The organism is Hymenobacter terrestris, from assembly GCF_013377905.1.
Classification (GTDB): domain Bacteria; phylum Bacteroidota; class Bacteroidia; order Cytophagales; family Hymenobacteraceae; genus Hymenobacter; species Hymenobacter terrestris.
Map to the genome: position 1 here is coordinate 1 of NZ_JABKAV010000002.1, position 57,671 is coordinate 57,671.

General features: G+C 59.8%; 42 protein-coding genes and 2 tRNA genes (1 of these 44 running past the window's edge). 30 read left to right on the forward strand and 14 right to left on the reverse strand.

Going from position 1 to position 57,671, the window contains the following annotated elements; translation table 11 throughout:
- The coding region (gene infB, locus HW556_RS00895) for a translation initiation factor IF-2 (protein ID WP_176897115.1) at positions 1-2,628 on the forward strand (2,628 nt) is incomplete at its 5' end.
- Between the two features lie 233 nt (positions 2,629-2,861).
- Here the strand turns inward: infB and HW556_RS00900 are convergent.
- Entirely contained in the window at positions 2,862-3,335 is a 474-nt protein-coding gene (locus HW556_RS00900) for a hypothetical protein (RefSeq protein ID WP_176897117.1), read from the reverse strand.
- 172 nt (positions 3,336-3,507) lie between these two features.
- Positions 3,508-3,933, reverse strand: coding sequence for a large conductance mechanosensitive channel protein MscL (gene mscL / locus HW556_RS00905; RefSeq protein WP_176897119.1), 426 nt, complete (start codon positions 3,931-3,933; stop codon positions 3,508-3,510).
- A 251-nt stretch (positions 3,934-4,184) separates the two neighbouring features.
- On the opposite strand from mscL, the gene HW556_RS00910 reads away from it, so the two are divergent.
- The 7 genes from HW556_RS00910 (at position 4,185) to HW556_RS00940 (ending at position 12,437) form a co-directional block, all read left to right on the forward strand.
- Positions 4,185-4,976, forward strand: coding sequence for an enoyl-CoA hydratase-related protein (locus tag HW556_RS00910; RefSeq protein WP_176897121.1), 792 nt, complete (start codon positions 4,185-4,187; stop codon positions 4,974-4,976).
- Positions 4,977-5,087: 111 nt separating this feature from the next.
- Complete coding sequence (locus HW556_RS00915) at positions 5,088-6,587, forward strand: oligosaccharide flippase family protein (RefSeq protein ID WP_176897123.1); 1,500 nt, start codon at positions 5,088-5,090, stop codon at positions 6,585-6,587.
- Positions 6,588-6,677: 90 nt separating this feature from the next.
- On the forward strand, positions 6,678-7,112 hold the full coding sequence (dut, locus tag HW556_RS00920; RefSeq protein WP_176897125.1) for a dUTP diphosphatase: 435 nt from the start codon (positions 6,678-6,680) through the stop codon (positions 7,110-7,112).
- Positions 7,113-7,242: 130 nt separating this feature from the next.
- Positions 7,243-8,256, forward strand: coding sequence for a sugar phosphate nucleotidyltransferase (locus HW556_RS00925; protein ID WP_176897127.1), 1,014 nt, complete (start codon positions 7,243-7,245; stop codon positions 8,254-8,256).
- Positions 8,257-8,481: 225 nt separating this feature from the next.
- Positions 8,482-10,320, forward strand: coding sequence for a tetratricopeptide repeat protein (locus HW556_RS00930; RefSeq protein ID WP_176897129.1), 1,839 nt, complete (start codon positions 8,482-8,484; stop codon positions 10,318-10,320).
- Complete coding sequence (locus HW556_RS00935) at positions 10,313-11,083, forward strand: DUF4292 domain-containing protein (RefSeq protein ID WP_176897131.1); 771 nt, start codon at positions 10,313-10,315, stop codon at positions 11,081-11,083. The genes HW556_RS00930 and HW556_RS00935 overlap by 8 nt, the downstream gene beginning before the upstream one ends.
- Positions 11,067-12,437 carry a murein hydrolase activator EnvC family protein gene (locus tag HW556_RS00940; RefSeq protein ID WP_246289475.1) on the forward strand — a complete coding sequence of 457 codons (1,371 nt, stop codon included), beginning with the start codon at positions 11,067-11,069 and terminating at the stop codon, positions 12,435-12,437. The genes HW556_RS00935 and HW556_RS00940 overlap by 17 nt, the downstream gene beginning before the upstream one ends.
- Positions 12,438-12,809: 372 nt before the next feature.
- Here the strand turns inward: HW556_RS00940 and HW556_RS00945 are convergent, their stop codons facing one another.
- Positions 12,810-13,667, reverse strand: coding sequence for a GAF domain-containing DNA-binding protein (locus tag HW556_RS00945; RefSeq protein ID WP_176897133.1), 858 nt, complete (start codon positions 13,665-13,667; stop codon positions 12,810-12,812).
- A gap of 409 nt (positions 13,668-14,076) precedes the next feature.
- Here HW556_RS00945 and HW556_RS00950 point away from each other — a divergent pair, with 409 nt between their 5' ends.
- The 12 genes from HW556_RS00950 (at position 14,077) to HW556_RS01005 (ending at position 33,088) form a co-directional block, all read left to right on the forward strand.
- The gene (locus tag HW556_RS00950) at positions 14,077-14,310 is read left to right on the forward strand and encodes a Sec-independent protein translocase subunit TatA/TatB (RefSeq protein WP_176897135.1); all 234 of its coding nucleotides are present in this window, start codon (positions 14,077-14,079) and stop codon (positions 14,308-14,310) included.
- Between the two features lie 11 nt (positions 14,311-14,321).
- Positions 14,322-14,696 carry a Sec-independent protein translocase subunit TatA/TatB gene (locus HW556_RS18880; RefSeq protein WP_176897137.1) on the forward strand — a complete coding sequence of 125 codons (375 nt, stop codon included), beginning with the start codon at positions 14,322-14,324 and terminating at the stop codon, positions 14,694-14,696.
- 135 nt (positions 14,697-14,831) lie between these two features.
- A complete protein-coding gene (gatA, locus tag HW556_RS00960; protein ID WP_176897139.1) occupies positions 14,832-16,250 on the forward strand; it encodes an Asp-tRNA(Asn)/Glu-tRNA(Gln) amidotransferase subunit GatA in 1,419 nt (472 codons plus the stop codon).
- Between the two features lie 199 nt (positions 16,251-16,449).
- The gene (locus HW556_RS00965) at positions 16,450-18,417 is read left to right on the forward strand and encodes a LysM peptidoglycan-binding domain-containing protein (RefSeq protein ID WP_176897141.1); all 1,968 of its coding nucleotides are present in this window, start codon (positions 16,450-16,452) and stop codon (positions 18,415-18,417) included.
- A gap of 411 nt (positions 18,418-18,828) precedes the next feature.
- A complete protein-coding gene (locus HW556_RS00970) occupies positions 18,829-19,302 on the forward strand; it encodes a hypothetical protein (protein WP_176897143.1) in 474 nt (157 codons plus the stop codon).
- A gap of 60 nt (positions 19,303-19,362) precedes the next feature.
- Positions 19,363-19,959, forward strand: a complete 597-nt coding sequence (locus tag HW556_RS00975) for a hypothetical protein (RefSeq protein ID WP_176897145.1) — start codon at positions 19,363-19,365, stop codon at positions 19,957-19,959.
- Positions 19,960-20,114: 155 nt separating this feature from the next.
- On the forward strand, positions 20,115-22,391 hold the full coding sequence (locus tag HW556_RS00980) for an NADP-dependent malic enzyme (RefSeq protein ID WP_176897147.1): 2,277 nt from the start codon (positions 20,115-20,117) through the stop codon (positions 22,389-22,391).
- Positions 22,392-22,590: 199 nt separating this feature from the next.
- Complete coding sequence (gene ruvA / locus HW556_RS00985; RefSeq protein ID WP_176897149.1) at positions 22,591-23,196, forward strand: Holliday junction branch migration protein RuvA; 606 nt, start codon at positions 22,591-22,593, stop codon at positions 23,194-23,196.
- A 153-nt stretch (positions 23,197-23,349) separates the two neighbouring features.
- Positions 23,350-30,834, forward strand: a complete 7,485-nt coding sequence (sov, locus tag HW556_RS00990; RefSeq protein WP_246289476.1) for a T9SS outer membrane translocon Sov/SprA — start codon at positions 23,350-23,352, stop codon at positions 30,832-30,834.
- Between the two features lie 116 nt (positions 30,835-30,950).
- On the forward strand, positions 30,951-31,331 hold the full coding sequence (gene gcvH / locus HW556_RS00995; protein WP_176897151.1) for a glycine cleavage system protein GcvH: 381 nt from the start codon (positions 30,951-30,953) through the stop codon (positions 31,329-31,331).
- A gap of 21 nt (positions 31,332-31,352) precedes the next feature.
- The gene (locus tag HW556_RS01000; protein WP_176897153.1) at positions 31,353-31,760 is read left to right on the forward strand and encodes a VanZ family protein; all 408 of its coding nucleotides are present in this window, start codon (positions 31,353-31,355) and stop codon (positions 31,758-31,760) included.
- 2 nt (positions 31,761-31,762) lie between these two features.
- On the forward strand, positions 31,763-33,088 hold the full coding sequence (locus HW556_RS01005) for a M28 family metallopeptidase (RefSeq protein ID WP_176897155.1): 1,326 nt from the start codon (positions 31,763-31,765) through the stop codon (positions 33,086-33,088).
- Positions 33,089-33,323: 235 nt separating this feature from the next.
- On the opposite strand, the gene HW556_RS01010 is transcribed toward HW556_RS01005, so the two are convergent.
- Together HW556_RS01010 and HW556_RS01015 are read right to left on the reverse strand one after the other, a co-directional pair.
- Entirely contained in the window at positions 33,324-33,869 is a 546-nt protein-coding gene (locus HW556_RS01010; RefSeq protein ID WP_176897157.1) for a hypothetical protein, read from the reverse strand.
- Positions 33,870-34,204: 335 nt separating this feature from the next.
- A complete protein-coding gene (locus HW556_RS01015) occupies positions 34,205-35,095 on the reverse strand; it encodes a YicC/YloC family endoribonuclease (protein ID WP_246289477.1) in 891 nt (296 codons plus the stop codon).
- A 166-nt stretch (positions 35,096-35,261) separates the two neighbouring features.
- Here HW556_RS01015 and HW556_RS01020 point away from each other — a divergent pair, with 166 nt between their 5' ends.
- From HW556_RS01020 to HW556_RS01035, 4 genes are all read left to right on the forward strand, one after another.
- On the forward strand, positions 35,262-38,090 hold the full coding sequence (locus HW556_RS01020; RefSeq protein ID WP_176897160.1) for a TonB-dependent receptor: 2,829 nt from the start codon (positions 35,262-35,264) through the stop codon (positions 38,088-38,090).
- Positions 38,091-38,299: 209 nt separating this feature from the next.
- Positions 38,300-39,973: a T9SS type A sorting domain-containing protein gene (locus HW556_RS01025; protein WP_176897162.1), complete on the forward strand. Its 1,674-nt coding sequence runs from the start codon at positions 38,300-38,302 to the stop codon at positions 39,971-39,973.
- Positions 39,974-40,120: 147 nt separating this feature from the next.
- On the forward strand, positions 40,121-41,359 hold the full coding sequence (locus HW556_RS01030; protein ID WP_176897163.1) for a glycosyltransferase: 1,239 nt from the start codon (positions 40,121-40,123) through the stop codon (positions 41,357-41,359).
- A 54-nt stretch (positions 41,360-41,413) separates the two neighbouring features.
- Positions 41,414-42,679, forward strand: a complete 1,266-nt coding sequence (locus HW556_RS01035) for a lipopolysaccharide biosynthesis protein (protein WP_176897165.1) — start codon at positions 41,414-41,416, stop codon at positions 42,677-42,679.
- 44 nt (positions 42,680-42,723) lie between these two features.
- Here the strand turns inward: HW556_RS01035 and HW556_RS01040 are convergent, their stop codons facing one another.
- The 6 genes from HW556_RS01040 to mutS all read right to left on the reverse strand — a co-directional run bounded on the left by HW556_RS01040 (position 42,724) and on the right by mutS (position 48,506).
- Complete coding sequence (locus HW556_RS01040; RefSeq protein WP_176897166.1) at positions 42,724-43,548, reverse strand: class I SAM-dependent methyltransferase; 825 nt, start codon at positions 43,546-43,548, stop codon at positions 42,724-42,726.
- Positions 43,549-43,640: 92 nt separating this feature from the next.
- Positions 43,641-44,609, reverse strand: coding sequence for an AAA family ATPase (locus HW556_RS01045; protein WP_176897168.1), 969 nt, complete (start codon positions 44,607-44,609; stop codon positions 43,641-43,643).
- Between the two features lie 155 nt (positions 44,610-44,764).
- Positions 44,765-44,847 (reverse strand) — tRNA-Leu (locus HW556_RS01050).
- A 4-nt stretch (positions 44,848-44,851) separates the two neighbouring features.
- Complete coding sequence (locus tag HW556_RS01055) at positions 44,852-45,295, reverse strand: HNH endonuclease signature motif containing protein (RefSeq protein ID WP_176897169.1); 444 nt, start codon at positions 45,293-45,295, stop codon at positions 44,852-44,854.
- Positions 45,296-45,394: 99 nt separating this feature from the next.
- A tRNA-Gly gene (locus HW556_RS01060) sits at positions 45,395-45,470 on the reverse strand.
- Between the two features lie 228 nt (positions 45,471-45,698).
- Entirely contained in the window at positions 45,699-48,506 is a 2,808-nt protein-coding gene (gene mutS / locus HW556_RS01065) for a DNA mismatch repair protein MutS (protein ID WP_176897170.1), read from the reverse strand.
- A 207-nt stretch (positions 48,507-48,713) separates the two neighbouring features.
- On the opposite strand from mutS, the gene HW556_RS01070 reads away from it, so the two are divergent.
- The 4 genes from HW556_RS01070 to HW556_RS01085 all read left to right on the forward strand — a co-directional run bounded on the left by HW556_RS01070 (position 48,714) and on the right by HW556_RS01085 (position 53,444).
- Positions 48,714-49,256: an RNA methyltransferase gene (locus HW556_RS01070; protein WP_176897171.1), complete on the forward strand. Its 543-nt coding sequence runs from the start codon at positions 48,714-48,716 to the stop codon at positions 49,254-49,256.
- A 144-nt stretch (positions 49,257-49,400) separates the two neighbouring features.
- On the forward strand, positions 49,401-52,112 hold the full coding sequence (locus HW556_RS01075) for a T9SS-dependent M36 family metallopeptidase (protein WP_176897172.1): 2,712 nt from the start codon (positions 49,401-49,403) through the stop codon (positions 52,110-52,112).
- Between the two features lie 118 nt (positions 52,113-52,230).
- Positions 52,231-52,647 (forward strand): hypothetical protein, encoded by a 417-nt coding sequence (locus tag HW556_RS01080; RefSeq protein ID WP_176897173.1) that lies wholly within the window; start codon positions 52,231-52,233, stop codon positions 52,645-52,647.
- The gene (locus tag HW556_RS01085; protein WP_176897174.1) at positions 52,644-53,444 is read left to right on the forward strand and encodes a J domain-containing protein; all 801 of its coding nucleotides are present in this window, start codon (positions 52,644-52,646) and stop codon (positions 53,442-53,444) included. The genes HW556_RS01080 and HW556_RS01085 overlap by 4 nt, the downstream gene beginning before the upstream one ends.
- A 208-nt stretch (positions 53,445-53,652) precedes the next feature.
- On the opposite strand, the gene HW556_RS01090 is transcribed toward HW556_RS01085, so the two are convergent.
- Positions 53,653-54,141: a YajQ family cyclic di-GMP-binding protein gene (locus tag HW556_RS01090; protein WP_116941097.1), complete on the reverse strand. Its 489-nt coding sequence runs from the start codon at positions 54,139-54,141 to the stop codon at positions 53,653-53,655.
- 131 nt (positions 54,142-54,272) lie between these two features.
- On the opposite strand from HW556_RS01090, the gene HW556_RS01095 reads away from it, so the two are divergent.
- Positions 54,273-54,761 carry a GNAT family N-acetyltransferase gene (locus tag HW556_RS01095; RefSeq protein ID WP_176897175.1) on the forward strand — a complete coding sequence of 163 codons (489 nt, stop codon included), beginning with the start codon at positions 54,273-54,275 and terminating at the stop codon, positions 54,759-54,761.
- Positions 54,762-54,828: 67 nt separating this feature from the next.
- Positions 54,829-55,299, forward strand: coding sequence for a PaaI family thioesterase (locus HW556_RS01100; RefSeq protein ID WP_176897177.1), 471 nt, complete (start codon positions 54,829-54,831; stop codon positions 55,297-55,299).
- Between the two features lie 132 nt (positions 55,300-55,431).
- Here HW556_RS01100 and HW556_RS01105 read toward each other — a convergent pair whose 3' ends face one another.
- On the reverse strand, positions 55,432-56,445 hold the full coding sequence (locus HW556_RS01105; RefSeq protein ID WP_317170460.1) for an NYN domain-containing protein: 1,014 nt from the start codon (positions 56,443-56,445) through the stop codon (positions 55,432-55,434).
- A gap of 619 nt (positions 56,446-57,064) precedes the next feature.
- On the reverse strand, positions 57,065-57,671 hold the 3' portion of the coding sequence (locus tag HW556_RS01110; protein ID WP_176897182.1) for a metal-dependent hydrolase. 134 nt of this gene lie beyond the right edge of the window; 607 of the gene's 741 nt are visible here — the last part of the coding sequence; its start codon lies off the right edge, out of view; the stop codon is at positions 57,065-57,067.

Sequence of the window (57,671 nt, forward strand, 5' to 3'; positions counted from 1 at the left end):
CTGGGCAAAATTGAGCTTGACTCGCAAGGCCGCCCGGTGCGCCCCAAGGCTGAGAAGCCAGCTGCTGAAGCAAAAGCGCCCGAAGCTAAAGCGCCCGCACCCAAAGCTGCAGAGCCCAAGGTAGCCGAAGCTAAAGCAACGGAAGCCAAAGCACCTGCCGAAGCCAAGGTTTCGGAGGCCAAGACCTCCGAGGCAAAAGCCCCAGAAGCCAAAGCCCCAGAAGCCAAAGCCTCTGCTGAAGCGAAGGCCCCTGAAGCGAAAGCGCCGGAAGCCGCTAAGCCCACCGAAGCTGCCAAACCCGCCGCCGAAGCCAAGCCCGCTGTCAGCACTCCGGCTACACCGGCTGCTGCTCCGGCCGCGGCCACGCCGACTGCCGATGCGCCTGCCGAAGACAATACCATCGTTGCCAAAGCCGATCAGCTCAAGGGCCTGACGGTACTGGGCAAAATAGAGCTGCCTACCGACTCGTCGCGCCGCGGCGGCCGGGGTGCCCGTCCGGTGGCTTCGTCTGACGTACGTAAGAGCGGCCTCAGCGCCGATAAGAAGAAACGCCAGCGTATCCCGATGAATGGCCCTGGCCAGACTGGTGGAACTGGTAACTCTCGTCCGGTAAGCCCTAGCCAAGGTGCCCGCCCGACGGGTACTGGCCCAGCTGCCAACCGGGGAACCGGTGGCCGTACCGGTGCTCCACGCCAGCCCGCCGCGCCGCTCACGCCCGAGCAGAACGACAAGCAGATTCAGGAGCAGATCAAGGCTACGCTGGCTAAGCTCAGCGGCGGCCGTGGTCAGTCGCAGAACCGCGCTAAGTACCGCCGCGACAAGCGGAGCAACGCCGCCGACGACCGGGAGGCAATGCGCGCTCAGAACGAGCTGGACTCCAAGACGTTGAAAGTAACCGAGTTTATCTCGGCCAACGACCTGGCGTCGCTCATGGACGTATCGGTGAACGAGGTGATTAAGGTATGCCTGAACATGGGCATGTTCGTCTCCATCAACCAGCGCCTCGACGCCGAAGCCATTACCGTTATTGCCGACGAGTTCGGTTACGATATTGAGTTCCTGTCGGCCGAGGAAGAGGAAACGGTAGCCGAGATTGAGGACGATGAGGCTGATTTGCAGCCCCGCGCCCCCATCGTGACCATCATGGGTCACGTCGACCACGGTAAGACCTCGCTGCTTGACTACATCCGGAGTGCCACGGTAGCTAAAGGTGAAGCCGGTGGTATCACCCAGCACATCGGTGCCTACGACGTGATGACCAAGTCGGATAAGCGCGTAACGTTCCTGGATACGCCGGGTCACGAAGCCTTTACCGCCATGCGTGCCCGTGGTGCTAAAGTCACCGACATTGCTATCATCGTAGTAGCAGCCGACGACTCGGTAATGCCCCAGACCCGGGAAGCCATCAACCACGCGCAAGCGGCTGGTGTACCAATCGTTATTGCCCTGAACAAGATTGACAAGCCCGGCGCTAACCCCGATAAGGTGCGCGAGGAGCTGTCGGTGATGAACATTCTGGTAGAAGAATGGGGTGGCAAGTACCAGAGCCAGGAAGTATCGGCCAAAACCGGTGCTGGCATTGATGACTTGCTGGAGAAAGTATTGCTCGAAGCCGAACTGCTGGAGCTGAAAGCCAACCCCGACCGCAAGGCCGTGGGTACGGTTATCGAAGCCTCGCTCGACAAGGGTCGCGGCTACGTAACCACCATTCTGGTGCAGACCGGTACCATGGAAGTAGGCGACATCGTGCTGGCTGGCCCGCACTTTGGCCGTGTGAAAGCCATGACCGACCACCGCGGCAAGAAGATGAAGAAAGCTGGTCCGGCAACCCCGGTACAGGTTCTTGGTCTGACGGGCGCGCCCCAGGCTGGCGACAAAATCCAGGTAATGGAAACGGAGCGCGAAGCCCGCGAATTGGCCACCCAGCGTCAGCAGCTGGCCCGCGAGCAGAGCATGCGCACCAAGAAGCACATCACCCTCGACGAGATTGGTCGCCGTCTGGCTATCGGCTCGTTCAAGGAGCTGAACGTGATTGTGAAGGGCGACGTGGATGGCTCGGTGGAAGCACTGGCCGACTCCTTGCTCAAACTCAGCACGCCAGAAATTGCCATCAACATCCTCAACAAGGGTGTGGGTGCCATTTCCGAGTCCGATGTACTGCTGGCTTCGGCTTCCGACGCTATTATCATCGGTTTCCAGGTGCGGCCTTCCATCAGTGCCCGCAAGCTGGCCGAGCAGGAGCAGATCGATATCCGCCTCTACTCCATCATTTACAACGCCATCAACGAGGTGAAGGATGCCATGGAAGGCATGCTGGCCCCGACGGTGAAGGAAGTGGTGGTGGCCAACGCCGAAGTTCGCCAGGTGTTCAATATCACCAAGGTGGGCGCAATTGGTGGCTGTATGGTTACCGACGGCACGTTTACCCGCAAAACCAAGGTGCGCCTCGTGCGCAACGGCATTGTGGTGTACTCGGGCGACATCAAAGACCTCAAGCGTTACAAAGACGATGTGTCGGAAGTACGCCAGGGCTACGAGTGTGGTATTTCGCTCAAGAACTTCGACGACCTCCAGGAGGGCGACAACATCGAAGGCTTCGAAGAGCAGGAGATCAAGCGGACGCTGTAATCAGCGTCTGCGCTACCAGAACGCTGCTTTCAGCAGGCTGATTGGCAAGCACTTTCTTAGAAGGCAACGGCCACCATCCTGCTTGTAGGATGGTGGCCGTTGCCTTCTAAGAAAGTGTAGTTAAGTGCGTCATTCGACGCGGCTGTGCCTGTAAAGCAATCGGCCCCTGTCCTTTGAAGGATAGGGGCCGATTGCTTTACAGGCACAGGTATTTTACACCGCTCCTGATTTGCTTAGAAAAACAAGAACCCTTTTTTATTACGATTGCTCCTTTGCTTGTCCGTCATGGGCTTGCCCTTGGGATTGACGTACCCGCCTTGGCGCGTCTGGCCGCGCTTGGGTGGTTTGGCCCCAACACGCTTGTCTTTGAACTTGCGCACCGTGAAGCCGCCGGTACCCTTATCATACTGGCGGTAGCCACCATCGGCGCGGCTGAGGCTGGAGTTGCCTGCCCCCGAGCGGGCATCGAGCACCTCCAACTGCTGGTCGCGCTTGCTTTCCGCGGCGTTCATGTTCATGCGGCGCTGCATATTCGCTACATCATCGGCCGAGCCTTTGCCGCGCTTGCGAGCCTGTTTCTGGGTAGCCTGCCGGGCCTGAGTTTCCTCCCGGGTCTGGCCATCGAGCACGGCCGTTTGGGCACGAGCGGCGGGGGTAGTAGCCCAGGTAGCAGCGGCCAGGGCCAGCAGGGAAAGCAATTTGTTCATCAAAACAGCGAAAAGTTCGGCGGTTGGGAATTCAGCAAACGAACTGGTCCCTAGCGAAGTTAGTTCAAAGCGCGCAAAAAGTTATGGGCGGACTACCAACCTGACACAACAACACCGGCCCCGGCAGCCCGAAGGCAGCCAAAGCCGGCGTTGTGGGCACGAGCTTTACAGCTTAAGCCCGATTGCGGAGCGCGTCGCGGATTTCGGTGAGCAGTATTTCCTCCCTTGTTGGAACAGGATCAGTTACGGCCACCACTTCCTGAGGCTTCTTGTAGCGGTTGGCAATTTTTATCAGCCAGAAGATGGCAAAGGCCATCAGCAGGAACGTGATGATGGCGTTCAGGAACAGGCCGTAGTTGATGGTAGCGGCCTTAGCAGCCTTGGCTGCTTCCAGCGTAGCGTAAGTCTTCCCATCAAGCGAGAGGTACCACTCTTTGAAATCGAGGCCGCCGGTAAGCAGCGTCAGAATGGGCATCAGAATATCGTCGGTGAGCGAGGCGACGATTTTACCGAAAGCCCCACCAATGATAACACCAACGGCTAAGTCGAGCACATTGCCCTTCGAGATGAACTCCTTGAATTCGGAAACAAAACCCATACGCGAAAAATAAGAGAGAGTGAAAAATGCAAGTTCAAGATAGAGTTTTTACTATTTAAACGGACAGCAGGTAATTACCAGGCCCAAAGGTGGCTATTCGTCCTCGGGCTCGGCCCGGCATTTCGCCCAACGCCATTATTCAGGCGTTCAGCCGGCCGCCTCGGTAGGTGGGCTGGGCAGACTGGAGCGCGTCATTTCGTTCTATCTTTGGCCCTCGCACTGTTTCAACGTTTCCCACCCTCTCCCACCACATGCCCGTTTCTTTCGCCACACTGCTCTACGACCTCGATGCCGCTTCCGGTATCCTCACCATCACCGTCAACCGTCCCGATAAGCTTAACGCCCTCAATGCCGCCACCATCGAGGATATCGGCAGCGCCTTTATGCAGGCCCAGGACGATGCGCAGGTACGCGGCATTGTGCTGACGGGCAGCGGCGAGAAAGCCTTTGTGGCCGGAGCCGATATTGCCGAGCTGGCCGGGCTCGATGTACTGGCGGCCCGCAAGGCGTCGGAGCGGGGCCAGGAAATATTTGGCCGGATTGAGGAAAGCAGAAAGCCGGTGGTAGCGGCCGTAAACGGCTTCGCGCTGGGCGGCGGCTGCGAATTGGCCATGGCCTGCCACATGCGGATAGCCGCCGACAATGCCCGCTTTGGCCAGCCCGAAGTAAACCTGGGCCTGATTCCGGGCTACGGCGGCACCCAGCGCCTGGCTCAGTTGGTGGGCAAAGGAAAGGCTATTGAACTGCTGCTGACGGCCGACATGGTGAAGGCCGACGAGGCCCTGCGCCTGGGCCTCGTCAACCACGTGGTGCCACAGGCCGAGCTGCTCGATTTCAGCCGGCAACTGCTCGCGCGCATCTTGGGCAAAGCCCCGCTGGCCGTGGGCCTGTGCCTCGATTCGGTGAATGCTTACTACGACCAGCAGCGCCACGGCTACCAGACCGAAGCCCAGGGTTTCGGCCGCTGCTTTGCCTCCGACGACTTCAAAGAAGGAACTACCGCTTTCCTGGAGAAGCGTCCGGCAGCCTTCACCGGCAATTAAAAATTAACAGCGAAAAATTAAAAATGACTGATAGAATGGACCCATTCAACATAACTCGATGACTCCAGCGGCCATTTTTAGTTTTTCACTTTTGATTTTTAATTAATAAAAATGGGTTTAGCAAAGAAGCTGGCTTCCCAGACGGCTATTTACGGGGTGAGCAGCATTCTGGGCCGCACGGTGAGCTTTCTGCTTGTGCGCGTGTACACCGCGCGGTTTGTGGCGGCCGAGTACGGCATCGTGACGGGGCTGTTTGCCTCCGTGTCGTTTCTGAATGTGGTATTCACTTACGGCATGGAAACCACGTATTTCCGCTTCGCCAACCGCCCCGGCACCGACCGGCGGGAACTCTACGACCGGACCCTGACGCTGCTGTTGCTCAGTAGCGTAGTACTGACGCTGCTGCTGATGCTCCTGGCTCGCCCCCTGACGGGGCTACTGAGCCTACCGCCCGGCAACGAGCATTATGCCTACTGGATTGCAGCCATCCTGGGTCTTGATGCGCTGGCGGCGTTACCCTTTGCCCGCCTGCGCCTCGAAAACAAAGCCCGTAAGTTTGCCGCCATTCGGCTGGCCAATATTGCCCTCAACGTGGGCCTCAACCTGTTTTTTATCGTTGCCTGCCCCGATATTCTGGCCGGCAAATACCTGTCGGCGCTGCAGCCGCTGGTGCGCGCCATCTACGACCCCAGCATCGGCGTGGGCTACATTTTCATCTCGAATGCGGCGGCTAGTGCCTTCACGGTGCTGCTGCTGGGCCGCGAGTTGACCGACTTCCGCTTCCGCCTGAACCTGGAGCCGTTGCGGCCCATGTTTAAGTATGCCTACCCGATTATGCTGATGGGTCTGGCGGGGATGGTCAACGAAACACTCGACCGGATTCTGCTGCCCCGATGGCTGCCCGAAGGTTTTTATCCTGGCCAAAGCAGCTTGGCGGCGGTGGGCGTGTACGGGGCTTGCTACAAGCTCAGTATACTGATGAGCCTCGTTATTCAGGCCTTTAAGTACGCGGCCGAGCCGTTCTTTTTCGCCCAGAGTACTGACCAGAACTCGCCCCGCACGTTTGCCCTGGTACTGAAGTGGTTCACGCTGTGCTGCGCCATGCTGTTCGTGGGCGTGAGCGTGAATCTGGACATCGTGGCGCAGCTATTCCTGCGCAGCCCCGAATACCTTGCAGGGCTGGCCGTGGTGCCGGTGCTGCTGCTGGCTAACCTGTTTCTGGGCGTCTACTGGAACCTGTCGGTGTGGTTCAAGCTCACCGATAAGACGTATTACGGCACCTACATCAGCTTCGGCGGGGCCGTACTCACCATTGCTCTCAACTTCCTACTGATTCCGTTGCTGGGCTACATGGGCTCGGCACTGGCCACGCTGGCCTGCTACTTTATGATGGCCGCACTGTGCTGGTGGCTGGGCGAGCGGCACTTCCCGGTGCCCTACCCGGTGGCACGGCTACTGATTTGGTTACTGGTAGCGGTGGCCGTGGTAGCCGTCAGCTGGTACGTACCCGTGGCGCCCGGCTGGGGCCGCTACGGCTTCCACGCGCTGCTTACGCTGGGCTTCGTGGGCCTGGTGGCGGCCGTAGAAGGCCGGCGACTGCGAAGCATCTAGTCTTGAGCTGTCAGCTACAAGCCGCAAGCTTTTTGAATGTGCTTGCGGCTTGCAGCTGATAGCTTGCGGCTCAAAACCTACCTTTGCCCTATGCAGATTCCCGTTATCAACCGCTCGCGCCACGCACTGCCCGAGTATCAGACGGCCCACGCGGCCGGCCTCGACGTGCGGGCCAACCTCGACGCGCCGGTTACGTTAGGGCCTTTGCAGCGCGCCCTCATTCCGACAGGCTTGTTTCTGGAAATTCCAGTGGGTTACGAGATGCAGGTGCGGCCCCGTAGTGGGCTGGCTTACAAGCACGGCATCGGCCTCGTAAACAGCCCCGGCACCATCGACGCCGATTACCGCGGCGAGTTGAAGGTGCTGCTCGTTAACCTCTCGGACCAGGAGTTTGTGGTGCAGGATGGGGAGCGAATTGCCCAGCTCGTGGTGGCCCGCCACGAAGTGGTAGCCTGGCAACCGGCCGAGGCCCTGTCGGAAACCGGCCGCGGTGCGGGCGGCTACGGCAGTACGGGCGTTGTTTGAATTTCGAATTAAAAATTAAAAGTGAAGAATTAAAAATCGGTTGTTTTATCTCTTCTCGACAGATAATCAATGCCCGATTTTATAATGATTCGCTCGCAATTTTTAGTTTTTCACTTTTAATTTTAGTTGAATGAAAATTATCGTCCCGATGGCTGGTATGGGTAAGCGCATGCGCCCCCACACGCTCACCGTTCCCAAGCCCCTGATTCCGATTGCCGGCAAACCCATTGTGCACCGCCTGGTGGAGGACATTGCCAAAGTATGCGCCGAGCCGGTGGAGGAAGTGGCCTTCATCATCGGGCGTAGCTTCGGAAAGGAAGTGGAGCAGGACCTTATCAAGATTGCCGAATCGGTGGGCGGTAAGGGAACCATATGCTACCAGGACGAAGCCCTGGGTACGGCCCACGCTATCCTGTGCGCCCAGTCGGCCCTCGACGGACACGTGGTAGTGGCCTTCGCCGACACGCTGTTCAAGGCTGATTTTACCCTCGACACGAATGTTGATGGCACCATTTGGGTGCAGAGCGTGGAAGACCCCAAGCCCTTCGGTGTGGTGAAGCTCGACGACGCGGGCCAGATCACCGACTTTGTGGAGAAGCCCCAGACGTTCGTGTCGGACTTGGCTATCATCGGTATCTACTACTTCAAGGATGGCGAGTACCTAAAGCGCGAGCTACAGTACCTGCTCGACAACAACATCATGGACAAAGGCGAGTATCAGCTCACCAATGCCCTCGAAAACATGAAGAACAAAGGCACGCAGTTCGTGCCCGGCCGCGTAACCGAGTGGCTCGACTGCGGCAACAAAGACGCTACCGTGTACACCAACCAGCGCTACCTGGAGTTTCTGCAGGAGCGCGGCGAAAAGCTGACGGCCACCTCGGCGCAGGTAACCAATTCGGTTATCATTGAGCCGGTGTACCTGGGCGAAAACGTGACAATTACCAATTCGGTAGTTGGCCCGCATGTATCGGTTGGTGCCGGCAGCCGCATTACCGGTTCGGTGGTGTCCAATAGCATTGTGCAGCAGTCGGCTACCATCGAACACGCCAACGTGGCGGGCTCCATGATTGGCTCGCACGCTACGCTCAGCGGCAAGTCGCTGGACCTGAGTGTGGGCGACTATAACACGATGCGGTTGTAATATTTCGTGCCGTTTGCTGTTATCCAACAGTACGTCGTTCGGAGCGAGGCGAATAAGTTGACGTTAACCTGTTGAACGGCAGCCGTTTCAATGGATTCGCGTTAACTCATTCGCCTTATTCCGGATGACGTACTGCTTTGTAGCGGCCCTCCTTTGTGCGGCGGGCCGCCGGCCTTTTCTTTATCTTCACGGCAGGCCCTTGTTCCCGGCTTATCTGCTTCCCCTATGGTCCTTTTCCGTGCGTTGCTGCTGCCCTTCCTGTTGAGCCTGCTGCTGGCCGGGCCAGGGTATGCCCAGCGTAAGCCCGCCCCGGCTGCCCGGCCGGCCGAGGCCGGACCGGAAAGCAAGCCGGAAGCCAAGCCGGGCAAGCTCAGCCGTAAAGAGCGCCGTGAGCTGGCCCGCCGGGCCACGCTCGATGAAGCCGCCCGGCAGCCGCGGGTGCTCACGCCCAAGGAGCGTGAGATGAGCGAGTCCTACTTCGTGGATGGCGTGCGCTACGTGCTGCTTGAAGACTACAATAAGGCCCTGGAGCGCCTGCTGAAGGCCTATGCGCTGAACCCAGGCAATGCGGCCGTTAACTACAAGATTGCCGAAGCCAACCTGCTCAGCGGCAACCTGCAAGATGCTACAAACTTTGGGCGGGCTGCCGTGCGGCTTGACCCGCAAAACGCCTACTACTACCTGCTGCTGGCCCAGATATACACCTCGCAGAAACAGTACGAGGAGGCCACCAAAGTATATACCGCGCTTATTGGGCAGGTTCCTGATTCCAACTACTACCTGTTCAATCTGGCCGACCTGTACGTAGCCCAGGGTCGGCTCGATGAGGCCCTGACGACGTTCGGGCAGGCCGAGCAGAAATTTGGGCCCCAGGACGAAATTTCGTTTAAGAAACAGCAGATTTACCTGCGCCAGAACAAGCTCGACCAGGCGCTGCTGGAAGGCGAGTCGCTAATCAAATCGAACCCCGACGAGCCGCGCTATGTGCTGGCCCAGGCCCAGCTGTACGCCACCAACCGCCGCTTCGATGATGCCGTGCGGGTAGCTAACCAGGCCCTGCGCTCCGACCCCGACAACCCTAGGGCCCGCATGATTCTGGCCGACGTATACCGGCTCCAGAACAACCGGCCCGAATCGGAGCGGCAACTGAAACTGGCCTTCGAGAGTCCCAGCCTCGATATCGACGACAAGGTGCGCATTCTGATTGAGTACCTGAAGCAGTTGCCCGACCCCGGCCTCAACGAAATGGCCCGCGGGCTGGCTGCCGTTACCATGCGGGTTCATCCGCGCGAGGCCAAAGCCTTTTCCATTGCCGGCGACATCGAAATTGTAACCGGAAACCGGGCTGCCGCCCGCGCCAGTTACCTTAAGGCCCTGCGCCTCGATAACTCCCGCTACCAGATCTGGCAGCAGGTGGTGCTGATTGACGCCGAACTGAGCCAGACCGATTCGCTGCTGGCTCATACCACGCAGGCGCTGGAGCTGTTTCCGAACCAGGCACCGCTCTGGTTTTACAACGGGGTCGGCCATCAGCTGGAAAAACAGCCGGCCAAGGCCGTCAAGTCGCTCGAATACGGCCGTAAGCTGGCCACTGATAACCCGGAGCTGCTGGCCCAGTTCGACACGCAGCTCGGCGACGTGTATCATGAACTGAAGGATTATCCCAAATCGGATGCCGCTTACGAATCGGCCCTGACGTTCGATGCCAACAACGCCCAGGCCCTCAACAACTACAGCTACTTTCTGTCGATAAGGCGCGAAAAGCTGGAAAAGGCCAAGGAAATGTCGGGCAAGCTGGTAAAGCAGTTTCCCGAAAACCCTACCTACCTCGATACCTATGCCTGGGTGCTGTACCAGCTGAAAGACTACGCCGGTGCCCGTCGGGCCCTCGAAACTGCTCTGCGCTTCTCCTCCGATGCCACCATTGTGGAACACTACGGCGACGTACTGTTTCAGCTCGGCGACAAGGAGAAGGCCGTAACCGAGTGGCAGCGGGCTGGCCAGAAAGGCGGTGCCTCGGCGCTCATCAACCGAAAAATAAAGGATAAGAAGCTGTATGAATAACCGCCCCGCGCTGCTGCTGAGCGTACTACTGGCCCTGCCGCTACTGCTCGGCAGTTGCACCAAAAAGCTGCTGCCGACTGCCACTCAACCCTCGGCCACCAACCCGGTGCCGGAGGCTGTGAAGGCCATTAACCTCGATTTCCAGTTCATGACGGCCAAGGGCAAAGCCCAGTTTGGCGACCAGAGCGCCAACATAAACCTGCGGATGCGCAAAGACAGTGCTATCTGGCTGTCGGCGTCGTTGCTGGGTATTGAGGGCGGGCGTCTCTACATCACCCGCGACTCGGTGCAGGTAATCGATAAGCTGCGCCGCGAGTACTACTCGGGCGACTTTGCCTACCTGAGCCAGCGGCTGAACGTACCCGTTACCTTCGACATGTTGCAGGCGCTGCTGCTGGGCAACTACCTGGCCCCCATCAGCCCCGACACCCAGCCGGCCGTAACAACCGAGGGCACGGTGCAGCGGGTGCGCTACGAGCAGGCCGGCCTGCTGATTATGCAGCTCGTAGATCTGGCCCAGGGCCGCCCGCGCCAGCTGCTGGTGCAAGACTCGGTGCAGGCCAACCAGGTAACGGTCGACTACGCCGATTTCCGTCAGCTTGAAAGCAACCCGCAGCCCTTCGCCTTCGAGACCCAGGTGCAGGTGCAGCAGCGCCAGCAGCCGCCTACCCTGGTCACGCTCACCTACCGGTCCATCGACCTGGATAAGGGCCGGCTGCAATTCCCGTTTTCCGTACCCAAGGGCTATGCACGCAAGAAGTAAAACCGGCCGGCTCCTGCTGTTGCTGCTCTTGCTGCTGCTGGTTGGCCCAACGGCCCCGGTAGCACTGGCCCAAAAAAAGGCACCGGCCGCCAAAAAGAGCAAAGCCCAACTGGAGCGCGAGCGGCGCGCCAACCTTAAGCGTATCAAGGAAACCAGCCGCATTCTGGCCCAGACCCAGCAGAAAAAACAGGCGTCGGTGGGCCAGCTCAACGCTATTCAGGAGAAGCTGGTGGTGCAGCAGGGCGTCATCAAAAACATCAGCTCGGAGCTACGCTATATTGAGGGCGACGTGCAGCAGACCGAAGGCCAGGTGCAGCAGACGCGCCAGCGTCTGGAGCGCCTCAAGGCCGAGTATGCCCGCCTGATATATGCCGGCTCGAAAACGGCTAACGGCTACAACCGCCTCATGTTCTTGTTTGCGGCCGAGTCGTTCAACCAGTTCCTGCTGCGCCTGCGCTACATCCGGCAGTACACCGAGGTGCGCCAGGCCCAGGCCACCCAGATTACCCAAACCCAGCAGCGCCTGGGCCAGCAGCTAACCGGCCTGCAGCAGCAGCGCCAGGAAAAAGGCTCGCTGCTCTCCACCCAACTCTCCGAAAAGAAAACCCTGACCACGCTGAAAGTGCAGCAGAACCAGGTGATTACCAAGCTCACCCAGCAGGAAGAAGGCCTGCGCAAGGAACTGGCCAACCGGCAGCGGGCCATCAGCCGGCTCGATAACCTGATTGCGCTGCGCGTACGCGAGGAAATTGCCCGCGCTGCCCGCGAAGCCGCGCGTAGGGCGGTGGCCAAGGCCCGCGCCGCCGAGGTAGCGGCCAACGCCGGCCGTAGCCCCGGTGCCACCTCGCGCACCCCGGCCACTGCCGCCGCCGAAGAAGCCGCCGCCACCAAGGCCGAGCGCACCGACCGCGTAACGCTAACGCCCGAAACGGCCAAGCTGGCTGCCTCCTTCACCGACAACCGGGGCCGACTGCCCTGGCCAGTGGGCAAAGGCTTTATCAGTCAGCGTTTCGGCCGCCACAACCACCCGGTACTCAAAAACGTGGTGGTAGAGAACCGTGGCGTCGATATCCAGACCAACTCGGGCGAGCCAGTAAGGGCCGTGTTCAGCGGCAAGGTGCTTACGGTGGCCAGCGTGCCGGGCATGGGCAACATTGTCATGGTCCAGCACGGCGACTACTTCACGGTGTACGCCAAGCTGCGCAACGTGAGCGTGAGCGAGGGCCAGACCATTGAGGCCCGCCAGACCCTGGGCACGGTTTCGACCAACGCCGAGGGCACCTCCGAAGTACAGTTCCAAGTGTGGCGCAACAGTGCCAACCTCAACCCCGAAAACTGGCTCGGCCGCAAGTAAGCTCGACTGGTGCTGAGGAACGATGTTTCTCTCCAGCCAGTGAAGTAGTCTAGAAACCCAAAAGAACGTGAGGCCGAGCTTGCCAAAGCCCCACGTTCTTTTGGGTTTTGACGTTTTTCTAACCGGCTTCACCACACCAATAAAAAACCCGGCTCCAAAGGAACCGGGCTTTCCAAGCTATGAAAACAAACTTAGCTACCAGAATCCCCCGCTACCGGCGTGTGGCTATAACTAACCACCGCTGGTAGGGTAAGCTCCCGATAACCGGACGAAAGATACTGGAGTGCGAAGCCTCCCGGCCTCAATTTCGCCCAATACCCTTTTTCTCTCGGTGAAAAGCGCTATTCATGCGTTGCGGCCGGGTTAACTGGCTCAAACGAGGTTGAGGCGACTTAGCAGGCCGGCTTTAAATGAGTTGCCGATGGGTACAGGCAGCAGGCTGGGGCCACCCTCGGCACCACGGTCGGCCTCCACCAGCAGCGCGTCGCTTTCGATGGTGATGATGCGGTCGAGGCGCACGATGTACTTGCGATGCACCCGGGCAAAGTCGCGGGTCGGCAGCCTGGACTCCAGCTCCTTCATGGTGCTGTAGATGGTATATCGCTCGGAGCCTGCGTAAATATTTACGTAATCGCCCAACGCCTCCACATAGCGGATGTCGGCTGTTTTCAGGCGTAGCAGCTTGCTATCCTGCTTGATAAAGATTTCGTTCTGGCTTTTGCTGAGGTACAGGCTCTCGGCCGTATCATTGGCCAAGCGCAGCAGGTCGTCGAGCTTACGGCGCTCCTGCTCCAACTCGAGGCGGGCACGGCGCAGTTCCAGGTGGGCTACCACCTCGCGGCTCAGCACGGCCAGGGCATCACGCTGGCCGTCGGTAAGGCGGCGGGGCACGGTATCGATAACGCAGAGTGTCCCCAGCGCATCGCCCTGGGGCGTGAGCAAGGGGTAGCCGGCATAAAAGCGGATGTTAGGGTCGCCGGTTACTAGCTGGTTGTGCTCGAACAAAGGATGGCAGGCAGCATCTTCTACTTCGTAGAGCGTACGGCCCTGAATGGCGTGCTGGCAGAACGCCAGCTCGCGGGGCGTGCTAGCGGGCCAATGGCAGTCGGTGCGGGCTTTAAACCATTGCCGCTCACCGTCGAGCAGCGAAACCAGGGATACGGGCGTGTTGCATATCACAGAGGCCAGCCGCGCCAAGTCGTCGAAGGCGGTTTCCTGGGCAGTATCCATGATTTCATAGGATTGCAGGGCCGCGAGCCGCCGAATCTCCTGAGCCCGTGAATGTCCGGCCTGTGCTCGGGAGGAGGAAGTTGTTTCTTCCAACAGCATAGTATTGCAGTAAAATATGAAGGAGAAATTGCCTTCTGGAGACACTAAATAACGCAGGTCGCTCCATCTAAGAGGGACAAAACCGATAAAGCAGGTCTTTTACCGGATCAATAGCCCCCTTTACTGGTTGGGTTTCTTCGCTCGGCATGCGGAGCGGTTTGAAAACGCGGTGGGCTGTACCAGCCGTAGTGATATGGCTGGGTTTGCGGAACTGTTTTTCAAATTATGGGGTACCTTTACAATCTGCCTACGTATGTGTTGCGTATACTCTTCTTTGACCTTCTAATTCTGGCCTTCGGGTCTGCTACATATGAACTTTGCCACCCTCCTGCTCGGAATCGGTAACTTTGGTGGTACCGAAATCCTGCTTATCGGTCTAGCCATCATCCTGCTTTTCGGCGCCAAGCGCATTCCGGAGTTGTTCCGCGGCATGGGTCAGGGAATCCGCGAGTTCAAGGACGCCTCGAAGGAGGAAAAGCCAGAATTCCGCGACCGGCCTGTAAACCCGGTTAACCCCAACGACCCGGCTGCGCCCCGTCAATAACCCCTTTCGTTATGCAAATGCCTGTCTTTCTGTTTTTAGGTGACATCGGTGGTGCTGAGCTTATGCTCATCATGGTTGTCATCCTGATTTTCTTCGGAGCCAACAAGATTCCTGAATTAGCCCGCGGGCTAGGTAAGGGCATACGTGAGTTCAAAGACGCCTCCCGCGAGATTCGCAGCGAGGTAGAGAACTACGGTCAGCCAGCCCAGCAGCCTTACCAGCAGCAGTTTCAGGACCAGCCACAGCAGGCCTACCAGCCCGCTGCGCCGGTAGCCGAAGCTGCCCCTGTTATAGCGCCGCCCATGGACGGTGGTATTGCGCCCGTTGTAACGCCCGAGCCACTAGCCACGGAGCCCGAACGCTCGCGCCTCGATCAGACGAGCTAGTTTCAGTAGCTTCCAATTACGTAATACCCGAACCGCCGGCAGCCAAAATCTGCCGGCGGTTCTGTTTTTAGCGGTGATGGTGCTATTTTCGCGCTTCCGCCTCGCTTCGCAGGCCTCCCCTTTAATTTCTTCGTCTTGAGACGTTTCGATTCCCTTTCCGAAGTACGCCGCGACATTGCTGCCGGCACTGTATCGTGCCAGCAGCTGGTTGAGCACTACCTCGACAATATCGCCCGGCAGGAAAACCTCAATGCTTTTCTGGAAGTGTGGCCCGAGGAGGCCCGCGCCCAGGCCGTGGCCGTCGATGCGAAGCTGGCTGCTGGTACGGCCGGCAAGCTCGCCGGCATGGTTATCGGCCTGAAAGATGTGCTGGCTTACGAAGGCCACGCGCTGCAAAGCAGCAGCCACATCCTTGACGGTTTCAAATCGTTGTTTACCGGCACGGCCGTGCAGCGCCTGCTCGATGAGGACGCCATCCTGATTGGCCGCCAGAACTGCGACGAGTTTGCCATGGGCGCCTCCAACGAAAGCTCCTACTTCGGACCGGCCCGCAATGCTATTGCCCCCGACCGGGTGCCCGGCGGCTCGTCGGGTGGCTCGGCCGTAGCCGTACAGGCCGATATGTGCCTGGCCTCGATTGGCTCCGACACGGGTGGCTCGGTGCGTCAGCCGGCGGCTTTCTGCGGCATCGTGGGCTTCAAACCCACCTACTCGCGCATTTCTCGCTACGGTCTGGTGGCCTACGCTTCGTCATTTGATCAGATTGGCACGCTTACCCGCTCGGTAGAAGATGCGGCCCTGCTGCTCGAAGTAATGGCCGGCTCCGACCAGTTCGACAGCACTGTGAGCCAGCAGCCGGTGCCCGCCTACAGCCAGGAGCTGACGCCCGCGCCCCATTATCGCATCGGCTACATCCAGGACTGCCTGGTGCGCCCCGGTCTCAACCCCGAAATAAAGGCAGCCACCGAAAATGCGCTGGAGCAGTTGCGCGGTCAGGGCCATGTGGTGGAGGCCGTGGAGTTTCCGTACCTCGACTTCATTGTGCCAACCTATTATATCCTGACCACGGCCGAGGCCAGCTCCAACCTGAGCCGCTACGACGGGGTGAAGTTTGGTTACCGCGCCCCCGACGTTACGGACCTAGAGTCGCTCTACAAGAAAACCCGCTCGCAGGGTTTCGGGCCGGAAGTGCAGCGCCGGATTCTGCTGGGCACGTTTGTGCTGAGCGCCAGCTACTACGATGCCTACTACACCAAGGCCCAGCGGGTGCGCCGGCTCATCAAGGAGAAAACCGATGAGTTACTACGTGACTACGACTTCCTGGTACTGCCCACCACGCCCACCACGGCCTTCAAAATAGGCGACGAAGACCGGGACACGTTATCCATGTATCTGGCCGATATTTTCACGGTACAAGCTTCGCTGGCGGGCGTACCGGCCATTTCGGTGCCCAACGGCCTCGATTCGCAGGGCCTCCCGATTGGCCTACAGGTGCTGGCCGGAGCTTTCCGCGAGTCGCAGCTGCTGGCTTTCGCCAGCTCATTGAAATTTTAGCTTCACCCTACCACTTGCTGCCCACCGAACAACAGGTAACGGCTGTCAGCTAATTGCTAGCAGCTTGTGGTTGAAGTGCTACTTTAAGTCAAAGAGCTGGGAGTTCTGATAAACTGTGCTATTTTTGGCAAAGCGCTGGGTTGTGGCTCAGCGTTTTGCGTTTGGGCCCACCGGCCATTGTCCTTTTGAGTGAGTTAGCATGATGAAGTTGCTGCGGTTTGCCGCTCCCGTTTTGCTGGCCTGCACGTTGGTACCCGCCGCCCGGGCCCAGGTGCGGCCCGGCGCTTCAAACGCCCCGATTGTCCTGCCGCCTGATTCGGTGCTGACTGCTTTACCGCTGCTGCCCGACTCGTTGGCCGCCGCGCCCGTAGCCCCCGACTCGGCGAAGCTGGTGTGGCTGCGCACCCCACCCGAGCTGCGCGACCTGGTGGGCGACCGGGTGGGCTGTTTTGAAACTGATGTACCCCACGTGTTCAATAACCACGTGATGAGCTTCGTGAAGCTGTTTACCGAGCGGCAGCGGGGCTACACGCAGCGGGTGTTGGAGCGCGAGAACCTCTACTTTCCGCTTTTCGAAAAGCACCTGGCCAAATACAACCTGCCCCTCGACCTCAAGTACCTGGCCGTGGTGGAGTCGGCCCTGATTCCGACGGCTAAGTCGCGGGTGGGCGCTACCGGGCTATGGCAGTTTATGGGCCCTACCGCCAACGACCTGCGCCTGCACCGCGACGACTGGGTGGACGAGCGTATGGACCCCGAAAAAGCTACCGAAGCAGCCTGCAAGCACCTGCGCTACCTATACAGGGTGTTCGGCGACTGGGAAATGGTGCTGGCTGCCTATAACTGGGGGGCCGGCAACATGCAGCGCGTGGTGAAGCGCACCGGCAAAAAAACCTACTGGGAAGTGCATAATAGCCTCCCGGCTGAAACCCGCAACTATGTGCCCACCTTCACGGCCATCATGTACGCCATGAAGTATGCCAAGGAGCACCAGTTGCACGCGCCCACGCTCAACTACCAGTACGCCCAGGCAACGGATACGCTGCAGCTGGGTGGGCGGCCCTTCGACCTGACGCGCCTGGCGCAGGCCATCGGTGCCCCCGATTCGCTGGCGCTGCTGCGCCTCAACCCGGAGCTGCGCAAGCCCTACCTGCCGGCCGGCTATCGTCCCTACGTGCTGAAAGTGCCTGCCAGCGCCCGCCCTGCGTTAGCCGTAGCCAGCCGTGAGGCGCTGTTTGATTACTGCCGGCCACTGGCCGACCTGCCTCGCCCGCTGGCCCCACGCCTGGTGGCCCTGAGCGGCACTATGCCGCTACCAGTTCGCAACTCAGCGGTTGCTTCATCCGCGGCAACGGCGGCGGCCGAACCACGCTTTGAGCGCCTGCGCCATACGGTGAAGCGCGGCGAAACGGTGAATTCGGTGGCAGCCCGCTACAAGGTGAGTCCGGCCCAGGTGCGCCGCTGGAACAAGCTGGGCACAAGCGCCTCGCTGGCAGGCCGGCAGCAACTGGTTTTGTTCCGGGCGCTTCCGGCAGTTAAGCCAGACGCCACCGCTTCGGCTACCGCTGTAGTTCGGCCGGCGGTAGTGCCGACTCGGGTAGCCGCTACCAAAGCCACTTCGGAAGCTCCGGCCACCGAACCTGATTCGGCAGCCGAAACGGCAGCCCGCGTTCCGGCCAAACAGGCCGCTGAGGTACGCCGGGCGGTGGCCGCAGTTTCAGCAGCTACCGACGATGCTACTCCGGGCAGCTACGTGGTGAAGCCGGGTGATTTTCTGGAGAAGATTGCCACCGCCAACGGCCTGACCGTGGCGCAGCTTAAGGACTGGAACCAGCTCGGCAGCTACGTGTTGCAGCCCGGCCAGGAACTGACGCTGAAAGCCCCGCCGGAAGCAGCCGCAAATGAAGCGGTAGCCGACCTCACGGAGGCGACCCGCAACGTAGCTGCCGCCGCCCAGGCTCCCGTGCGGCGCGCGGCCCGTCCGGCTACTCCGGCGGCGGCCGTGGCATTGCCAGCCGCACCGCCACTGCACCTGGTGCAGCCCGGCGACACGCTCTACAACATCTCGCGCCGCTACCAGGGCCTGACCGTGCAACGCCTGCGGGAGCTGAACAATCTGAAGTCGGATGCCGTGCAGCCCGGTCAGAAGCTGGTAGTAGGCGGCTGAGAAAACCGATTCTTATTTCAGCACCCTTCGCTACTCATTGGAGAATTTCCAGGAGCCAGCGAGGCATCTGCTGGCCGAAGGAAATAAGTAAGGCCCGATGGCGTACTCGATATGGGTACGCCATCGGGCTTCATTTTCTTTATATGAGAGATTTATGGCGACATTCTAGTGACCTCAAGCGGCAGATCTGCTACAAGCGTGAGGGAATTCAATGAAAAACGAACTGCTGGGGAACTATTCTTCCGAAATTGGCACAACTTTAGATTTACCAGTTTTATCCTTCCACAATTACCTCCCGTTATCATGTTCAAAGGCCTAGCATTATCTGCGCTATTCGCTTCCTCGCTATTTATTTCTGCTTGCCAGAAAGAGAATGACCCACAGCCCAGTGTACCGGAAGCAGAAGTGGAGATGCTGCGTTCCACCACCTACCTGTCGACCAACCGCTTCAACAATGAGCAGAGTTATTCGCAGAAGACGCTGCAAAGCACCGTTACGCTCGCCACCGATAAGCTGCAGCTGGATTTCGACGCAATCGAGGGCAAGGATGCCATCAGCTTCACGGTGCCGCGTTCCAGCCTGACAACCGCGTTTGTCGGCGTCTACGAGCTCCGCACGTTGGCCAGCCCTGCGGCACCGGTAGCCAGTGTGTATACCTTTTTCAGGTCGCGAGCCGCAAATTTTATCAACAGCGCCACCTACCGCAACATGCGGGGCCAGCTAACCATTACGGGGTACGATGCCCAACGGCAACTGCTGACCGGCTCCTACCAGGCACAGCTGGAAAACGTATCTGACCCGGCCGATAGTAACAGCTCCAGCGGCGATGCGCTGCGCTGCAACGTGGAAATTACGGGGTCGTTTACCAACCTGAAAATCCAGTAGATCTGTTTCCGGCTCGTTGGCATTCACGCAATGTTTCTTTCTATTCCTTATCCTATTAATATGCGTAAACTTCTCCCCTCTCTAGTGCTGGCTGTTTTAAGTTTGGCCGGCGCTTCGTGCCAGAAGAATGCTGATCCGGTCCCGTACGTGGCACCTGTTGCGACTTACGAAATGTACAGCTCGGTGAGTTACCCCACCAGCCGCGAGTCGGGTGGAATCAGCCACTCTCCCAAAGATTTACTGGGACGGGCAGCCTGGGAAAACGGCCGTATTACACTGTATTTGAGCTCAGGAAATCTGCCGGTAAACCAAGTACGGTTTATGATGCCAAGTAGCTTCCCCGGCAAACTGGGAGCATTTGTCTCCGAATCGGCGCAGGCGCCAGTGGTTGATGAAGTGCAGACCACTTACACGCTGAGCTATGACCTTACTCCCACTACCCGGCTGAGCAGAATTCACCGAGGTCGTGATTGCACTACCGAAGGCAGCGTGGTAATTACCGCCTACGACGGGTCCCGGAACCTTATCAGCGGCAGCTACGAAATAACCTTCAAGAACGTGGCGGACCCCTATGCGGGATTGTTGCCCAATTTGCCGGTCAGAAATAGTGTAGTCGTCGTGGGCGGGGAGTTCACCAACCTACCCATCAAGCCCTAGCAGCACGTTAACTCCTCTTGTTCAGAAAGCCCCGAACCCTGCCCGGTTCGGGGCTTTTCGGTTCCGGGTGGGGCTTGGACCTTTGAAGCTGGCTCATTTTGCCGCATCTTGCTGCCTTGTTCTTTTCTTCGGAAGCTCATCTTCTGCCCTGCCTCATGCTCAAAATAAACAAACAGGACGCCCTCGACTACCACTCCCGCACGCCGGCCGGCAAAATTGAAGTGGTGCCGACCAAGCCCGTGAGTACCCAGCTCGATCTGGCCCTGGCTTACTCGCCGGGCGTGGCCGAGCCGTGCAAGGAAATTGCTGCCGACAAGGATGCCGTGTACAAGTACACGGCCAAAGGCAATCTGGTGGGCGTTATCAGCAACGGCACGGCGGTGCTGGGTTTGGGCAACATCGGCCCCGAAGCATCTAAGCCGGTAATGGAAGGCAAGGGCGTACTGTTCAAGAAGTTCGCGGGCATCGATTGCTTCGATATTGAGATTGACGCCACTGACCCCGACGAGTTTATCCGCATCGTGAAGTCGCTGGAGCCGACGTTTGGTGGCATCAACCTGGAAGACATCAAGGCCCCCGAATGCTTCCGGATTGAGACGGCCCTGCGCGAGCAGATGAACATTCCGCTCATGCACGACGACCAGCACGGCACGGCCATCATCACGTCGGCGGCGCTACTGAACGCGCTGGAAGTGGTGGGCAAGCAGATTGAGCAGATTCAGCTGGTAGTGAGCGGGGCGGGCGCGGCGGCCATTTCGTGCCTGCGCCTGTACCTAGCGCTGGGCGTGCGGCGCGAGAATGTGGTGGTCTTCGACAAAGACGGCCTCATTACACCGGCCCGCACCGACCTGGCCGACATGCAGCGGTTCTTCGCCACCGAGCGGCCCATCAGCACGATGGCCGAGGCGCTGGAAGGGGCCGACATGTTCCTGGGCCTGTCGGCCGGCAACGTGCTGGCGCCCGAGTGGCTGCTGAAGATGGCCGCCGACCCTATTGTATTCGCCCTGGCCAACCCCGACCCCGAAATCGGCTACGAAATAGCCATGGCCACCCGGCCCGACCTCATTATGGCCACCGGCCGCACCGACCACCCCAACCAGGTGAACAACGTGCTGGGTTTCCCCTACATTTTTCGGGGGGCGCTGGATGTGCGGGCCACCGAAATCAACGAGGAAATGAAGCTGGCCGCCGTGCGCGCCCTCTCGGACCTGGCCAAGGAGGCGGTGCCCGAAATGGTGAACCGCGCCTACGGCGACAATACACTGAGCTTCGGCCGCACCTACCTCATTCCTAAACCCCTCGACCCACGCCTGATTACCACCGTGAGCCCGGCCGTGGCCAAAGCGGCCATGGACAGCGGCGTGGCCCGCGTGCACATTACCGACTGGGCGGGCTACGAGGACGACATCCGGGCGCGGCTGGGCGTGAACCAGAAACTGATGAACCGCATGACGTCGGCGGCGCGTAGCAACCCCAAGCGAGTGGTATTTGCCGAGGGCGACACCTACAAAACGCTCAAGGCCGCCCAGATTCTGCGCGAGGAGGGCATTGCCTTTCCTATTCTGCTGGGCAACCGCAACAAAATTGAGCGCATCGCGGCCGAAACCTCGCTCGATCTGGAAGGCTGCGAAATCATCGACATCATTCGCGAGGAAGCCAAGCGCGAAGAGTACGCCGAGCTGTTCTACCAGAAGCGGCAGCGCCGGGGCATTACGATCTATGAGGGCCGTCGGCTGCTGCGCGAGCGGAACTACTTTGGGGCCATGATGCTGGAAGCCGGCCATGCCGATGCCTTTATTACGGGCCTAAGCAAGGATTACGGCAAGTCCATCGTGCCAGCGCTGCAGGTGATTGGGGTGGCTGAGGGCGCCAAGCGGGTAGCCTCGATGTACATCATCCAGCATAAAAAAGGGCCGTTCTTCTTCGCCGATACGACCGTTAACATCGACCCTTCGGCCGAGGAAATGGTGGACATTATCGGGCTGACGGCGCGGGCCGTGAAGTTCTTCGACGCCGAGCCGCGGGTGGCCGTTATCAGCTACTCCAACTTCGGCTCGAACCCCGGCGAGCTGCCCGACAAAGCCCGCCGCGCCACCGAAATGGCCAAGCAGCGCTACCCCGACCTGCTGATTGATGGCGAGATGCAGGCCAACACGGCCCTCAACCCCGAGCTGCTGCAGGAGCAGTATCCCTTCTCGCCGCTGGCGGCCAGAGGCGGGGCCAACACGCTCATCTTCCCTAACGTTATCAGCGGCAACATCGCCTACAAAGTGCTCCAGGAAATCGGGGGTGCCGAGGCCATCGGGCCGGTGCTGATGGGCATGCGCAAGCCGGTGCACATTCTGCAGCTCGGCGCCTCGGTGCGCGAAATCGTGAACATGGCCGCCATTGCCGTAGTCGACGCCCAGCAGCCGGGCGGCAAGGGGCTGTAGGGCTTAAGAAATAGAGAAGAACGTCATTCAGTGCAGCATGCGCCGAATGACGTTTCTGCTTCTGGCCCCTTGCTGCACTCACGTCTTTATCCTCACTTCCCCTTCACACTCCTTCCTAAAGTGCCTAACTTGGCACCAAACCGGTTGCAGTCGCGTTCGGCCGGTTCCACCCGTTTCCTCTACTCCGCTCCCATCCCGCATGATTGCTTACGTTGACGGCAAGCTCGCCTACAAAGACCCCGCCCAGGCCATTCTCGACGTGCAGGGCATCGGCTACGAAATCCGGATTTCACTGGCCACCTACTCCAAGCTGCCGGCCGAGGAGGAGAAAATCAAGCTCTATACCTACCAGCACATCAAGGAAGACGGCCAGACGCTTTACGGCTTCCTCGACCCCAACGAAAAGGCGCTGTTTATGCTGCTCATTTCGGTATCGGGTATCGGGCCGGGCACGGGCATCGTGATGGTGTCGTCGATGTCGGTGGGCGAAATCCGGCAGGCCATTGTGAGTGAAGATGTGCGGGCCATCCAGAGCATCAAGGGCGTAGGACCCAAAACGGCCCAGCGCGTGATTCTGGAGCTGAAAGACAAGCTGCGCAAAGACGAGTTGCTGGCCAAAGCCGGCATCGATACCGTGCCGCTGGCTAAGTCACACAATACCGGCCGCTCGGAGGCGTTAGCCGCTTTAGTGATGCTGGGCTTCGCGCGGGCAGCGGCCGAAAAGTCGCTCGACCAGATTCAGCGCAAGCACGGCAACGACCTGACGGTAGAGGAATTGATTAAATTCGCTCTTAAGTCTGGCTAGATTAGGGCTTAGCGGTTCGTTGTTGGTGCTTAAGATGTTTGTAGGCAGCTTATTGGCTTGGCCATACTGCTTTGCATCCCACAGCACCACCTGCACGACCTAGGCACTAAGCACAATCAACTAAGCACTAACGATTTCGACGGATATTGACGTTTGACTACCGGTAAGAAGTTCTCCGCCAGCGCCTTCGTGGTCCTGGTTTCGTTGGTGGCCTGGTGGTCGGAAGCCGCACCGCTGGCAGAAGGCGCGACGGGTGTCTTTGCGCTGGGCCAGCTGTGGGCCGACTGGCTGCCGGCCGGCTTGCGTCCGGCCGGCCAATGGGGTTTCGTCGCCGACACGCCCCGCATTGATACCACCCGCTACCAGCCCGGCACCCGGCCCCGGGTAGATCCGGCCGACCGCCGCGGCTCGCGCTTTTCGAATGAGCGCCGCCGCTCGCCGTTGGTGCTCCCCCTGCCCGACAACGTGCAGCTGCAGGTGCAACCCGACGACAGCCTCAAGAACTTCGACATCCGCGAGGGCATCGGCCAGAGCCTCGACTACCGCGACCCCAGCCGCATGACGTTCGAGGAGTACTCGCGCTGGCAGCAGCAAAAGGCCGTGCGCGACTACTTCCGCGAGCGGGCCAGCGGCGGCGGCGTGGCCGGCGACCCCAACCAGCCCGACAACCGCCGCCTGATTCCCAAGATTTACCTCGGCCCCATGGCCGACCGCATTTTCGGGGGTAGCTACGTGGATATTCGGCCTCAGGGAGCCGTAACGCTGCGCATGGGCTACCGCGGCAACCGCAACGAAAACCCTACCCTCACGCTGCGCCAGCAGAGAAATGGCGACTTCCAGTTCGATCAGAACATGAACCTCAATCTGACCGGTCAGATTGGGCAGAAGTTGCGCCTGACGTTCAACTACGATACCAAGGCGGCCTTCGACTTCGAAAACAACATGAAGCTCGACTACACGGGCTTCGACACCGATATTATCCGCAAGGTGGAGCTGGGCAACGTAAGTCTGCCGCTCAACAACTCGCTCATCACCGGCGGCCAGAACCTGTTTGGCGTGAAGGCCCAACTGCAGTTCGGCCGCCTCGGCGTAACCACCATTGCCAGCACCCTGCGCGGCCAGGCCGACGAAGTGCGCATCCAGAACGGGGGCCAGAGCCGGCCATTCGAAATCAAGGCCAGCCAATACGAAAAGGACCGCCACTACTTCCTGAGCCAGGTGTTTCGGGAGCGGTACGACAACTCGCTGCGCATCCTGCCCACCATCCAGAATGCCATCAACGTCACCTACTTAGAGGTATGGGTGACCAACGATAACCGCCAGAGCGACAACCTGCGCAACGTCGTAACGCTCATGGACGTGGCGGAGCCCCAGCGCGTGTACCGCCAGCAGTTTCTGAACGGTGCCCGCCCGGGCGCTCTGGCCCAAAACAGCGCTAACAGCGAGTTGAACACCATCCGGGCCCAGGCAGATTTTAGACAAGACTTACGGATTGATGAAGTGCTCCAAAGCGCGCCGCTGAACCTGGAGAAGAACATTGACTTTGAGCACGTACGGGCCCGCAAACTCGACCCGCGCGAGTACACCTACAATGCCCAACTGGGCTACCTCTCGCTGAACACCCAACTGCTGCCCGAGCAGGTGCTGGGCGTGTCGTACCAGTACATCTTCAACGGCCAGACCTACACCGTTGGCGAGATTCAGAACGACTACTCGCAGGTGGGCACCGACCAGGTGATTTTCCTGAAGATGCTGAAGGCCACCAACCCCGCCGTGGGCCTGGCCAACCCGAGCGAGAACCCAGCCAACGAGAACCTACTGACGCGCAACCTGCCGACCTGGGATTTGATGATGAAAAACATCTATCCTTTGAACGCCCAGCAGCTCAACCGCGACAGGTTCGAGTTGCAGATTGTGTACAAGGACGACGTGACGGGCGTTGACCTGATTTCGCTGAAGGAGGGCCAGAATATTGCCAACAAGCCGCTGATTGAGGTTTTCAACCTCGACAACGTGAACCCCAACAACGACCGGAACCCCGACGGTAACTTCGACTTCTTTCCTGGCATTACCGTCGATACCGAACTGGGTCGCATCATCTTCCCCGAAATCGAGCCGTTTGGCAGCTATCTGGCCGCCAAGTTCGATACGGTGGCCTCGCCGGCCGAGCAGCAGCTGGCCCGCAAGTACGCCTACCGCGAGCTGTACAACCAGGTGCAGAGCGACGCCCAGCAGATCCAGGAGAAAGACAAGTTTTACCTGCGCGGCCGCTACCAGGCCACCAGTACCAACGAGATTAACCTGCCCGGCATTGGCGTGGCCGAGGGCTCGGTGCGGGTACGCTCGGGCTCCACGCTGCTCCAGGAAGGCGTCGATTACCAGGTTTTCTACGATCAGGCCAAGGTAAAAATCCTGAATCCGGCCTACCTGAATTCGGCCAACGAGCTGCGGGTGGAGTTCGAGAAAAACGCCTTGGTGCAGGTGCAGCCCCGCAAGCTGATTGGGGCGCGGTTTGATTACCGGGTATCGTCGGATATGTACTTTGGGGCCACGGTGCTGCATCTGCGCGAAAACCAGGCGCCCGGTATCAACCGCGTGAACATCGGCGACGAGCCGGGCAACAACACTATTTACGGCTTCGACGTGAACATGCGCCGCGAGTCGCGGGCGCTTACCCGCTACCTCAACGCGCTGCCGTTTATCTCGACCAAGGAAATTTCGACTGTTTCGTTCAGTGGTGAGTTTGCCCAGCTGCTGCCCAGCCAAAGCAAGCTCGGCGATGATAAGAGCGGCGGCGAAAATGGCGTTTCGTACCTCGATGATTTCGAGAATGCGCGCACGCCCTACACGCTGGGCGGGCTGAACGCGGCCGTGGCCTGGCGCCTGGGCAGCACCCCGCTGCCGCTACGCCGTGCGCCCACCGGCCTGGCCACGGCCTACAACCGCGCCAAGCTGGCCTGGTACACCGTCGACCAGACCTATTACACCAACGGCCAGAGCAAGCCCGACAACATTGGCACGGGTGATTTAACGAACCACTACATCCGCGGCATCAAGCGCGACGAGGTATTCCCGAACCGCAACCTGGGGGCCAATGGCAACTCGTTCGAAACGACGTTCGACTTGGCTTACTTCCCCGACCAGCGCGGCCAGTACAACTACACGCCCGATTTTGACCGGGCCCGGCCCACTTTCTTTGCCAACACTACGGATGCGGCCAATGCGGCTCGGCAGGCGGCCATTTCGCGCGAAATCACCTTCGACACCGACTTCGACAACGCCAACGTGGAGTACCTGGAGTTCTGGCTCATGGACCCCTTCCTGACGGGCGAAAACGGCCAGGTAATCGACAACGACGGGCACAGCGCCAACAACACTTCCGGCGGCGACCTGTTTGTGAACCTGGGTTCGGTTTCGGAGGATGTGCTGGCCGACAACAACCAGTACGAGTTTGAGAACGGCCTTCCGGTGGAAAGCACCAGCCCCGATGCCACCAGATCTACTATCTGGGGCCAGGTGTCGCGCCAGCCCTTCCTCACCGACGCCTTTAACCCCGCTGCCGGGGCCCGCGCCCAGCAGGATGTGGGCCTCGACGGCATCGTCGACGCGGCTGAGCAAGCTCTGCCCGAACTGCAGGGCGCTTACGCGGGTGTACCCGATCCGGCCGGCGACAACTTCCGTCACCACCTCGACCCTAGCTACGACCAGGCCAATGCCAAGGTGCTGGCTCGCTACAAGGACTTCAACGGCATGGAGGGAAACTCACCCGAGGGTAGCCGCCTGAGCTCGACGGCCTACCCCGACAAGGAAGACCTGAACCGCGACAACGTGATTTCGGAGATTGAGCGCTACTACGAGTACCGCGTGCGCCTGCGCCCCGGCAGCCTCGAAGTGGGCCAGAACTACATCGTCGATAAAGTCACGAACAACAACGACGACACCAACGACGAGCCCGTGAGCTGGTACCAGTTCCGCATTCCTATCCGGCAGTACGACCGCGCCGTAGGCACGCCCAACGGCCAGGAGTTCGGCTTCAAGTCGATTCGGTTTCTGCGGCTGGCCCTCACGGGTTGGGAGCAGCCAGTGGTGCTGCGCATGGTGCAGCCGCAGTTTGTGGCCAACCAGTGGCGCCGCTACCTCGCCAAAATTGCCGAGCCCGGCGGCATTCTCAACCCCGATACCGACGCCGACGAGTTCAGTATTTCGACGGTGAGCATTGAGGAGAACGGCCGCGTGGAGCAGGCCGGGGCCGGCTCGATTCCATACCTGCTGCCGCCCAACATCCGGCGCGACCAGGAGTTCGGCTCGACCACCACCAGCCGCCTGCAGAACGAGCAGAGCCTGCGCCTGGTGGTAGGCAACCTGCGCGACGGCTTTGCCAAAGCGGCCTACAAAAATCTGACGGTAAACATGCTGCGCTACAAGCGTCTCAAGCTGTTTCTGCACGCCGAAACCCAGGACCGCAACCTGCGCAGCGGCCAGGCCCGCGGCTTCGTGCGCCTGGGCACCGACTACACCCAGAATTACTACGAGTACGCGCTGCCGCTGGAGCTCACGCCCCAGCCCACCGGCGCGGGCGCCAGCTACACCGTCGACCAAGTGTGGCCGGTGGCCAACCGCATCGACCTGACGCTGCAGGATTTGATTGACGCCAAGTCGGCCCGCAACAAGGCCGGCGTGAGCTACGGCACCCCCTACGTGGTGCAGCTGGCCAACGGCAACACGATTACGGTAGTCGGCAACCCCGATCTGTCGTCGGTGCAGGGTGCCATGATTGGTGTGCTGAACCCCGGCGACGACGGCGCAAGCCAGTCGCTGACGCTGTGGGCCAACGAGCTGCGGGTATCCGAGTTTGAGAACGAAAGCGGCTGGGCCGCCACCGCCCGCTTCAACACCAAGCTGGCCGACATTGCCAACATCACGGCTACCGGCAGCTATGTAACCACCGGTTTCGGCGGCCTGCAGGACCGCCCCCAGCAGCGCTCCATCGACAACATTCTGCGCGGCGACGTGAATGCTACCGTGGCGGCCGACAAGTTTTTCCCGGAGAAGCTGGGCCTGCGCGTGCCGGTGCTACTCCAAGCCGGCATCGAGAGTCGCTCGCCTAAGTACGACCCGCTCGACCCCGACACCGAGCTGGATCAGAGCCTGGAGAAGTTTGCCGATACCGACGAGCGTGCCGACTACCGCCGCGAGGTAATCGACCAGACCAGCCAGCGCAGCATTTCGCTGCTGAACGTGCGCAAGGAGCGCACCAATCCCGAGAAGAAAGTGCAGCCCTGGGACGTGGAAAACCTGGCGCTGAGCTACTCGCTGACCGAGCGCAATCACACCGACATCCGCACCGACCGCGACTATACCCGCACTTACACCGGCGCGCTGGCCTACGTGTACCAGGCCAACCCCAAAAACTACACGCCGCTGGCCAAAGTAAAGGCCTTCGACTCGCCTTACCTAGCCTTGTTTAAGGAAGTGAACTTCACGCCGCTGCCCTCGCGCTTTTCGTTCCGGGCCGACCTGGACCGGCGCTACAACGAGCGGTTTCTGCAGCGCACCCTCGAGCCCGGCCAGGTGCCCGTGCGGGGTAATATTCCGGGCGTGTTCCAGAAGGTGTTCTACTTCAGCCGCATTTACGATTTGCGCTGGGACCTGACCAAGGCGCTGGCCTTCGACTATACGGCCACCAACCGGGCCGTGGTGGATGAGGGCCCCGGCAGCACCATCGGCGACTCGCAGATTGCCAAGGACAACCGCCAGCAGCTGCGCGACAACCTGCTGCGCGGCGGCCGTACCACCAACTTCAACCAGACCGTCGCCCTTACTTACCGCCTGCCGCTCGACAAGTTTCCGCTTACCGACTGGCTTTCGGCCGACGCGCGCTACGCGGCCACCTTCGGCTGGGAGGCCGCTTCTACGGCCCTGCGCCGGCCCGCCAACCCAGGCGCCCCCGCCGATACAGCAACCTTGCCGCTGAACCTGGGCAACACCATTCAGAACACCGGCGAGGTGAGCGCCAACGGCAAAATTGACTTGGTGAAGCTCTACAACAAGGTGCGTTTCCTCAACATCATCAACAACGCGCCCCCTCCCGGCCAGCAGCCTACCGAACCTAAAATAGCCAAGCCCGGCGTGGTTGGGGCCGCCGGCGCAGGTTCTGAAACCGCCGAGGCCGACTCGGCCACAGGCCCCGAGTTCCGGGCCCTGAAAGCGGTGCTCCGCTCCCTGATGACGGCCCGCTCGCTCAACTTCACCTACGTGCGCTCCAACGGTACGCTGCTGCCCGGCTACCTGCCCAACACCCGCTTTTTAGGATTCGACAACGGGTTCAACGCCCCCGGTCTGCCCTTCATTCTGGGCCAGCAGCAGGACCTCGACGGCCTGTTCAGGAAGGCCAACGGCCGGGGTTGGTACACCGATGAGAGCGAGTTTCTCACTACTCCGCTCAGCTCGCTGCTCACCGAAGCCCTCACGCTGCGCACCACCCTGGAGCCCATCCGCGACTTCAACATCCAGCTTGATGCTCGCCGCAGCCTCGTGCGTAGCCGCCAGGTGTTCTACCGCGCTTTGGTTGATAGCGTAACACTGGCCGCGCCTGACGGAGCCCTGCCGACACCCAGCAATCCGCTGGGCAACGGCACGTTCAGCACTTCGTTCATCGCCATCCAAACGATATTCGGCGACTTAAGTGGCTCGGGAACGATGTCGAAAGCGTTTGAGCGTTTCGTGGCAAACCGCGAGGTAGTGCAGCAACGGCTGCAGGCGGCCAACCAGGAGGCCGGTTTCTACGGCTACAACTCGCAGGATGTGCTGCTGCCGGCGTTTATCGACGCCTACAAGGGCCGCTCGTCGGATGGCTATAAGGCCAAGAAGTTCAAGCCCTTCGCCCAACTGCCGCTGCCCAACTGGAACATCAGCTACAACGGCCTCTCCGAAATACCGTTCGTGCAGCGCTACTTCCGCTCGTTCCGCCTCAACCACGTGTATGGCTCCAGCTACAACATTGCCGGCTACAGCACTACGGTCGATTACGAGAAGGAGCCCGAGGGCCTATCGACGGTTCTCAACCAAGCCAACCGCTTTGTTCCCTACTACATCATCGGGCAGGTAACCATTGCCGACCGGCTGGCCCCGCTTATCGGGATTGACTTCCAGACCACCGGCCGCCTCACTGGCCGTCTGGAGTACCGCGTCGACCGCACCATTGGCCTGAACTCGACCGTGGCCCAGGTAACGGAACTGCGCCGCAACGACATCGTGATTGGGGTCGGCTTCGCCACCAACAAGTTCCGGCTACCCTTCAAAATTGGCGGCGAACAGCGCGTACTGCGCAACGAACTCAACGCCCGCCTCGACCTGAGCATCAGCGAGAATTACGCTATCCAGCGCACTATTCTCGATGTGGTAGACCCCGTAGATGGTACGCCCGTCACGCCGGCCAGCATCGGGCGGGCCTACAGCCAGGTAACGGCCGGCACCCGCCAGGTACAGCTGCGCCCCACCGTCGACTACGTGCTCAACCAGCGCCTGAACCTGCAGTTCTTCTTCACCCAGAACATCACGACCCCCAAAACCGGCGACGCCTTCAAAAACACCTCCACCGAAGCCGGCATCCAGCTCCGCTACAGCCTGTCGCAGTAAGCCAGGTTGAGGAGGATGATTTAGTTGCATTACTCCCTAATCTCCCCATTAACCTGTACTTTTGAAGCGGCGCGCGGCGCGCCTCGCTTTTCAGTTCATTCCCTAAGCACCATCCCATGAATCTGCCCGCCTCCCTGAAGTATTCCAAAGAGCACGAGTGGGTCCGCGTTGAGGGCGACGTGGCCTACATCGGCATCACCGAACACGCCCAGAAAGAGCTCGGCGACATCGTGTATGTCGACATTGACACCGTTGATAAAGAGGTATCCCAGAACGACGTGTTTGGCACCGTAGAGGCTGTGAAAACGGTTTCCGACCTGTTCAGCCCCCTCAGCGGCACTGTACTCGAAGTAAACAACAAGCTCGACGGCAGCCCCGAACTGGTGAACTCCGACCCCTACGGCGACGGCTGGATCATCAAGCTCTCGATAAGCGACGCTTCCGAGCTGGACAGCCTGCTCACGTCCGAAACCTATGGTGAGCTGGTAGGCGCCTAAGCGCCGCTGCTGCCGTTGGCTTTGCTTTCCGAAACGCCGCCCACGCCGCGTCGGCGCCCTCTGGTGGGGCTGCCGCTGGCGTGGGCGGCGTTTATTTTGGTGAGCACCCTCACGCCCGCCGCCGACATGCCCCTAACTCCGCGTTGGGAGTTACTTTCTTTTGACACGGCTGCCCACGCCGGTGTGTTCGGGGTGTTGACGGTGCTGGCCATCTTCTCGGCCCGGCGGCAACGGCGGCTGGGTTGGCTACGGACACACGCGTTCCGCGTGGCACTCGCGCTGGCAGTGGTTCTGGGCGCGCTGGTCGAAGTGCTGCAGCACCTGCTGGCAATGGGCCGCCACGGCGAGTGGTCCGATCTGTTCAGCGACGCGCTGGGCGCGGCGGCCGGTACGGCCTTCATGTGGTTTACCCGCCGTTTCTGGCAATGAGTATGTACCTGAATAGAACTCGTGCTTTCTCCGCCGTCCGGCCCTTGGCGGCCCTGGGCCTGCTGCTCAGCTGCACCCTGGCCCAGCCTGCTTCAACAACGGCGCAGGACATGGCCCGCGTCCGGCAGACGATTGCCCGGCTCACGGCCCCCGACCTGCACGGCCGGGGTTACGTAAGCGGCGGCGAGCAGCGGGCCGCGGCCTACCTGCAGGGCCGTTTTCGCGCACTGGGCCTGCAGCCCCTGGCCCCCGACTACTACCAGTTCTTCACGCTGCCCGTTAACACCTTCCCCGGCCGCGCCGAGCTGAGCGCCGATGGCCAGCCATTGCGCCCCGGCCTCGATTTCATTGCTGCCCCCCACTCGGGGCCCGGCGAAGTGCGCGGCCCGGTGTACCAGCTCGATTCCCTGATTTTCGCGCAGCCTGCGGCCCGGCAGAAGCTGCTGGCCACGCCGCTGACCAAAGAAGTGCTGGTACTGACGCAGGCTCAAGCCGGGCGGCTGGCCGAACTACCGCCCGAAGTACAGGCCCATTTGGCCACGGCCGGCGCCCAGCTTACGCTGGTGCCCGGCAAGCTCACGGCCAGCATAGCCGGCGAGCAGGCCCCACGGCCCCGGCTGGAAGTACGGGCCGCCGCCTGGCCCGCCGCGGCCCACACTGTACGCCTGCGGCTCGATGCCTGCCTGCAGCCCGCTTACCGCACCCAGAACGTGGTTGGCTACTTACCCGGCACCGCCCGACCCGATTCGTTCGTGGTGGTATCGGCCCACTACGACCACCTGGGCCGGCTGGGGCGCGACACCTACTTCCCGGGGGCTAACGACAACGCCAGCGGCGTGGCTATGCTGCTGGAGCTGGCTGCCTACTATGCCCGCCCCGAAAACCGGCCAGCCTACTCGGTGGCCTTCCTGGCATTCGGGGCCGAGGAAGCCGGTTTGGTTGGCTCGCGCTACTTTGTCGAGCACCCGCTTATATCGCTGCCTAGTATTGGGGTATTGGCCAACCTCGACCTGCTGGGCACCGGCGACGAAGGCCTCATGGTGGTGAACGGGCGGGTGTTTGAGGACCAGTTTGCGCGGCTGCAACGCCTGAATGCGGCGGGCGGTTACGTAGCCTCGCTGGCCGCCCGCGGCCGGGCCGCCAACTCCGACCATTTCCCGTTCTCAGAGCGCGGTGTACCCGCTCTGTTCTTCTACACCCGCGGCGGCATTGCCGCCTACCACGATGTGCAGGACCGGCCCGAAACGCTGCCTCTTACGGCCTTCAGCAGCGTTTTCGGTTTGTTGCGCGACTTTTTGAACGACGCAGGCGTAGCTCCCGGCAAGTGAGATTATAGAAAGTAAGCCAGCTGTCATTCTGAGCAGGGCGAAGAAACTCGCAGATCAAAGTACTTTCCGACGACGGGATTACCATTGCCTGCGAGCTTCTTCGCCCTGCTCAGGATGACACTCGTTACATAGCACATCCCGATTATGCCCAAAAGCACTTCACCCGGAATCTGCCTTGTGGCAAACTCCGGGTGAAGTGCTTTTAAGTTACTGACGCCGCATTCGCGGCACCTAATTAGGTATTGCTTTTGAACGAGCCCATGATCTGCTTGGCTACGTTCTCCCACTCCGGCTTCTGACGGTCGGCGCAGGTGAAGGTGCACATCAGCAGCTTGCCTTCCACATCAGTAAAGAAGATGAAAGTGTACGACTCACGGCCCAACTCTGGCTTCATCAGTTCGAGGTAGCCTACTTTGCGGCCACTCACTTCCTTTACGCCGTGGCTGAACCAGGTAGCCTCCTTGTACTGCTTGGTGTAGATCTTGTAGAAGTTGTCGTGATACATGTCTATCATGTCCTGGTCCGCCGTGTTATCGGTGTAGGAAAAGGCCAGACTAACTTCCTTGTTATTGGTGTAGATGACGCTCGGACGACTCTGCGACTTGGCGTAGTTGAAGTCCATCTGCTCCTCGCTCATCACATCAAATCCCTTGGGGATGAGGATTTCAACCCGCTCACTCAGAACGCGTTTCTTGATAAGCTCCACCTCGGCGAAAGGACGGGCTGCCATCAGCAGCACCATCAGGAAGAGTACGGGTAAGGTAAGTAGTGCTTTTTTCATAGAAGTAGGCTGAAAAAAGGTGGGTTGCTAAGTGAGGGAATCCAGCGTGCTGGCGTTTGCCGGGCTGCTTGGATAACACAATTTACGATGAAAAACTTAAAGTGCAAGTCATTTGCAAAAAACAACTCGCCGTCTGATTCTATGAAAGCATATTCTTAATCAATAAAACCTGCTCAGCACGCAGCAATGAGAGATTAGAAGCCTAATATGATTTTTACGTTATTTAACCAACCACTAGGAAAAATTCAAATATATATCAATAATAATCTATGCATAGCAATATTCTTAAAGTGATATTCAGCACTTACGACAACAGTCTAAATCTGGTTTGAGGTCTAGAGAATATTGTTGATCTGCTCCTTGATTTTCTCCAGTTCCTCCTTCATGCTCACTACCAAATGCTGCATGGCGGAGTCGTTGGCTTTGGACCCGATGGTATTGATCTCCCGACCAATTTCCTGCGAAATAAACGCTAATTTCTTGCCTGTGGGTTCGGGCAAACCGGCCGTTTCGATGAAGTAGCGCAAATGGTTGCCCAACCGCACCTTTTCCTCGGCAATGTCAAGCTTCTCGATATAGTGCAGAATCTCCTGCTCGAAGCGAATGCTGTTGAAATGCTCGTTGGCTGAGATGTCGGCCAGGTGGCTTTGCAGGCGCTGGCGTACCTGGGCAACGCGGCTGGGGTCGTGGCGCTCCACCTCGGCCAGCAGCTGGCTGATGTGCTCCACGTAGCCCAGAATTTCGGCGGTGAGGGCCCGGCCCTCGGCGCGGCGGAACTCGTGCAGGCGCTCCAGCGCCTCGTGCAACAGCGGCAACAGTTCGTCCCAGCTGGTTTCGGTTTCCAGGGGCTCGGCGGCGGCCGTGGTATCGGCGACGGGCAGCCGCAGGGCCCCGGGCAGGGCGTGGGCCACGGCCGTTACCTGGTCGAAGGACAAGCCGGTGCGCAAACTCAGGGCCTGCAGCTCCTGGCAAGCGGCCGTCAGGGCCGCTTCATTCACAATAGAACCGCCCGTGGCCGTAGCGCGGGGGCGCGTGAAATCGAGGTTGAGGTTGACTTTGCCGCGTACCAGACTTTTGGCCAGCAGATTGCGAATTTCCAGTTCCTTGTCCTGCAGAAAGCGGGGCAGGCGTAGGGTGAGGTCGAAGCTTTTGGAGTTGAGCGACTTGATTTCGATAGTAGCGGCGTAGTGGTCGGTTTCGCGGGTGGCGATTCCGTAGCCAGTCATGGATTGGAGCATGGGCAGAGAGGGGGCTGGCTGATTTGGGCCGCGAAAGTAGTTCTTTCGGCGGGCAGATGGGCGGTAAGCCGCAACAGTAACACAAACATAACGGCGGCGCAATATTAGCATAACAGGCTCAGGGTACTTTTGTAAAACCCTTTTCGAGCCTTGTATGCAACGCACGCTTATCCTGTTTTTTCTGCTGATAACTAGTTCTCTAGCCTGGGCCCAGCAAGCCACGCTGAGCGGAACGATTCGCGATAAAAAAACCGGCGAGGGCGCCATCGGAGCCACCGTTATCATAACGGGAACCACCCAGGCCGCGCCCGTGGAGCTCGATGGCACGTACCGGCTCCTCGCCGCGCCGGGCACCTATACTATCAGTGTGCAGTCGATTGGCTACAAGCCGCTCACGTTTCCGGGTACGGTACTGCGCGAAGGCCAAACGACCACGCTCAACGGCTCGCTTGAAGAAAGCAGCCAGTCGCTGGGCGAAGTAGTGGTGACGGGTCAGAAGCAAACCGGCACCGAAGTGGCCCTGCTCCAGGATCTGAAGAAGTCGGAGGTGGTAGTGAGCGGTATGAGCAGCGACCAGATTGTGAAGACGCTGGACCGCGACGCGGCCGAGGTGGTAAAGCGCATTCCGGGCGTAACCATTCAGAATAATACGTTTGTCGTCGTACGCGGCCTGTCGGAGCGCTACAACACGGTTATGCTCAACGATGCCATTACACCTTCAGCCGAGGTGGATACCCGCTCGTTTTCGTTTGACATTTTGCCTTCATCGGTAATCGACCGGATTTTGGTTTTTAAATCCGGCTCGCCGGAATTGCCGGGCGAGTTTGGCGGGGGTGTAGTAAAAGTATATACCAAGAACAGCGTATTGGATAATACTACCAGCTTTTCGGTTTCCAGCTCGTACCGTAGCGGCACGACCTTTCGAAACGACTACCTGACCAGCGGCACGCCCGGGTGGCTGGGTTACGACAAAGGCAACCGGGGGCTGCCCAGCGGCATCCCGGGCCAGATCACCCCCGGCACCACACCTAACAATGAGATTGGCAACACTTTGCGCCAGATAAATAATCGTTGGCTGCCGAACGTAGGTACGGCCGCCCCGGATCTGCGTGCGTCGTTGGGCTTGACGCGGCGCTTCGAGGTTGGGAACACCTACTTCAGCAATGTAACGTCGCTGTCGTATTCCAACACCCACCAGCAATACAATATCGAGCGCAACCGCTACCTGATCGAGGTTGACCCTGCTACGGGCCAGCCGGCGGCGCAATACAAGTACAACGACGAGCGGGCAGTAACGGGCACCCGGCTCGGGGTAATCCACAACTGGCAGGCCCGCATCAACGACAACAACCGGTTGGAATTCCGCAACTTCCTCAACCAGTACGGTACCGATGAGGTGGTTCATCGGACCGGTGAGGAGCTTTCGGATGGGCAGGAACGCGACGATTACGCCCTGCATTACCAGAGCCGCACCATTTACTCGGGGCAGCTACAGGGCTTCCACGACCTGGGAGCGGCTAAACGGTCTACCATCACCTGGTTGGGGGGTTATAACTACGTGTACCGGAACGAGCCCGATTATAGCCGCTACCGCAACGTACGGGCCACCGGCCTCGACCGGCCTTTCGCGGTTAATATTCCTAACGGAGGCAACCCCTTCGATGCCAGCCGTTTCTACTCGGACCTGCGCGAAAACACCTACACGGCCAGCGGGCAGTGGGAGCGCCGCTTTACCGGCCGCGACACGACGAAGGCGAACGAGTTCAAGCTGCGCATTGGCTTCTATGCCGAGCAGAAAGACCGGGACTTGCAAAACCGCTACTTCTCGTTTATTCGGGGCAACGACTTTTTCAAGGACCGCACCCGGGCCAACCGGCTTTCGCTGCTGCCCATCGACCAGATCTTCGCTCCTGAAAACCTGGACCCGCTGACCGGCTTCACGTTGGCCGAAGGAACCAGCCCCGAGGACCGCTACAACGCCGAGAATACCTTGTTGGCCGGTTACGTAGGAGTAGTAGCACCCCTGACCGATAAGCTCAACCTTTCGGGCGGCGTCCGCGTGGAGTACAACCGTAAGTTTCTGCGCGACGGCAACCCCAGCCGGGAGCCCTACGAGGAGAAGCGCACAATTCCAATGCCTTCACTCAACCTAACCTATAACTTCACCCAACGCTCGTTGCTGCGCTTAGCGGGCAGCGTTACCGTGAACCGCCCCGAATTTCGGGAAGTGGCGGAGTACGACTACTTCGACTTCACGACCAATGCCATTATCCGCGGCGACCAGAACCTAAAAACGGCGACCATCTACAACGGCGACCTACGCTACGAATTCTACCCTAGCCGCTCGGAAATGATTTCGTTCGCGGTTTTCTACAAGCACTTCGACCAGGCCATCGAGCAGGTTACGCGCCAGGTGTCGGGCAGCCAACTCTACCTTACCTACACCAACGCCGACCGCGCCTACGACGTTGGGGCCGAGCTGGAGGTGCGTAAGTCGCTAATTGATATCAGCCAGAGCCGCGTACTCCAGCGCTTTTCCATGGTGCTGAACGCTTCGCTTATTAGAAGCCGGGTAAACCTGGCCGAAACGGATGAAACCGTCGGATTTGCCCTGTTCGACCGTCCCTTGCAGGGCCAGTCGCCCTACGTGGTGAATGCCGGCGTGTTTTACCAGGATGATGACCACAAATGGCAAGTATCGGCCCAGTATAACGTCATCGGTCAGCGCATCGCCTTCGTGGGCGACCAGCGCCAGAACTACTCTGTTATTGAGATGCCGCGCAACATAATTGACCTCTCGGTAACCAAAGGGTTTGGTAAGCATTTGCAGTTGCGGGCGGGTATTCAGGACATCATCAACCAATCGGTCCGCCAGTACTACGACTTCGACCGCAATGGTAAGATTAGTAAGAACGAAGACGGTCCTTTTGCCCGCTACAAGCTCGGCAACTATTCTACCCTGGGCCTGACGTACCAGTTCTAACTGGTACCTCAGGCCGTTGGGCCCGCGATATTCAGGTGTACGGAACGGCAGATTTAGGATGCTGTAGCTACCATTTTCCAGCCCCCATTATCTGGTTGGCAACGCGGGTAACCGTTTGATAACACACTCCTAACCGAATCGTAACGCTCGATTTAGGCCTGAAAACGTGCTAACAACTCATCTTTGCACCACCATCTAATTCCTTATCCATGAAGAAGCTTGTACTCCCTATTTTCTTAGCCGCTGCCTGCCTTGTGGGCGGTAACCATGTAGCGCTGGCTCAAACGGTATGTCCGGCCGCGCCTACGCCCGTTTCGGTAGCTGGCAACATCACCACCAACACCACCTGGACCCGGACGAACATTTACCTGTTGGCCGATTACGTTAACGTAAAGTCGGGGGCCACGCTAACCATCGAGCCGGGTACAATTATCCTGGGCCGGAAGGAAACCACAACGACGAAAGCCGGCACGCTCATTATTGAGCGGGGTGCCAGGCTGATTGCGGATGGCACGGCCACCCAGCCCATTGTTTTCACTTCGAATCAGCCTGCTGGTAGCCGCAACCGGGGCGACTGGGGCGGTATTGTGCTGCTGGGTAATGCGCCCGTTAACCAGACGAATCCTATCATTGAAGGAGGGATAAACCAGAACTACGGGGGTACTGATGCTGCCGACAACTCCGGTATTCTGCGCTACGTACGCATCGAGTTTTCGGGTATCGCCCTGCTGCCTAACAACGAAATCAACGGCCTTACGATGGGCGGTGTTGGTTCGGGCACTATTATCGACTATGTGCAGGTGAGCAATAATGGCGACGACTCTTTCGAGTGGTTTGGGGGCACGGTGAATGCCAAGCACTTGGTTTCGTCGGGCGCTACGGACGACGACTTCGATACCGATTTTGGTTACTCGGGCAAAGTGCAGTACGGCCTCATTATTCGTAACCCCGACGAAGCCGACGTATCGGGTTCGACCGCTTTTGAGTCGGACAACGACGGGCAGGGCTCGGCTTTCACGCCCATAACGTCGCCGGTTTTCTCCAACATAACCGCTATTCTACCCAACCCGATTGGTGCAACAGCCAACTTCACGCGGGCCCTGCACCTACGGCGGAACACCAGCATCTCCATTTTCAACTCCGTTTTCGCCGGCTGGCCAATCGGCCTGACGCTGGATGGCGCCGCTGCTCAAGCCAATGCCACGAGCGGCAGCTTGTCGATTAAGAATACGGTACTGGCCGGCATGACGACCAACAATTTCCAGGCCGCTGGTGTAACGACCTACGACGTGGCAGGCTATTTCAACGCCGCCGACCGGGCCAACCAAACGGTTGCCACTGCTACGGCGCTGAACCTGAACGCTGACAATTTCCAGTTCGTGGGCAATACTGCCGCCAACTACCTGCTACCCGCCAATTCGCCTTTGGTAAGCGGCGGAGCCTTCACCGACGCGAAGTTGGCAGATGCCTTCTTTGACAAGACCGGAACCTATCGGGGAGCTTTCCCGGCGGCGGCTACTGCCGGTGCGACCAACTGGGCCGCCGGCTGGACGAACTTCAACCCCCAGATTACCTGCTACAACCGCGCTGGCCTCACGCTGGCTACCAAGTCGGCTTCCGACCAGCTCCAGCAGCTGGCCGTAGTGCCCAACCCCAGCAATGGCCCGGCCGAGCTGCGCTTCAACCTTAAGCGCGGCGGCGCGGCCTCAGTGCGGGTATTCGACCTGACCGGCCGCCAGGTAGCCACGGTGCTGGTCGATAGCAAGCTGAACACCGGCGACCAGGCCCTGCGTCTGCCCACCAACCTGAAAGCCGGCGTGTACATGGCTACAGTAACCACCACTGAAACCAGCCAGTCGGTCCGCTTCGTGGTGGTCCGCTAGGTTTCGGGGCTGATTATCCGCTTCCTTTCCCAATTTTTTATTCTATCCTTATCCGAGCCGGCGTCCCTTAGGGGGCGTCGGCTCCGTTATTTTCAGCTAGCCAGGGGCCAATCGGTGCTCCGGGGGCCGCATCGTACTTTTACATCCGTGTCTGCTACCCCCCTGCTCCCACTGCGCGTTCTGCACCTGCCCAAATGGTACCCCCACCGCTACGACGACCAGGATGGCGACTTTGTGGCCCGGCACGTAGCCGCCATTGCCGCCACCAGCACGCCCGCGCAGCCTTTGCAGAGCGCCGTGGTATTTGCGGCCGTGGCGCGGGGGCCATTGGGCAGCGTTATCGAAAGTGAAGTGGACCTGAATGGCCCGGTGCCCACCTGGCGCTACTACTACCGCGCCCGCCTTACGGGGCTGGCTCCGCTGGATAAGCTGCTGAAACTGGGCCTGTGGCTGCTATGCATGGGCAAGGGCTGGCGGGCCGTGCGCCGGTACTGGCAGGACCAGCAGCCCGATGTAGTGCATGTGCATGTATTGCTCCGCACCGGCCTGGTGGCGCTTTGGATGAGGCACTGGCACCGGATTCCTTACGTGCTAACGGAGCACGCAACGGCTTTTTTGCCCATCAATGCGCCCCGCCTAAGCTGGTGGCGCGGTTGGCTGGCGGGGCAGCTGGTGAGTCGGGCCGCTGCTTTCACCCCCGTTTCCGATGACCTGAAACGTGCCCTGGAGCGGCTGGGCGGCCGGGCCCGGCAAACCGTTATCATCCCCAACGTGGTGGATACCGACCAGTTTAGGCTGCCTGCTGCGGCTGGTCAGCGTCGGGGCCTGTTAAACGTGGCCGCCTTCAACGAACAGGCTAAAAACCTGAGCGGCACGCTACGCACCATTGCCCGGCTGCGTACCAATCATCCCGAGCTACACCTGCACCTGCGTATTGCCGGCTACGGTCCGGCCGAGGAGCAGATGCACCGGTTGGCCACCGAGCTTGGTTTGCTGACCGATGGCACAGTGGAGTTTCTGGGCAAGCTGACTTCGGAGCAGGTGGCCACCGAAATGCGCCGGGCCCAAGCCTTCGTGTTGTTTTCAAATTACGAAAACCTGCCCTGCGTACTAATTGAGGCGCAGGCCAGCGGCCTGCCCGCCGTGGCCACCCGCGTGAACGGCGTACCCGAGCTGCTGCCGCCTAACGGCTCGGCCGGCCTGTTGGTGGCGCCCGGCGACGAGCCGGCGCTTTACGCCGCCCTGCTGGAGGTGCTGCAGGCCCCGGCCGGCCGCTTCAACGAGCAGCAGATGCGCGCAACGGCGCTGGCCCGCTTCAGTTACCCAGCCGTGGGCACCGCCTTCCGGCAGTTGTACGGGTTAGTGGTTAGTAGAGGCATTTATTGAGCTGCTGACTGATTTCGTTCTACTTTTCGTCGTTTCGTTAGTCTCCCTGCCTAAATGCTGCGCCGAGTCGTTCAGAATTTTACCACCCGCCTGGCTACGGCCCTGCTCAGCTTCGGAGTGGTGTGGCTGACGGCGCGCTACCTGGGCGCGGCAGGCCGGGGCGCCGTCAGCCTATTCGTAACCGACTGCGCGGCTATTCTGCTCTTTATCGGGCTGCTGGGCGGCTCCTCCCTGATTTATCTGGCCCCGCGCCGCAACCTCTGGCACCTGCTGCTGCCGGCCTACGGCTGGGCAACGCTGGTGTGCGCACTGGGCACGGGCATGGTGGCCCTGCTGCGGCAGCCGGCACCCGCGTACCTGCTGCACTTAGGAGTGCTGAGCCTGCTGCAGGCCTTTTTCTCGATAAACACGGCCCTGCTGCTAGGTCGCCGCCGCGAGGGCACCTACAATCTGCTCACATTGGCCCAAGTGGCGCTGCTGGCCGGTACGCTGCTGTTAGCATTCAAGTTTGGCGGGCGCTGGGTTTCCGTTGAAACCTACTATTACGCCGCCTATATGGCCTTTGGGCTGCCGCTGCTGCTGAGTCTGGTGCCACTGTTGCGCCTGCCCGACCCGCGCCGCCGCCGGGGCCTCCGGCTGCGGGCCACCACCCGCGAGCTGGCCCGCCACAGCCGGGGGGCGCATTTCTCCAACATGCTGGCCTTCGCCAACTACCGCCTCGGATACTACTTTGTAGCCTATTTTGCCGATGCCCGGGCCGTGGGAGTTCTTTCGGTGGGAGTGGCCCTGATGGAGGCCATCTGGCTGATTCCGCGTAGCGCGGCGCTGGTGCAGTATGTCGATCTGGTGAACACGCCCGGTGGCAGCCCACTACCCGAATCGGCGCTGCGGGTGGGGCGGCTGGCAGTGCTGGGCACGGCCGCGGCGGTGCTGGTGCTGGTAGCGGTGCCACCGGCTATGCTCACTGCTGTGTTCGGCCGCGAATTTGGGCCCGCGCAAACGGTAATGCGGCTGCTGGCGCCGGGTTCGGTTATGATGGCCGTGCAGATGCTCATCAGCAGCTACTTTGCCGGCCGCGCGCAGTACCGCATCAACAACGCCGCCACTCTATTTGGTTTGGTTCTGACTCTGACCGGAGGACTGCTGCTAATTCCGCGCCTGGGTATTGAGGGGGCGGCGCTGGCCTCCACGCTTTCTTATACTGCCTCCACGGCCTTTCTGCTCTGGCATTTTCGCCGCGCCACAGGCCTGGGCATTACGACTTTCCTGCCCGGCCCCACCGATATCACCCGCGCCTGGCAGCTACTGCGGAGCCGCTAATGAGCCGCGCCGAAGGAGTCTTCTGGCAAGATGTCAGGCCTCACCTAGCTGCCATTAGCTACCTGCACCGTTACCTCAAAGGCTGGCACCGGATCGGCCAGCGGGTTGGGCAAATGCGTAGGCAGCGGCACAGGCATGTACAGGGCACAGAGCGTATTTTCGACCTGGGTGAGCTGGCCCGGTGCGGCGGCCGGCAACCCATCGAGGATACCCGCCAGCACCTCCCAACGGGGCTGGCAGGGCTGGCGACTGGCATCATGCCACACCACCACTGTTTCGGGCCCCACTAAGTGCTCGAACACCCGCCGCGTATCAGTGCGCACGGCTTCGTAGCGGTGGTCACCGTCGATAAACACCAGGTCAAAGTGCCCCAGCGCGGCTAAGTCGTAGGTGGCCGAGTTGCCGTGCAGGTGGGTTACGTTGGGCAGCGGGCGCGAGAAATAGCCGTGCAGCTCGATGTAGCGCTCCGGCAGCCCCAGCGCCCGTAACTCTTCGGCCGCTAAATTCAGCGTCTGTACCTCGGCGGCTACGGCCGCCACGTTGGCCGCGCTTTCGCCCCGCCATGTTCCAATTTCAAAATATCGGCAGCCGGGCTTGCTGCGAGCCAGCGCCCGCAGCAGGGCTAGGTCGGTGGGTAGCGAGCCGCCGTCGCGGAAGGCGAAGGGCGTAACAGTTTCGCCGGTAGCCGGCAGCAGCGCAGTCAGCGGCACCACTGGCAGCCCGCCCGTTGCTGCTACGCCCCAACGACCTGCATGACGCAATACCTGGTCCTGCCAGCCGGTTTCGTCGGCTGCCAGCACGTGGTTGAGCAGCCAGGGGTTGCGCACCAGGCTCGCGAGGCCGCGCAGAGTTTTGCTGAGCTTAGACAAAAGATGAGGGTGAAATGAGGGGTGTGGGGAGGGCAGCCACGCGGCCAGAAAAGAAACCGGCACTCACTTGGGTTATCCGCGCCGGCGTGCCCCTAGCTAATCGGCACTTTGCGCAGGATGGCCTCAATCATGTCCTGAGTTCGGACGCCGTCGGCTTCAGCTTCATAGTTGAGCAGGATGCGGTGGTTGAGCACGTCAGCGGCCACATCCTTGATATCCTCGGGCAGCACGTAATCGCGCTCATCCAGGAAAGCCACGGCCTTGGCTGCCCGGTGCAACGCAATGCTGGCGCGCGGGCTCACCCCGAACTGCAGATACTGCTGGAACTCGGGCAGGTCGTATTCGGCCGGCTTACGGGTGGCAAACACCAGCTCGATAATGTACTTCTCCAGCGTTTCGGAAATCTGAACCTGATTGATATGATGCCGGATACCAAAAATGTCATCCCGCGTAAGAACCGGGTGCACATCGTCGGCATAACTCAGGTTGGCCATGCGCCGCATAACCTCCAACTCATCGGTTTTCTTGAGGTAATCGACGTGTACCTTCAGCATAAACCGGTCGACCTGGGCCTCCGGCAGCGGGTAGGTACCCTCCTGCTCCACCGGGTTCTGAGTGGCCAGCACCAAAAAGGGCAAATCGAGCGGATACGTGGTTTCGCCGATGGTCACCTGCTTTTCCTGCATGGCTTCGAGCAGGGCGCTCTGCACTTTGGCCGGGGAACGATTCACCTCATCAGCCAGTACGAGGTTGGCGAAAATCGGCCCCTTCTTCACCTCGAACTCCGAGCGGCTCTGGTTATAAATCATGGTACCCACCAAATCGGAGGGAAGCAGATCGGGAGTGAACTGCACACGCTGGAAATGCAAATGCAACACCTTTGCCAAAGTGCTTACCGTCAGTGTTTTGGCCAGACCCGGCACGCCTTCCAACAGCACGTGGCCGCCGGTAAACAGCCCAATCAGCAGCCGGTTTACCATATACTGCTGGCCCACCACCACCTTGTTCATCTCGGCAAACGCCTGCCTTATTTTCTGCTGGTAATCGTCGGGAGAAAGCATAGCGGATGACATAGGCACGGGGCAGCAAGCGGAAGTCAGGAGCTTAAAGGTAGAAATTTGACTTCGTTCAGTCCTTCTTCACTCTCCCTCTCTCGACCCATCAACCTGCTAAATAAAAAAGGCAGCCTCACATAAGCGGAGCTGCCTTTTAAAAGTACCAGAGACGGGATTTGAACCCGTAAGCCCGTGAAGGCAAAGGTGTTTAAGACCTTCGTGTATACCGTTCCACCACTCTGGCTTAATCAGTTAGCAACTGTTTTAGCTTGATTCCTGCCCCGGTAGTTGCTTGTCTGTGCGTGGCAGTTTGGGCAAAGTAACTGCAAATTTTCTAAGCGATGGTCATTGTTTACTCCATTGAGATGATGAAGCTCCAGTGGAATAAGCTGACCATTCCATTCCGTCAGGTTACATACCTCGCACTGATGATTCTTCAACAGGGCTTTCAACAGGCGGTTTTTCAGACCGAAAGTGAAATTATATTCCGAGTTTTCAACCAAAATATCAGATAGCGGCGTGGACTTCCCGAACTTCTGAAACCGCGCCCCCGTGTTCCAGCCCGCCCCTGTCCAGTGACCAATATCCAGCCCCAGCCGGGCCACGCGGGCATGCACCGGTTTGTAGTTGCCGCCGGCCGGCACCAGCCCGATGCGGCTCAGCACCTGCCGCACCGACAGGCTTGCGGCCACAGCCTACCGGAACTACTCGTCGGTGCAAAGGCATTTGCGGGTGTTGGCCATACTGGCAAGAAACGAAAAAACCTGCCGGATGGGGCAGGTTTTTCGTGTTGGAGCGGGAGACGAGGTTCGAACTCGCGACCTCGACCTTGGCAAGGTCGCGCTCTACCAGCTGAGCTACTCTCGCTTGAGATTCAAACGCCCTGGAGCGTTTTGGTGTGACAAAGGTAGTACAGTAAATCCTGAAGTCAAGACCCGCGCATAAAAAAAGCTTTCTGTCTGCGCTGATTTGGGGCTTTTGCTTTGATTTTCAGGCACAAATTTTTTTCAGGCACGCACTCCCCCATCCTGTAGCTGCGCACTTGACCGAAGTTAAAGCCAGCTAAAAGCCAAGCCGCGCCCCGGGCACACACGGCTACCGGCCACTGCCAACTGCCAGCTTCAGCTCGTTCAACTTCAGCAGAGCCTCGATGGGCGTTAACGTGTTCACATCAAGCTGGGTGAGCAGCTCACGCAGACGCTCCAAGGCCGGGTCGGCAGGCTCGAACATGCTCAGCTGCAGGCTGGGGCGCGGGGCCGAATGCACGGCGGCGGCCGGCTGAGCTTTCGGGCCAGAAAGTGCCGGCTCGGGCGCAACGGCCGGGCTTCCATTAAAGGATACTACTTTACCGCCAGTCATATCGGCAGCTTCGGCATCGCCAAGCCCCACCAGCAAGTCGTCGAACTCGGTGGGCTGATCGGTTTCGACGCTGGTAGAGGCCCGTTCCTGCTCCAGGTGGTGCATTATTTCGTTGGCCCGCAACACCACGGCCGTGGGCATACCGGCCATGCGGGCCACGTGGATGCCGAAGCTGTGCTCGGAACCGCCCTCGCGCAGCTTGCGCAGGAACAGAATGCGGCCGTCGGCCTCCTTTACGGCCACGTGGTAATTGCGCACCCGAGGGCAGTCGTCGGCCAGTTGGTTAAGCTCGTGGTAGTGAGTGGCAAACAGCGTTTTGGCCCGCGCCCGGGGCGAGTTGTGCAGATGCTCTACAATGGCCCAGGCAATGCTGATGCCGTCGTAGGTACTGGTGCCGCGCCCGATTTCGTCCATCAGCACCAGACTTCTATCTGATAAGTTATTGAGAATCGAGGCCGTTTCGGTCATCTCCACCATGAAGGTGCTCTCGCCCTTGCTCAGGTTATCGGAAGCGCCCACGCGGGTGAAAATCTTGTCGATTACGCCGACGTGGGCGGCATCGGCGGGCACGAAGGAGCCGATCTGGGCCAGCAGCACAATCAGGGCCGTTTGGCGCAGCAGGGCCGATTTACCGGCCATATTGGGACCGGTAATCACCACAATCTGCTGGTCGTCCTGATCGAGGCGCAAGTCGTTGGGGATGTACTGCTCGCCGGGCGGCAGCTGGCGCTCAATCACGGGGTGGCGGCCGGCCGTGATGTCGAGCGTCGTGGAGTCGTCGACAACGGGCTTCACGTAGCGGTGCTGGCGGGCAGTGGCGGCGAACGAGGCCAGGCAGTCGGCCACGCCGATGGCGCGGGCGTTTTGCTGGACCTGGGGCACATACTCGGCGGCCGTGAGCACCAGCTCGGTGTAGATGCGCTGCTCGATCACGAACAGCCGTTCCTCGGCATGCAGGATTTTCTCCTCGTACACCTTCAGCTCCTCAGTGATGTAGCGCTCGGCATTCACCAACGTCTGCTTGCGAATCCAGGTCGGTGGCACCTTGTCCTTGTGGGAGTTCGTCACTTCGAGGTAGTAACCGAACACCTTATTATAGGCGACTTTGAGCGAGGAAATTCCGGTTTCCTGAATGGCTTTCTGCTGGAGCTGGAACAGGTAGTCCTTGCCCGAGCCGGCCATACGGCGCAAATCGTCCAGCTCGGCATCAATGTTATCGAGCAGCACCCCGCCCTGGTTGGTGAGAATGGGCGCATCCTCCCGGATCTTAGCCTGGATTTCCTCCCGCAGCGTGGCGCAGGGGTTGAGCTGGTCAGCCAGCTTCTGCAGGGCCTTTACGCCCGAAGCAGCCAGCTCGTCGCGGATGGGGCCGATGGCCTCCAGGGCCCGGGCCAGCTGCAGCAGCTCGCGCGGATTTATGCGGCGCACGGCCACTTTGGAAATCAGGCGCTCCAGGTCGTTGATCTGGCGCAGGTGCTGCTGCAGGTTTTCGAGCAGCTCGGGGGTTTGCAGCAGGGCCTCCACCGTATCAAGGCGGCGCTGAATCTGGGCGGCTTCCTTGAGGGGCAGCACCACCCACTTGCGTAGCAGCCGCGCCCCCATCGGTGTAATGGTCTGGTCGAGGATGTCGATGAGCGGCACGCCGCCGGGGTGTTGGGCCTGCACCAGCTCTAGGTTGCGCACCGTGAAGCGGTCCAGCCACACGTATTTGTCCTCCTCCAGCCGCCCGATGCTGCCGATGTGGCTCACGTTGGTGTGCTTGGTTTCGGCCAGGTAGTGCAACACGCAACCGGCGGCCGTGATGCCCTCACGCAACCCATCAATACCGAAGCCCTTAAGCGAGGTGGTATTGAAATGGCGGGTGAGCAGCTCGTGGCCGTAGTCGTGGCCGAAAACCCATTCTTCGAGGGCATTGTGGCAGTAATCAGGACCGAAATGGCCCTCGAACTCCTGGCGGCTTTTCTTGCAGAACAGCACCTCGGCGGGTTGGAAGTTCTGGAGCAGCTTGCCCAGGTATTCCACCGTACCCTGGGCCACCAGAAACTCGCCGGTACTGATATCCAGAAAGCTGATGCCGGCCTCCTGCTTACCGAAATGCACGGCGCAGAGGTAGTTGTTGCTGCGGCGCTCCAGCACATTGTCGTGCAGGCTCACGCCGGGCGTCACCAGCTCCGTTACGCCGCGCTTTACGAGGCCCTTAGCCTGCTTAGGGTCTTCGAGCTGGTCGCAGATGGCCACCCGTTGCCCAGCCCGTACCAGCTTGGGCAGGTAGGTATCAAGCGAGTGGTGCGGAAAGCCAGCCAGCGGGGTTTCGGAGGCCGTGCCCGCCCCGCGCTTGGTGAGCGTAATATCGAGGATGCGCGAGGCCGTCACGGCGTCCTCGCCGAAGGTTTCGTAGAAGTCGCCCACCCGGAACAGCAGCACGGCCCCGGGGTAGGTTTGCTTGAGCTGCTGGTATTGCTTCATCAGCGGCGTATCGGCCACCGGGGCGGGCCCCAGCGTACCGTGCGTGCGGACGGGCTTCTTTTCTTTAATGACTTTCAAATCAGTTGCTATTGTATAGTTGCCGATGTAGGGACGGGGCTTACCCCCGCCCATACGTCTGCGCCATTTAAACGAGTCCGCTCAGCCAATCCCGCGGCCCGAACGGCGGGCGGGAACAACCGAAGGACAGCGAAGCTTACCCCCGCCCCTACGTCGTTCTACCCGCCCAACGCCGCGCGCCCCGGTGGGCGTTCCTACCTTTGCCGGATGCGCAAACTCTCGATGAACGAACTAAACCGGCTGACGGTGGCCGACTTCAAAAATACGCGAAAATTCCCCCTTAACCTTGTGCTTGATAACGTGCGCAGCCTCCACAATGTGGGGGCCGCCTTCCGCACCGCCGACGCCTTTGCAGTCGAGAAACTCTGGCTTTGCGGCATTACCGGCCGGCCGCCCCACCGCGACATCACTAAAACGGCGCTGGGTTCCACCGAGTCGGTGGCCTGGGAATACGCAGCTACTACCCTGGAAGTGCTGCACCAGCTGAAAGACGCCGGCTACAAGCTGATAGCCGTGGAGCAAACCACCGAAAGCGTACTGCTGCCCGACTTTGCCATTGACGCCGATCAGTCTTACGCCCTGGTGATGGGCAACGAGGTGTTTGGGGTAGAGGACGAGGTGCTGGCGTTGTGCGACGCGGCAGTGGAGATTCCGCAGTTCGGCACCAAGCACAGCCTGAATGTGAGTGTGGCAGCAGGCGTGGTGCTGTGGGAGTTCATCAGTGCCATGAATCGCCAAAAATCCAGCTGATACGCTACCCTGTTGGAAAAGATATAAAATGCCATAATCTTTTTTAAAATTACGTTAAATAATATCCCACTTGAGCGTAAATTTGGAATCTAGAATAGTCACTCTGGCTTACTTCTGTAGCTCCGCACCTATTTACCCTCTTTAATGAATCCAACCTTTACTCCTGCGGCCCGGGCACTGGCCGTTGCGGCACTGCTGGCTCTGCCAGTCCTTGCCGCCGCCCAAAACGCGGCTCCCGACAACCGGGCGCTTCAGATTCTGCAGAACCGTTCGGCCAGCTTTGGCCTGGTAGCCACCGATGCGGCCGACGCGGCTGTAACGAGCCAGTATACCGATGCCCGCAACGGAGTTACCCATGTGTATCTGCGCCAGCGCGTGCAGGGCATTGAGGTGTACGGGGCTGTAGCCAACGTGCACCTGACGGCCGCCGGCAAGGTGGTAAACCTGCATAGCAGCTTCCGGCCCAATGTACAGGTGTTGGCCCGCGAATCTGCGCCCACGCCCGGCCTCTCGGCCCAGCAGGCGGTAGCCGCTGCCGCCCGCGCCCTGGGCATGCCCGCCCCCGGCAACCTTACGGTGCTCAAGGCCGGCTCGGCCGCCGAAGGCATGGAGTTCAGCAACGGAGGCATTTCGCTGGATAAGATTCCGGCCAAGCTCATGTACCTGCCACTGGCCGACGGCTCGCTGCGGCTGGTATGGGATGTAACGCTGGCCCCACTCAGCGGTGAGCATTACTGGAACGCCCGGGTAGATGCCTCATCGGGTGTGCTGCTTGACAAGAGCGACTATACCGTGTCGGACGATTTCAGCATGCTGAACCTGACCCGGCCTCTGACCCAGGCAACGGTTGCGGCCGCTATAAAGGCTACCCCGGCCACCCCGGCCCGGCCCACGGCCACGCCCAACAGCTACAACGTGTGGCCCCTGACAATTGAAAGCCCGATTCATGGTGCGCGGCAGGTGGTTACCGACCCCGCCGACCCGAAGTACTCGCCCTTCGGCTGGCACGATACCAACGGCACAGCCGGTGCCGAGTACACGACTACACGCGGCAACAACGTACACTCCTACGACGACGCGCCCAACAACAATAACGCTTCAGGTACCAACTACAGCCCCGACGGCGGCAAAGACCTGATCTTCGACTATCCGTTTGACGATTCGAAGAACGCCCCCGCAAAGAAAAACCAGGACCTCGCCATCACCAACCTGTTCTTCTGGAACAACCTGATGCACGACGTAATGGCCAAAAAAGGCTTCGACGAAGCCAGCGGAAACTTCCAGGCGACCAACTACACCGGCCAAGGTAGAGGAGCTGACTACGTGCAGGCCGAAGCGCAGGACGCTTCTACGGCTTCGCCCGTCCGGCTCAACAATGCCAACTTCGCGACGCCCCTCGACGGCAGCCGCCCTCGCATGCAAATGTACCTGTGGGACCGTTCGGAGCTGAACGTGAACGTTACGGCCCCCAGTACGCTGGCCGGACCACTGAACGCGCTGGAAGGCTCGCTGGGCCGCAGCCTGCAGGCCGTGGGCCCCATCACGGGCAAGCTGGTTGTAGCCGACGATGGCTCGGCCAAACCCGAGCGCGGCTGCAACTCGCCGCTCGTGAATGCGGCGGCCATCAGCGGCAATATTGCCCTGATTGAGCGCGGCAAATGTGGTTTCGCCCTGAAAATCAAGAACGCTCAGAATGCCGGTGCCCGCATGGTTATCATGATGGACAGCATTCCGAACTCTACTACGCTCACCCGCATGGGCGGCGCGGCTCCCGACAGCGTTGGCCTGCGGATTCCATCGGTTTTCATCACTAAAAGCGAAGGCGAAAAGCTGAAGATTGCCGCTCGCGCCGGCCAGGAGGTTACCATTTCTGCCTCGGGCGAGGTGTTTTACCGGGATGGTGACTTCGATAACGGCATCGTTGCTCACGAGTATGGCCACGGCATTTCGAGCCGCCTGACTGGCGGCCCCAACGTGAGCTGCCTCAACAGCTTTGAGCAAATGGGTGAAGGCTGGAGCGACTTCTTTGCGCTCTGGATGACCACCAAGCCCGGCGACGTAAGCACCACCGGCCGCGGCATTGGCACCTACGCTTCATTCGAGGCCACTGATGGCCGCGGCATCCGGCCGACCCGCTACAGCACCGACATGCAAATAAACCCCGCCACTTATGCCCTAGTAGGTACCCCCAACTATGATACCTTCGTGGATGTTGATGGTATAACTAAGGCGCGGGTCCACGCCATTGGCTACATTTGGGCTTCTACGATTTGGGATTTGAACTGGGAGCTGATTGCTAAGCACGGCTACAACGCCGACCTAACGTCTTCTACCGGCGGCAACAACATTGCCCTGCAGCTGGTGATTGATGGTCTCAAGCTTCAGCCCTGCCGTCCGGGCTTCATCGATGGCCGCGACGCTATCCTGAAGGCTGATTCGGTGAACAACAAGGCGGCCAACTCGGCGCTTATCTGGCGCGTATTTGCCCGCCGTGGCATGGGCTTCAGCGCCAGCCAGGGTAGCAGCAGCAGCCTCACCGACCAGAAGGTGGCTTTTGACATGCCAACCGTGGTACTCGCCAACAACAAGCAGCTCAACGCCGCCCTACTCGACGTGTACCCTAACCCGGCCAGCAACCAGGTGCTGATCCGCACCCAGGTAAGCAGCTCGGTACCGGTGCAGGTAGAGCTGGTTTCAGTACTCGGTCAGCGCGTGTTTACCCAGACTATTTCGGCGGCCCGCCTGCAAAAGGATGGCTTGTCGGTGAACACTTCCTCGGTAGCACCGGGCCTGTACCTGGTGCGCCTGACCACCTCGGAAGGTACGCTTACTAAGAAGCTGCTGGTGCAACACTAAGTGCTGCCCCTGCTTTTGAATTGAAAAAACGCCCGGCAGCCTGCCGGGCGTTTTTTTTGTTGCTACAAGCACTACCCGCAGCTGGCGCAACGCCTCGCTTCCTTCTATCTTGCTCCCGATGCCCGACTTCCCTCGTCCCGATACTGCCCTGCAGGCTCTACGCCCTACGGTAGCCACCGAAACCACCACCACTCCCACTACGGCCGGCGACTTCCTGCATGCCACCCTACGGCTCGTGCTCAAGCTCCAGAATCCGCTGTTATTAGCGGTAGTAGTCGATTTCGTGCGCGACCACCACGTGCCACTGGCCTCGGCCGCCCCCGCCGACCGACTCCGGCTGCTAACCGGGCTGCTGGGCCGCAACACCAAGCTGCGCTATACAGTGGTGGGGCTGATAACCGGCCAATTCACGCACGCCGAACTGGCCTTCTATCGCCAGAACCGCTCCGAGCTGAACCGCCGCCTGCTGGAACTAGCCACCCGCCGGGTGCTGGACCAGGCTGAATCCGTCGTCGCCCTCAGCGTGGCCCCATGAGCACGCACTACGCCACGCTGGGCCTGCCCGCCAATGCCTCGGCCACCGACATCAGGCAGGCGTATCGGAAACTGGTGTGGCTAACGCACCCCGACCACACGCCCGACCCGGCTGCCCACGCGCGGTACCTGGCCGTGAATGAGGCATACGAGGTGCTGAGCAACCCCAGTCGCCGCGCCAGCTACGACGCGGCCTTGGAGTGGCGGGCGGCTGCACCATCGCCCTCGTTCCAACCGACTCCACCCCGACAACCTGAAGCGCACCCGCACCAGCCTGGTTTTCGGCCACCGACTCCACCAACGCATGTGCGCTACGCCAAAGAGTTCGCGCAGCTCCTTCCTTGGTTGAAATGGGTGGCAGCCTCCAGCCTGCTGCTAATCGTGCTGCTATTCGCCGATTATGCTACCACTATTCACCTGCCCAACGAAACCGTGCAACGGTTCGATTATGTTGAGCAGGGGAGCCGGGGAGGGAAACAAACTTACCTCGTTTTCTATACCGAGCAGGCTCGTTTCCGCACCCCAAGTACGGTAGACCTAGAACCTGGCGACCGGGTGCATGTCCAGCAGACACGCTGGTTTGGCAAGCCTCATCGTATAGCGGTGCTGTCGGGCAAGCTACGCGGGCAGAGCATAGAACTGGGCCGATTTGGCATTTTAAAAGTGCTCGGCACTGGCGTTTTACTTTCTGCCCTGGGGGTGCTGCTGCTGCGACTGCGGCCCGATCAGATCTTCAACTTTGGGTTTGTTAATTGGGTGGCGGTAGGGCTGCTGTTGATGTTCTATGTATTTCATTGAGATACCGACGCATGACGATGGCATTATCAACTACCTCGGCCTGTTCTTATTGAGAATCTGCCTGCTGATGATTTAGGAGCAAGGCCATACCTTTTCGGTTCCGGGGTGCGCACAGCAAAGGGGCTTACCGCACCAAACGGCCGTAGCAACGGCTCATTCTGGCATGGCAAGGCCCTCCGGAAGCTGGCAACCAGCCAGGCTCTTCTGCTTACTTCATGTTCACGAACTGCAGGGGCTGGCCGATGTCGGCGCTGCGAAGCACGGCAATGGCGGCCTGCAGCTCGTCAATCTTCTTGGCCGACACCCGCACCTGGTCGTCCTGCATCTGGGCCTCCACTTTCACCTTGGCGTCTTTGATGGCCTTGATGATTTTGCGGCCCGCGTCTTTATCGATACCGGCGCGCACTTTCACGGCTTTCTTCATCATAGTGCCGCTGGCGTGGGCTTCCTCTGTGAAATCGAGAGCCGTACCATCAATGCCCTGCTTTACGAGGCGGGTGAGCACGATGTCTTCGAGGGCCCGGATGCGCATGTCGTTTTCCGAGGTGAGGGTGATGACGTTCGTTTTCTTATCGAGCTCGATTCCGCCCTTGGTATCGCGCAGGTCGTAGCGGGTCTGGAGCTCTTTCTTGGCCGTGTTCACCGCGTTTTCGAGGGTTTGCGGATCGACTTTACTTACAATATCGAAGGAAGGCATAGGGAGAGGGAAAAGGGAAGAAACGGTAGACACTGCCTTAACGCAGAAACATACGCCAAAGATAAGGGCGCGCCGCCGGCCGGCCGATCAAAACGGTCTTTGCGCATTATTCCCGTATTTAGGTGCCGCTCATGTCCATTATCACGCCCCACACGCCGGCCCACTGGGCGGCCTACTACCGCCTCCGCTACGAGGTACTGCGCCAGCCCTGGCAGCAACTCCCGGGCTCGGAGCGCGCGCCCGACGACGACGCGCCCACCACAACCCACGCCCTGCTCCTGGCCCCCGTCGAAGCTCCTCAGGCCATTGGTGTGGGCCGTCTGCATTCTTCGGCTCCGGGGCAGGGGCAGCTGCGCTTTATGGCCGTAGCGCCCGCCTGGCAGGGCGGCGGCATTGGCCGGCAGTTGCTGGCGCACCTCGAAGCCGCCGCCCGGCAGCAGCAGCTGCACGAAATAGTGCTCCACGCCCGCGCCGAAGCCGTGCCGTTTTACGAACGGGCGGGTTATACAGTAGTGGCACCGTCGCACGTGCTTTTCGGCCGTATCCCGCACTTTCTGATGCGCAAGGAATTGGTTGGCGGCAGTACCGAAACCCCACAGACAGCCACAGCCGGCCGGTAGCCCAAACCTGCTACGACTACCGGATAGCACCGGCCTTTACTCGTCAACCCCACCTCGTTTCAGTCTCATGGATAGCCCGCCCGATATCAGTGCCCTCATTGCCACCTACAACCAAATCAACCACTACGGCCGCGCCAACGGCATGACGCTGCATGTCGACCAGCCGGGCAACATTCGCTACACTATGCGCGTGCTCGACGAGCACCTTTCCTCACCCAACACCTGCCACGGCGGCGTACTGGCGGGCCTGATGGATGCGGCGCTGGGCGCAGCGGCCCTTTCGCTGGCTTTTACGGCCGGCGAGCTGGTTTCTACGGTCGAGTTCAAGATGAACTACTTCCACCCGGTGTACCTGCACGACGAGCTGGAGGCCCACGGCAGCATCGAGCACGCCGGCCGTACCCTGGTCGTCACCACCACCACCATCCGCTGCCCCTCGCGCGACAACCTCGTGGTGGCCCGCGGTCTGGGCACCTTCAACCGCTACCCCGCCACCAAGCGCGACTTCCGCGACCTACTGTTCCCCGGTACCATTTGAGCTGTTAGCTGTTAGCTAAGAACCGAAAAGGCCCCGTACTCGATTGAGTGCGGGGCCTTCTTTTAGCTGAAATTGTTGGGTCTTCTCGAACGAGAGCTGACAGCTATAAGCTCTCAACTAACGGCTCAAAAACTACAGACGCTCGGGCGAGCTGGCCGATTCGTGCTCCTCGTGCTCGTCGCCGTAGTTATCGTCGTCATCGTCCTCTGCACCATCCGGAATTTCGGGGGCATCGACTTTGCGCACATTGCGGGCGCAGTCCTCGTCGCGGTGGTTGCGGCCGACGGTGAACTCCACCCAGTCGCCTTCCTGCAGCTCGTTGAAGTCGCCCTCCGACATATCAGCGTAGCTGAAGAACAGGTTGTTGGGCGGCATCACCACGAAGCCGAAGCCGTTTTTGAGGTTTTTGATGGTGCTCATGCCTATCGTGCCAACCGGGCCGGCAGCCGTGGGACCGGTGGGGCGCACAGGCTTGGTGCTAGGGAAAGCGGCCGGCTCAGGCGTGTTCACAAACAGCGACTCAATCAGGTCGTCGCCATCGGTGAGGCCCTGGTCGATGATTTCGTGCATCTGTACCGGGTAGGTAGCTTGGTCGAGCAGCTGTTGCGAGGCGCGGGTAACGCGGTTTTCGCCTTTGAAATCGGTGTATTTAAAGTCCCAGTTGAGCAGCATAACGCGCGTGCCCACGGTGTTCAGCTTCTTGATGAGGGGCGCGTAGTCCGAGTCGCCGGCGATAAGTACCACCACGTCGAGGCTCTTGTGGATGGACAGCTCCAGGGCTTCGAGCGAAAGCCACACATCGATTCCCTTTTCCTGCAGACGACCGTCGCGGGTTTTCAGGGGCATGTAGTGGGTGGCAATGCCCATGTTCATGAGAATATCGTCGAGCAGCCGGTCGTGGAACAGACGGTCCTTGTCGCGGGCTTCCGTAGCCGAAAGGCGTCCGCGGAAGAAGTGCGAGTCGATGATCTGGCTCAGACGCACGTCGACGTCCTCTTCCTCGGCTACCTGATGGCGGATAAACTCATGCAGGCCCTCGAGGCTGATCCGGGCTTTCCGGTCGTGCTGGAAGTAGTAGTAATCACTGATTTTCAGGAAATAATTACCGTCATAAAAAATACCAATCCTGATCAGCGGGCTATTCATCTGGTTCATAAAGAAATCTGGTTAAGCGCGAAAAAAGAGAGCGGTGCGGTTGCGGACGAGAGAAAACGAATGGCCAACTACGTAGCAGAAGGCGGAGTAAAGATACGGGTTACTACGGTTTCGTTATAGTAATAATCCATAGCCGGAATGCAACACCTGATTCGGGTAGGAGGATGAAGCGCTGGCCAAACCACTCTACCGGGCCACTAATTGGCGGATTGGAAGGCCGCGGTTATTGAGCTTATTACAGGAATTACTACCGGCAACTGATTGATAAGGCCCTCTATAGCATTGTTACAAACTGTGGTGCAATACTATAGTATATCCAGCGTTTAAGCCAGTTCAAAAAATACATATTTCTTAATATTCCCTGACTGACCACATCTGGTTGCTTTACTGGTCACTGCATTCTGCCGAAGGTTCTTGTGTAAATACAATTTTACATGTCGCGCACGCCGACCTCCTTGAGGAAGGCATGCGTTAGGCTATGGAAAGGTAGGTTCCAACAACGCGGCTAGCCGAAAAATTCGGCCAAACGCTTCATTTCACAGTTCAACCTATCATTACAGCAGACAAACAGAGTGATCTTACTGACCAGTAACGCCGATGGCTTTGCTGCTTAGAACTCCAGCCGGCTCACCACCAACCCCAGTACCAACGCCCCATACACGGCGCAGATAATCACTTCGAGCAGATTACCGCTCTTGGAGCCAGTGCGGATAAGCGGGATGCCCAGGCTGGTATCGGCCAGGGGCATAAACCACTTCACGCCGGCCTTGGTGAGCGAGTCGGCCAGCAGATGCGACACATAACCGCCCCCGGCAAACAGGGCCACGCCGTGCCAGCCCAGGCTTTGGTTGGCCAAGTGCCCGATGTAGGTCCAGGCGGCGGCGGCCCAGAGCGTGTGGGTGTAAGTACGGTGGCTGGTAAACGGAGCCAGAGAAATGAAGCAGCCCAGCATGCTCAGCCACACAAAACCGGTGTAAAGGCCCGCCACCACTGTGCAAAGACCCGTGAACAGCAATGCCAGCTTGCGGGTGGTTTCGCCCTGCATGGCCGCGCCCACCAGCCCGAAGGCCAGGGCCACCGTGAAAGCCAGCCGCCGGTCGGAACCGGGCGTGAGCTGCCATTGCGCGTAAGCGGCCACCACGGCAGCCACTGCTATAAAGGCCCAGCGCACGTAGTTCTGAGCGAAACCCAGGCGCTTGCTGAGGCGCGAGCTGGGG

Excerpts from the sequence above, each read along its gene's own strand:
- HW556_RS00900 (WP_176897117.1), bottom strand. The coding sequence starts at position 3,335 with ATGAACAAATTGCTTTCCCTGCTGGCCCTGGCCGCTGCTACCTGGGCT.
- mscL (WP_176897119.1), bottom strand. The coding sequence starts at position 3,933 with ATGGGTTTTGTTTCCGAATTCAAGGAGTTCATCTCGAAGGGCAATGTG.
- HW556_RS00910 (WP_176897121.1), top strand. The coding sequence starts at position 4,185 with ATGCCCGTTTCTTTCGCCACACTGCTCTACGACCTCGATGCCGCTTCC.
- HW556_RS00915 (WP_176897123.1), top strand. The coding sequence starts at position 5,088 with ATGGGTTTAGCAAAGAAGCTGGCTTCCCAGACGGCTATTTACGGGGTG.
- dut (WP_176897125.1), top strand. The coding sequence starts at position 6,678 with ATGCAGATTCCCGTTATCAACCGCTCGCGCCACGCACTGCCCGAGTAT.
- HW556_RS00925 (WP_176897127.1), top strand. The coding sequence starts at position 7,243 with ATGAAAATTATCGTCCCGATGGCTGGTATGGGTAAGCGCATGCGCCCC.
- HW556_RS00930 (WP_176897129.1), top strand. The coding sequence starts at position 8,482 with ATGGTCCTTTTCCGTGCGTTGCTGCTGCCCTTCCTGTTGAGCCTGCTG.
- HW556_RS00935 (WP_176897131.1), top strand. The coding sequence starts at position 10,313 with ATGAATAACCGCCCCGCGCTGCTGCTGAGCGTACTACTGGCCCTGCCG.
- HW556_RS00940 (WP_246289475.1), top strand. The coding sequence starts at position 11,067 with ATGCACGCAAGAAGTAAAACCGGCCGGCTCCTGCTGTTGCTGCTCTTG.
- HW556_RS00945 (WP_176897133.1), bottom strand. The coding sequence starts at position 13,667 with ATGGATACTGCCCAGGAAACCGCCTTCGACGACTTGGCGCGGCTGGCC.
- HW556_RS00950 (WP_176897135.1), top strand. The coding sequence starts at position 14,077 with ATGAACTTTGCCACCCTCCTGCTCGGAATCGGTAACTTTGGTGGTACC.
- HW556_RS18880 (WP_176897137.1), top strand. The coding sequence starts at position 14,322 with ATGCAAATGCCTGTCTTTCTGTTTTTAGGTGACATCGGTGGTGCTGAG.
- HW556_RS00965 (WP_176897141.1), top strand. The coding sequence starts at position 16,450 with ATGATGAAGTTGCTGCGGTTTGCCGCTCCCGTTTTGCTGGCCTGCACG.
- HW556_RS00970 (WP_176897143.1), top strand. The coding sequence starts at position 18,829 with ATGCTGCGTTCCACCACCTACCTGTCGACCAACCGCTTCAACAATGAG.
- HW556_RS00975 (WP_176897145.1), top strand. The coding sequence starts at position 19,363 with ATGCGTAAACTTCTCCCCTCTCTAGTGCTGGCTGTTTTAAGTTTGGCC.
- HW556_RS00980 (WP_176897147.1), top strand. The coding sequence starts at position 20,115 with ATGCTCAAAATAAACAAACAGGACGCCCTCGACTACCACTCCCGCACG.
- ruvA (WP_176897149.1), top strand. The coding sequence starts at position 22,591 with ATGATTGCTTACGTTGACGGCAAGCTCGCCTACAAAGACCCCGCCCAG.
- gcvH (WP_176897151.1), top strand. The coding sequence starts at position 30,951 with ATGAATCTGCCCGCCTCCCTGAAGTATTCCAAAGAGCACGAGTGGGTC.
- HW556_RS01005 (WP_176897155.1), top strand. The coding sequence starts at position 31,763 with ATGTACCTGAATAGAACTCGTGCTTTCTCCGCCGTCCGGCCCTTGGCG.
- HW556_RS01010 (WP_176897157.1), bottom strand. The coding sequence starts at position 33,869 with ATGAAAAAAGCACTACTTACCTTACCCGTACTCTTCCTGATGGTGCTG.
- HW556_RS01015 (WP_246289477.1), bottom strand. The coding sequence starts at position 35,095 with ATGACTGGCTACGGAATCGCCACCCGCGAAACCGACCACTACGCCGCT.
- HW556_RS01020 (WP_176897160.1), top strand. The coding sequence starts at position 35,262 with ATGCAACGCACGCTTATCCTGTTTTTTCTGCTGATAACTAGTTCTCTA.
- HW556_RS01025 (WP_176897162.1), top strand. The coding sequence starts at position 38,300 with ATGAAGAAGCTTGTACTCCCTATTTTCTTAGCCGCTGCCTGCCTTGTG.
- HW556_RS01035 (WP_176897165.1), top strand. The coding sequence starts at position 41,414 with ATGCTGCGCCGAGTCGTTCAGAATTTTACCACCCGCCTGGCTACGGCC.
- HW556_RS01045 (WP_176897168.1), bottom strand. The coding sequence starts at position 44,609 with ATGCTTTCTCCCGACGATTACCAGCAGAAAATAAGGCAGGCGTTTGCC.
- HW556_RS01070 (WP_176897171.1), top strand. The coding sequence starts at position 48,714 with ATGCGCAAACTCTCGATGAACGAACTAAACCGGCTGACGGTGGCCGAC.
- HW556_RS01075 (WP_176897172.1), top strand. The coding sequence starts at position 49,401 with ATGAATCCAACCTTTACTCCTGCGGCCCGGGCACTGGCCGTTGCGGCA.
- HW556_RS01080 (WP_176897173.1), top strand. The coding sequence starts at position 52,231 with ATGCCCGACTTCCCTCGTCCCGATACTGCCCTGCAGGCTCTACGCCCT.
- HW556_RS01085 (WP_176897174.1), top strand. The coding sequence starts at position 52,644 with ATGAGCACGCACTACGCCACGCTGGGCCTGCCCGCCAATGCCTCGGCC.
- HW556_RS01090 (WP_116941097.1), bottom strand. The coding sequence starts at position 54,141 with ATGCCTTCCTTCGATATTGTAAGTAAAGTCGATCCGCAAACCCTCGAA.
- HW556_RS01095 (WP_176897175.1), top strand. The coding sequence starts at position 54,273 with ATGTCCATTATCACGCCCCACACGCCGGCCCACTGGGCGGCCTACTAC.
- HW556_RS01100 (WP_176897177.1), top strand. The coding sequence starts at position 54,829 with ATGGATAGCCCGCCCGATATCAGTGCCCTCATTGCCACCTACAACCAA.
- HW556_RS01105 (WP_317170460.1), bottom strand. The coding sequence starts at position 56,445 with ATGAATAGCCCGCTGATCAGGATTGGTATTTTTTATGACGGTAATTAT.